The organism is Streptomyces sp. NPDC051104 (assembly GCF_040682835.1).
In the GTDB taxonomy this organism is placed as follows: Bacteria; Actinomycetota; Actinomycetes; order Streptomycetales; family Streptomycetaceae; genus Streptomyces; species Streptomyces cynarae.
This window is the reverse complement of the sequence record NZ_JBFBBS010000019.1, coordinates 57,672-114,241: the sequence shown is the minus strand read 5'-3', so window position 1 is coordinate 114,241 and position 56,570 is coordinate 57,672. Positions and strand designations below refer to the sequence as shown.

Annotated in this window: 54 protein-coding genes, 3 pseudogenes and 1 riboswitch (2 of these 58 cut by a window edge); of the genes and pseudogenes, 43 read left to right on the top strand and 14 right to left on the bottom strand. The window is 70.8% G+C overall.

Annotation, left to right across the window (positions count from 1 at the left end):
* On the top strand, positions 1-524 hold the 3' portion of the coding sequence (locus AB0N14_RS24655; protein WP_366027864.1) for a sugar porter family MFS transporter. 895 nt of this gene lie to the left of the window's left edge; the window shows 524 of its 1,419 coding nt (coding positions 896-1,419); the start codon falls outside the window, past its left edge; its stop codon occupies positions 522-524.
* A gap of 136 nt (positions 525-660) precedes the next feature.
* On the opposite strand, the pseudogene AB0N14_RS24650 reads toward AB0N14_RS24655, so the two are convergent.
* Positions 661-1,630, bottom strand: a pseudogene (locus tag AB0N14_RS24650) (LLM class flavin-dependent oxidoreductase).
* Positions 1,631-1,764: 134 nt separating this feature from the next.
* Here AB0N14_RS24650 and ftsY point away from each other — a divergent pair.
* Positions 1,765-2,967, top strand: coding sequence for a signal recognition particle-docking protein FtsY (gene ftsY / locus AB0N14_RS24645; protein ID WP_263232275.1), 1,203 nt, complete (start codon positions 1,765-1,767; stop codon positions 2,965-2,967).
* A gap of 477 nt (positions 2,968-3,444) precedes the next feature.
* On the opposite strand, the gene AB0N14_RS24640 is transcribed toward ftsY, so the two are convergent.
* A complete protein-coding gene (locus tag AB0N14_RS24640) occupies positions 3,445-4,107 on the bottom strand; it encodes a bifunctional DNA primase/polymerase (RefSeq protein WP_366027863.1) in 663 nt (220 codons plus the stop codon).
* 448 nt (positions 4,108-4,555) lie between these two features.
* Here AB0N14_RS24640 and AB0N14_RS24635 point away from each other — a divergent pair, with 448 nt between their 5' ends.
* The 5 genes from AB0N14_RS24635 (at position 4,556) to ffh (ending at position 12,311) form a co-directional block, all read left to right on the top strand.
* On the top strand, positions 4,556-6,034 hold the full coding sequence (locus AB0N14_RS24635; protein ID WP_366027862.1) for a hypothetical protein: 1,479 nt from the start codon (positions 4,556-4,558) through the stop codon (positions 6,032-6,034).
* 454 nt (positions 6,035-6,488) lie between these two features.
* Positions 6,489-7,829, top strand: coding sequence for an ammonium transporter (locus AB0N14_RS24630; RefSeq protein ID WP_366027861.1), 1,341 nt, complete (start codon positions 6,489-6,491; stop codon positions 7,827-7,829).
* The gene (locus AB0N14_RS24625) at positions 7,826-8,164 is read left to right on the top strand and encodes a P-II family nitrogen regulator (protein WP_366027860.1); all 339 of its coding nucleotides are present in this window, start codon (positions 7,826-7,828) and stop codon (positions 8,162-8,164) included. The genes AB0N14_RS24630 and AB0N14_RS24625 overlap by 4 nt, the downstream gene beginning before the upstream one ends.
* Before the next feature lie 24 nt (positions 8,165-8,188).
* Positions 8,189-10,672 carry a [protein-PII] uridylyltransferase gene (locus AB0N14_RS24620; RefSeq protein ID WP_366027859.1) on the top strand — a complete coding sequence of 828 codons (2,484 nt, stop codon included), beginning with the start codon at positions 8,189-8,191 and terminating at the stop codon, positions 10,670-10,672.
* 88 nt (positions 10,673-10,760) lie between these two features.
* A complete protein-coding gene (gene ffh / locus AB0N14_RS24615; protein ID WP_366027858.1) occupies positions 10,761-12,311 on the top strand; it encodes a signal recognition particle protein in 1,551 nt (516 codons plus the stop codon).
* A 62-nt stretch (positions 12,312-12,373) separates the two neighbouring features.
* Here the strand turns inward: ffh and AB0N14_RS24610 are convergent, their stop codons facing one another.
* Positions 12,374-13,234: an SAM-dependent methyltransferase gene (locus tag AB0N14_RS24610; RefSeq protein ID WP_366027857.1), complete on the bottom strand. Its 861-nt coding sequence runs from the start codon at positions 13,232-13,234 to the stop codon at positions 12,374-12,376.
* 237 nt (positions 13,235-13,471) lie between these two features.
* Here AB0N14_RS24610 and AB0N14_RS24605 point away from each other — a divergent pair.
* The 18 genes and pseudogenes from AB0N14_RS24605 to AB0N14_RS24520 all read left to right on the top strand — a co-directional run bounded on the left by AB0N14_RS24605 (position 13,472) and on the right by AB0N14_RS24520 (position 27,789).
* A pseudogene (locus tag AB0N14_RS24605) lies at positions 13,472-14,537 on the top strand (His/Gly/Thr/Pro-type tRNA ligase C-terminal domain-containing protein).
* Between the two features lie 260 nt (positions 14,538-14,797).
* Positions 14,798-15,394, top strand: a complete 597-nt coding sequence (locus AB0N14_RS24600; protein ID WP_200422616.1) for a hypothetical protein — start codon at positions 14,798-14,800, stop codon at positions 15,392-15,394.
* Between the two features lie 302 nt (positions 15,395-15,696).
* Positions 15,697-16,125 carry a 30S ribosomal protein S16 gene (rpsP, locus tag AB0N14_RS24595; protein ID WP_200422617.1) on the top strand — a complete coding sequence of 143 codons (429 nt, stop codon included), beginning with the start codon at positions 15,697-15,699 and terminating at the stop codon, positions 16,123-16,125.
* A 2-nt stretch (positions 16,126-16,127) separates the two neighbouring features.
* Entirely contained in the window at positions 16,128-16,367 is a 240-nt protein-coding gene (locus AB0N14_RS24590; RefSeq protein WP_030612780.1) for an RNA-binding protein, read from the top strand.
* Positions 16,368-16,448: 81 nt separating this feature from the next.
* Positions 16,449-16,994, top strand: a complete 546-nt coding sequence (gene rimM, locus AB0N14_RS24585) for a ribosome maturation factor RimM (protein WP_366027856.1) — start codon at positions 16,449-16,451, stop codon at positions 16,992-16,994.
* Entirely contained in the window at positions 16,991-17,824 is an 834-nt protein-coding gene (gene trmD, locus AB0N14_RS24580; RefSeq protein WP_366027855.1) for a tRNA (guanosine(37)-N1)-methyltransferase TrmD, read from the top strand. Before rimM ends, trmD begins: the two co-directional genes overlap by 4 nt.
* A gap of 136 nt (positions 17,825-17,960) precedes the next feature.
* The gene (gene rplS / locus AB0N14_RS24575; RefSeq protein WP_200422620.1) at positions 17,961-18,311 is read left to right on the top strand and encodes a 50S ribosomal protein L19; all 351 of its coding nucleotides are present in this window, start codon (positions 17,961-17,963) and stop codon (positions 18,309-18,311) included.
* Between the two features lie 45 nt (positions 18,312-18,356).
* Positions 18,357-19,112 carry a signal peptidase I gene (gene lepB, locus AB0N14_RS24570; protein ID WP_366027854.1) on the top strand — a complete coding sequence of 252 codons (756 nt, stop codon included), beginning with the start codon at positions 18,357-18,359 and terminating at the stop codon, positions 19,110-19,112.
* Positions 19,105-20,124 carry a signal peptidase I gene (gene lepB / locus AB0N14_RS24565; RefSeq protein WP_366027853.1) on the top strand — a complete coding sequence of 340 codons (1,020 nt, stop codon included), beginning with the start codon at positions 19,105-19,107 and terminating at the stop codon, positions 20,122-20,124. Before lepB (AB0N14_RS24570) ends, lepB (AB0N14_RS24565) begins: the two co-directional genes overlap by 8 nt.
* Positions 20,078-21,031, top strand: coding sequence for a signal peptidase I (lepB, locus tag AB0N14_RS24560; RefSeq protein ID WP_366027852.1), 954 nt, complete (start codon positions 20,078-20,080; stop codon positions 21,029-21,031). Before lepB (AB0N14_RS24565) ends, lepB (AB0N14_RS24560) begins: the two co-directional genes overlap by 47 nt.
* Before the next feature lie 78 nt (positions 21,032-21,109).
* Positions 21,110-21,856, top strand: a complete 747-nt coding sequence (gene lepB / locus AB0N14_RS24555; protein WP_366027851.1) for a signal peptidase I — start codon at positions 21,110-21,112, stop codon at positions 21,854-21,856.
* Entirely contained in the window at positions 21,846-22,376 is a 531-nt protein-coding gene (locus AB0N14_RS24550) for an NUDIX hydrolase (protein ID WP_366027850.1), read from the top strand. Before lepB (AB0N14_RS24555) ends, AB0N14_RS24550 begins: the two co-directional genes overlap by 11 nt.
* A gap of 56 nt (positions 22,377-22,432) precedes the next feature.
* Positions 22,433-22,741: a DUF2469 domain-containing protein gene (locus AB0N14_RS24545; protein WP_003965949.1), complete on the top strand. Its 309-nt coding sequence runs from the start codon at positions 22,433-22,435 to the stop codon at positions 22,739-22,741.
* A gap of 91 nt (positions 22,742-22,832) precedes the next feature.
* Positions 22,833-23,234 (top strand): YraN family protein, encoded by a 402-nt coding sequence (locus AB0N14_RS24540; RefSeq protein WP_366027849.1) that lies wholly within the window; start codon positions 22,833-22,835, stop codon positions 23,232-23,234.
* Between the two features lies 1 nt (position 23,235).
* A complete protein-coding gene (locus AB0N14_RS24535) occupies positions 23,236-24,861 on the top strand; it encodes a YifB family Mg chelatase-like AAA ATPase (protein WP_366027848.1) in 1,626 nt (541 codons plus the stop codon).
* Positions 24,858-26,018, top strand: coding sequence for a DNA-processing protein DprA (dprA, locus tag AB0N14_RS24530; RefSeq protein ID WP_366027847.1), 1,161 nt, complete (start codon positions 24,858-24,860; stop codon positions 26,016-26,018). The genes AB0N14_RS24535 and dprA overlap by 4 nt, the downstream gene beginning before the upstream one ends.
* Before the next feature lie 272 nt (positions 26,019-26,290).
* Positions 26,291-27,133 carry an RNA polymerase sigma factor WhiG gene (gene whiG / locus AB0N14_RS24525; protein WP_366027846.1) on the top strand — a complete coding sequence of 281 codons (843 nt, stop codon included), beginning with the start codon at positions 26,291-26,293 and terminating at the stop codon, positions 27,131-27,133.
* A gap of 98 nt (positions 27,134-27,231) precedes the next feature.
* Complete coding sequence (locus AB0N14_RS24520) at positions 27,232-27,789, top strand: helix-turn-helix domain-containing protein (protein ID WP_366027881.1); 558 nt, start codon at positions 27,232-27,234, stop codon at positions 27,787-27,789.
* Between the two features lie 59 nt (positions 27,790-27,848).
* On the opposite strand, the gene AB0N14_RS24515 is transcribed toward AB0N14_RS24520, so the two are convergent.
* On the bottom strand, positions 27,849-28,418 hold the full coding sequence (locus tag AB0N14_RS24515; protein WP_366027880.1) for a M23 family metallopeptidase: 570 nt from the start codon (positions 28,416-28,418) through the stop codon (positions 27,849-27,851).
* 358 nt (positions 28,419-28,776) lie between these two features.
* Here AB0N14_RS24515 and rpsB point away from each other — a divergent pair, with 358 nt between their 5' ends.
* The 11 genes from rpsB to AB0N14_RS24460 all read left to right on the top strand — a co-directional run bounded on the left by rpsB (position 28,777) and on the right by AB0N14_RS24460 (position 40,025).
* Positions 28,777-29,685 carry a 30S ribosomal protein S2 gene (gene rpsB / locus AB0N14_RS24510; protein WP_366027845.1) on the top strand — a complete coding sequence of 303 codons (909 nt, stop codon included), beginning with the start codon at positions 28,777-28,779 and terminating at the stop codon, positions 29,683-29,685.
* A 221-nt stretch (positions 29,686-29,906) separates the two neighbouring features.
* Complete coding sequence (gene tsf / locus AB0N14_RS24505) at positions 29,907-30,743, top strand: translation elongation factor Ts (RefSeq protein WP_366027844.1); 837 nt, start codon at positions 29,907-29,909, stop codon at positions 30,741-30,743.
* A 191-nt stretch (positions 30,744-30,934) separates the two neighbouring features.
* Positions 30,935-31,693, top strand: a complete 759-nt coding sequence (gene pyrH / locus AB0N14_RS24500) for a UMP kinase (RefSeq protein ID WP_366027843.1) — start codon at positions 30,935-30,937, stop codon at positions 31,691-31,693.
* 168 nt (positions 31,694-31,861) lie between these two features.
* Positions 31,862-32,419 (top strand): ribosome recycling factor, encoded by a 558-nt coding sequence (gene frr, locus AB0N14_RS24495; protein ID WP_044388432.1) that lies wholly within the window; start codon positions 31,862-31,864, stop codon positions 32,417-32,419.
* Entirely contained in the window at positions 32,419-33,546 is a 1,128-nt protein-coding gene (locus tag AB0N14_RS24490; protein ID WP_366027842.1) for a phosphatidate cytidylyltransferase, read from the top strand. Before frr ends, AB0N14_RS24490 begins: the two co-directional genes overlap by 1 nt.
* A gap of 164 nt (positions 33,547-33,710) precedes the next feature.
* The gene (locus AB0N14_RS24485; protein ID WP_366027841.1) at positions 33,711-34,388 is read left to right on the top strand and encodes a YceI family protein; all 678 of its coding nucleotides are present in this window, start codon (positions 33,711-33,713) and stop codon (positions 34,386-34,388) included.
* A gap of 99 nt (positions 34,389-34,487) precedes the next feature.
* Positions 34,488-35,594, top strand: coding sequence for a 23S rRNA (adenine(2503)-C(2))-methyltransferase RlmN (gene rlmN, locus AB0N14_RS24480; RefSeq protein WP_366027840.1), 1,107 nt, complete (start codon positions 34,488-34,490; stop codon positions 35,592-35,594).
* Between the two features lie 32 nt (positions 35,595-35,626).
* Positions 35,627-35,732: riboswitch (TPP riboswitch) on the top strand.
* Between the two features lie 79 nt (positions 35,733-35,811).
* Positions 35,812-36,900 (top strand): thiamine ABC transporter substrate-binding protein, encoded by a 1,089-nt coding sequence (locus tag AB0N14_RS24475; RefSeq protein ID WP_366027839.1) that lies wholly within the window; start codon positions 35,812-35,814, stop codon positions 36,898-36,900.
* A complete protein-coding gene (locus AB0N14_RS24470) occupies positions 36,876-38,540 on the top strand; it encodes an iron ABC transporter permease (protein ID WP_366027838.1) in 1,665 nt (554 codons plus the stop codon). Before AB0N14_RS24475 ends, AB0N14_RS24470 begins: the two co-directional genes overlap by 25 nt.
* Positions 38,541-38,542: 2 nt before the next feature.
* On the top strand, positions 38,543-39,574 hold the full coding sequence (locus tag AB0N14_RS24465; protein ID WP_366027837.1) for an ABC transporter ATP-binding protein: 1,032 nt from the start codon (positions 38,543-38,545) through the stop codon (positions 39,572-39,574).
* A 10-nt stretch (positions 39,575-39,584) separates the two neighbouring features.
* Positions 39,585-40,025: a GNAT family N-acetyltransferase gene (locus tag AB0N14_RS24460; protein ID WP_366027836.1), complete on the top strand. Its 441-nt coding sequence runs from the start codon at positions 39,585-39,587 to the stop codon at positions 40,023-40,025.
* A gap of 69 nt (positions 40,026-40,094) precedes the next feature.
* Here the strand turns inward: AB0N14_RS24460 and AB0N14_RS24455 are convergent, their stop codons facing one another.
* The 6 genes from AB0N14_RS24455 to AB0N14_RS24430 form a co-directional block, all read right to left on the bottom strand.
* The gene (locus tag AB0N14_RS24455; protein WP_366027835.1) at positions 40,095-40,781 is read right to left on the bottom strand and encodes an LAETG motif-containing sortase-dependent surface protein; all 687 of its coding nucleotides are present in this window, start codon (positions 40,779-40,781) and stop codon (positions 40,095-40,097) included.
* 226 nt (positions 40,782-41,007) lie between these two features.
* Positions 41,008-41,415 carry a VOC family protein gene (locus tag AB0N14_RS24450; RefSeq protein WP_366027879.1) on the bottom strand — a complete coding sequence of 136 codons (408 nt, stop codon included), beginning with the start codon at positions 41,413-41,415 and terminating at the stop codon, positions 41,008-41,010.
* Positions 41,416-41,517: 102 nt separating this feature from the next.
* Positions 41,518-42,732, bottom strand: coding sequence for a hypothetical protein (locus AB0N14_RS24445; protein ID WP_366027834.1), 1,215 nt, complete (start codon positions 42,730-42,732; stop codon positions 41,518-41,520).
* Entirely contained in the window at positions 42,714-43,451 is a 738-nt protein-coding gene (locus tag AB0N14_RS24440; protein WP_366027833.1) for an ATP-binding cassette domain-containing protein, read from the bottom strand. Before AB0N14_RS24440 ends, AB0N14_RS24445 begins: the two co-directional genes overlap by 19 nt.
* Before the next feature lie 218 nt (positions 43,452-43,669).
* Positions 43,670-45,034, bottom strand: a complete 1,365-nt coding sequence (locus AB0N14_RS24435) for an aspartate aminotransferase family protein (protein ID WP_366027832.1) — start codon at positions 45,032-45,034, stop codon at positions 43,670-43,672.
* Between the two features lie 2 nt (positions 45,035-45,036).
* Positions 45,037-45,537, bottom strand: a complete 501-nt coding sequence (locus AB0N14_RS24430; RefSeq protein ID WP_366027831.1) for an Lrp/AsnC family transcriptional regulator — start codon at positions 45,535-45,537, stop codon at positions 45,037-45,039.
* Between the two features lie 180 nt (positions 45,538-45,717).
* Between AB0N14_RS24430 and AB0N14_RS24425 the strand changes: the two genes are divergently transcribed.
* Positions 45,718-47,157: a gamma-aminobutyraldehyde dehydrogenase gene (locus AB0N14_RS24425; RefSeq protein WP_366027830.1), complete on the top strand. Its 1,440-nt coding sequence runs from the start codon at positions 45,718-45,720 to the stop codon at positions 47,155-47,157.
* 147 nt (positions 47,158-47,304) lie between these two features.
* Here the strand turns inward: AB0N14_RS24425 and AB0N14_RS24420 are convergent, their stop codons facing one another.
* Positions 47,305-48,459 carry a serine hydrolase domain-containing protein gene (locus AB0N14_RS24420; protein ID WP_366027878.1) on the bottom strand — a complete coding sequence of 385 codons (1,155 nt, stop codon included), beginning with the start codon at positions 48,457-48,459 and terminating at the stop codon, positions 47,305-47,307.
* Positions 48,460-48,867: 408 nt separating this feature from the next.
* On the opposite strand from AB0N14_RS24420, the gene AB0N14_RS24415 reads away from it, so the two are divergent.
* Positions 48,868-49,077, top strand: a complete 210-nt coding sequence (locus tag AB0N14_RS24415; protein WP_366027829.1) for a hypothetical protein — start codon at positions 48,868-48,870, stop codon at positions 49,075-49,077.
* 3 nt (positions 49,078-49,080) lie between these two features.
* Positions 49,081-50,022: a sigma-70 family RNA polymerase sigma factor gene (locus AB0N14_RS24410; RefSeq protein ID WP_366027828.1), complete on the top strand. Its 942-nt coding sequence runs from the start codon at positions 49,081-49,083 to the stop codon at positions 50,020-50,022.
* Here the strand turns inward: AB0N14_RS24410 and AB0N14_RS24405 are convergent.
* Together AB0N14_RS24405 and AB0N14_RS24400 are read right to left on the bottom strand one after the other, a co-directional pair.
* Positions 50,004-50,711, bottom strand: a complete 708-nt coding sequence (locus tag AB0N14_RS24405) for a glycerophosphodiester phosphodiesterase (RefSeq protein ID WP_366027827.1) — start codon at positions 50,709-50,711, stop codon at positions 50,004-50,006. The two genes, AB0N14_RS24410 and AB0N14_RS24405, sit on opposite strands and share 19 nt — an antisense overlap.
* Positions 50,712-50,780: 69 nt before the next feature.
* A pseudogene (locus AB0N14_RS24400) lies at positions 50,781-51,927 on the bottom strand (adenosine deaminase).
* A gap of 72 nt (positions 51,928-51,999) precedes the next feature.
* Here AB0N14_RS24400 and AB0N14_RS24395 point away from each other — a divergent pair.
* Complete coding sequence (locus AB0N14_RS24395; protein WP_366027826.1) at positions 52,000-52,893, top strand: DUF4190 domain-containing protein; 894 nt, start codon at positions 52,000-52,002, stop codon at positions 52,891-52,893.
* Here the strand turns inward: AB0N14_RS24395 and AB0N14_RS24390 are convergent.
* The gene (locus AB0N14_RS24390; RefSeq protein WP_366027825.1) at positions 52,857-53,495 is read right to left on the bottom strand and encodes an NADAR family protein; all 639 of its coding nucleotides are present in this window, start codon (positions 53,493-53,495) and stop codon (positions 52,857-52,859) included. The genes AB0N14_RS24395 and AB0N14_RS24390 overlap by 37 nt on opposite strands.
* 180 nt (positions 53,496-53,675) lie before the next feature.
* Here AB0N14_RS24390 and AB0N14_RS24385 point away from each other — a divergent pair, with 180 nt between their 5' ends.
* The 3 genes from AB0N14_RS24385 to AB0N14_RS24375 all read left to right on the top strand — a co-directional run.
* Positions 53,676-55,229 carry a gamma-aminobutyraldehyde dehydrogenase gene (locus AB0N14_RS24385; protein WP_366027824.1) on the top strand — a complete coding sequence of 518 codons (1,554 nt, stop codon included), beginning with the start codon at positions 53,676-53,678 and terminating at the stop codon, positions 55,227-55,229.
* Positions 55,230-55,297: 68 nt separating this feature from the next.
* The gene (locus AB0N14_RS24380; RefSeq protein ID WP_366027823.1) at positions 55,298-56,545 is read left to right on the top strand and encodes a spermidine/putrescine ABC transporter substrate-binding protein; all 1,248 of its coding nucleotides are present in this window, start codon (positions 55,298-55,300) and stop codon (positions 56,543-56,545) included.
* 5 nt (positions 56,546-56,550) lie between these two features.
* Positions 56,551-56,570 carry the 5' portion of an ABC transporter ATP-binding protein gene (locus AB0N14_RS24375; RefSeq protein ID WP_366027822.1) on the top strand. 1,165 nt of this gene lie beyond the right edge of the window, so the window shows 20 of its 1,185 coding nt (coding positions 1-20); it begins with the start codon at positions 56,551-56,553; its stop codon lies off the right edge, out of view.

The window sequence follows — 56,570 nt, the reverse complement described above, 5'->3', positions numbered from 1 at the left end:
TGTGGCAGTCGGTCGGCGTCGACCCGACGGACTCGTTCTTCTACTCCTTCACCACCTCGATCATCAACATCGTCGGCACCGTGATCGCGATGATCTTCGTGGACCGCATCGGCCGCAAGCCGCTCGCGCTCATCGGCTCCATCGGCATGGCCGTCGGCCTCGCACTGGAGGCCTGGGCGTTCTCGTTCCACCTGGTCGACGGCAAGCTGCCGAGCACCCAGGGTTGGGTCGCCCTGATCGCCGCCCACGTGTTCGTCCTCTTCTTCGCCCTGTCCTGGGGCGTGGTCGTCTGGGTCATGCTCGGCGAGATGTTCCCGAACCGGATCCGCGCCGCCGCACTGGGCGTGGCCGCCGCAGCGCAGTGGATCGCCAACTGGGCCATCACCGCGAGCTTCCCCTCGCTCGCCGACTGGAGCCTGTCCGGCACCTACGTGATCTACACGGTCTTCGCCGCGCTCTCCATCCCGTTCGTCCTGAAGTTCGTGAAGGAGACGAAGGGCAAGGCGCTGGAGGAGATGGGCTGAGCCTGACAAGAAGGCTCCTCGAACTCGAGGAGAAGGGCCAAGTCCCCGCTGCCCCTCTCCTCGGACCCTGTCGCCGCCCGGCTCGGCCACTGCCCGAGCCGGGCGGCGGTGTTCTGCCGGCCCCTGTGTACGAGGCTCAGCTCTCCAGCCCGGGGAGCACCCTCTCGCAGGACAGATGCAGGCTGCGCCAGCCCTCGTCCACCGGCATCCCGCCGGCCGGCGGGTGCAGGACGTGGCTGTCCGGGTCCAGGCACTCCTCCGGCGTCACGATCCGGTACACCCCCTCCGCCCGCAGCTCCTCCACCGTCGTGGCCGCCGACCTGACCGCCGAGCGGACGCCACGGCCGCCGGACTGCCAGGACGCGTACGTCCGCGCCTCGTGCAGGAAGTGCTTCCCGTACTCGGCCCATGCCCGGTCGGATCCTCCGCGAGGTGCAGCAGCGGCGTCCTCTCGGCGGGCATCATCGTCCAGCCCTCCCTGCCGTACTACGCCAGCCGCTCCTTGTAGTAGGCCTCCAGCTCCGGCAGGTGCGCGCTCGGGAAGAACGGCAGGCCCAGCCGGGCGGCGCGGCGGGCCGCCGCCTTCGAGGAGCCGCCGACCAGCAGCAGGGGGTGCGGCTGGGTGTACGGGCGCGGGGTGACCCGTACGGTACGGCCCCGGTAGGCGAACTCCTCGCCGGTCCACGCCCTCAGCACCGTCTCCGGCAACTCGTCCTGGAGCCTTCCGCGCCGCTCGTAGTCGACACCGAAGGAGGCGTACTCCTCGGGCCGGTACCCGATGCCGGCGACGGTCACCAGCCGGCCGCCGCTGATCAGGTCGAGGACGGCGATGTCCTCGGCCAGCCGCAGCGGGTCGTGCAGCGGCCCGATACCGCCGAGACGGTGACCGCGAGCCGCCGGGTCGCGCCGAGCACGGCACCGGCGAAGACGAACGGCGACGGCAGCCAGTTGTTCGCCGCCCCGTGGTGCTCCTCCGTCTGCACGGTGGTGACCCCCCGGTCGTCGGCGTACGCGGCCATCTCGACCGCGGCCCGACAGCGGGCGCCGAGTGAGGCGGGGGCCGCACCGGGCTCGACGAGGTTGAACCGTACGACCGAGACGGCTATGACAAGACCCCCTTCACCTTCGCCGGGCTGGTGTGCGGGGGAGATTGTCTGACGGAGCGTCAGACAGCCAGGGTGTGCAGCCCCGGAGCCGCCGCCGAACGGGGCGGTGCCCGGTCGCGCATACTGGACGCGTTATGGAAACCGTCATCCTTGCTGTAGTCATCGCCGTGGTCGTGCTCGGCGCGCTCGGCGGGCTCATCGTCGGCAGTCGGCGCCGGAAGCCGCTGCCCCCGCCGCCCCCGACGACGCCCGACATCACCGCCCCTCCGGCCGAGCCGCACGTCGGCGACGAGGCCGAGACGCCGCGCGACGAGGAGCGCCGGACGATAGAGGAGGTGGATCTTCCGGGCGGTGGGGCTCCCGTCGCCGTCGAGGAGCCGCCCGTCGTCGAGGCGCCCCCGATCGAGATCCCCGAGCCCACCGCCGGCCGTCTGGTCCGCCTGCGGGCCCGTCTGTCCCGTTCGCAGAACGCGCTCGGCAAGGGGCTCCTCACCCTCCTGTCCCGGGAACACCTCGACGACGAGACCTGGGAGGAGATCGAGGACACGCTGCTCACCGCCGACGTCGGCGTGCAGCCCACCCAGGAGCTGGTCGAGCGGCTGCGTGAGCGTGTGAAGGTGCTCGGCACCCGCACGCCCCAGGAGCTGCGCGGTCTGCTGCGCGAGGAGCTGCTCACGCTGGTCGGCACCGACATGGACCGCACCGTTCGCACCGAGCCCGAGTCCAGCAAGCCCGGCATCGTGATGGTCGTGGGCGTCAACGGCACCGGCAAGACCACCACCACCGGCAAGCTGGCCCGCGTCCTGGTGGCCGACGGCCGCACCGTCGTCCTCGGCGCCGCCGACACCTTCCGTGCCGCCGCCGCCGACCAGCTGCAGACCTGGGGCGAGCGGGTCGGCGCCTACACCGTGCGCGGGCCGGAGGGCGGCGACCCGGCCTCCGTGGCCTTCGACGCGGTGAAGGAAGGCAAGGAGATGGGCTACGACGTCGTGCTCATCGACACCGCCGGCCGCCTGCACACCAAGACCGGCCTCATGGACGAACTCGGCAAGGTCAAGCGCGTCGTGGAGAAGCACGCCCCGCTCGACGAGGTGCTGCTCGTCCTGGACGCCACGACCGGGCAGAACGGTCTCGTCCAGGCCCGCGTCTTCGCCGAGGTCGTGGACATCACCGGCATCGTGCTGACCAAGCTCGACGGCACGGCCAAGGGCGGCATCGTGGTGGCGGTCCAGCGGGAGCTGGGCGTGCCGGTGAAGCTGGTCGGCCTCGGCGAGGGTGCCGACGACCTGGCGCCGTTCGAGCCGGAAGCGTTCGTGGATGCGCTTATCGGGGACTGAGCGCGCCGACGCACGCGGTGTGTGCGTGACCGTACGGAGGAAGGGCCCCGTTCCATGGTGCAGCTGGAACGGGGCCCTTCGTATCGGTGGAGCCGGCCTTTCTCGAATCGGCCGACCCAGGGTCTTTCGTTTGGATCGGGCCCGCGAGCCCGGCATGATCCGAACGAGAGGCCCTAGTGCCGCAACAGGCAACGTTCGCCCCGTCGCGACGCCCGGCACTCCCCCAAGCTCTCGGCTTCGCTCGAGCAGGGGGGGACCCCCACCCCCAAGCTCTCGGCTTCGCTCGAGCAGGGGGGGACCCCCACCCCCAAGCTCTTCGAGCAGGGGGACCCCCACTCGCCGCACCGGCCGAAAGCCCAAGTACGTCCAGTACGAGGACTTCCGGCCGGCACTCCCCCAAGCTCTTCGAGCAGGGGGTACCCCCAGAGCACGCACCGGACACCGCTCCTTGACGGGCAAACGTTGCCTGCCGCGGCACTAGACGCGTGAGCGATGCGCCACATACGCCAGGGTGCCGATCAGCAGGCGCGCCGCCGGGGGTCTGGTCGCCGAGTCCAGGGCGGGGGAGCGGAGCCAGCGGACCGGGCCGAGACCGCCGCGGTCCGAGGGCGGGGCCGTGAGGTACGCGCCGGGGCCCAGGGCGTGCAGGTCGAGCGCGGTGTCGTCCCACGCCATCCGGTACAGCAGATCCGGCAGCTCGGCAGCTGACCCCGGGGCGACGAAGAAGAGCGCGCGCCCCTCCGGCGTCGCCGTCACCGGGCCGAGCGGCAGGCCCATGCGCTCCAGCCGGACCAGGGCGCGTCGCCCCGCCGACTCGGCGACCTCGATCACGTCGAACGCCCGGCCGACCGGCAGCATCACCGCGGCGCCCGGCACCTCGGCCCAGGCCTCGGTCACCTCGTCGAGTGTCGCGCCGGCGCCCACGACGGGCGCGAAGTCCAGCGGGTGCGCGCCGGGCGCGCCGCAGTCCGCCTTGCCGCAGGAGCACTGCCCGGCGACCGCCCGCGCGCCGGGCACCACGTCCCAGCCCCACAGCCCGGTGTACTCGGCCACGGCTGTGCACTCCGAAGAGCGGCCCCGGCGCCGCGCACCGGGGCGGATGTCGCGGATGCCCCGCGTGCCGCCGATCGTGAAGCCCATGCCCCCTCCAACGGGTCCAGCGCGCCGGTGGTTACGCCATGAGAGCGGAATGTGACTGCGAGTACCCGCGTGCCGGTCGTCTCCGCGGGGCTCCGGGCAGCGCCCGGTTGCATCCCGGGGTGGTGCGCGGTGTGTGCGCGCCGGTGAGTGCACGCCTCCACCCGATTCCGGCTGTCATGTGTCAAGTGAATCGTGCGGAGCCCGGCCTTGGTTCATTCGAAGGGGTGGCGAATGGTGGCGTTTCTGTGTACGCCATGGCTGGGCCGGTGATCGTAGGACTACTTTGAGTACACGGTTCCTGGGATGGCATGCGCTCGTGGGTATGCCGGAGGCAAGTCGGTTCCCGTCCGACCGGTGAGAACCGCCGGACGCGGGGCCGTGGGCACCGGCATTCTGGTAGTGCTTGGCGCGCACAGCGACAAGTGGTCTGAGGGATGGGGGCGTTCCAGTGGGCGGCAGTGACGGAAGCGCGACGAACGCTGACAAGCGCCCCAATGAGCTGCTCACCTCGTGGTTCGTGCGCAGCGGCTGGTCGAAGGGCGAGCTGGCGCGTCAAGTGAACCGTCGGGCACGCCAGTTGGGAGCGAACCACATCTCCACGGACACCTCCCGGGTGCGCCGCTGGCTCGACGGGGAGAACCCGCGCGAGCCGATCCCGCGGATCCTGTCGGAGCTGTTCTCCGAGCGCTTCGGCTGTGTCGTCGCCGTCGAGGACCTCGGACTGCGCCCCGCCCACCCGTCACCCTCGGTGTCCGGGATCGACCTGCCCTGGACGGGCCCGCAGACCGTGGCCATGATCAGCGAGTTCTCGCGCAGCGACCTGATGCTGGCACGGCGCGGCTTCCTCGGAACCTCGCTGGCCCTGTCCGCGGGCCCGTCCCTCATCGAGCCCGTGCAGCGCTGGCTGGTGCCGAGCCCCGCCTCCCCGCGCGAGGGCATCCCGCCCGCCCAGCCGTCCGGGCGCGCCCGCGGCCGGCTCTCCCAGCCCGAGCTGGACCTCCTCGAGGCCACCACCGTGATGTTCCGCAAGTGGGACGCCCAGTGCGGCGGCGGACTGCGCCGCAAGGCGGTCGTCGGCCAGCTGCACGAGGTGACCGACCTGCTGCAGGAACCACAGCCCGAGGCCACCGCCAAGCGCCTGTTCAAGGTCGCCGCCGAGCTGGCCGAACTGGCCGGCTGGATGAGCTACGACGTCGGACTGCAGCCCACCGCGCAGAAGTACTTCGTGCTCGCCCTGCACGCCGCCAAGGAGGGGGGCGACAAGCCGCTCGGCTCGTACGTCCTCTCCAGCATGAGCCGCCAGATGATCCACCTGGGCCGGCCCGAGGACGCCCTGGAGCTCATCCACCTCGCCCAGTACGGCAGCCGTGACTGCGCGAGTCCGCGCACCCAGGCGATGCTGTATGCCATGGAGGCCCGCGCCTACGCCAACATGGGGCAGCCCGGCAGGTGCAAGCGTGCCGTCCGGATGGCCGAGGACACCTTCGCCGATGCCGAGGACTGGGACGAGCCGGACCCCGACTGGATCCGCTTCTTCTCCGAGGCCGAGCTGTACGCGGAGAACTCCCACTCCTTCCGTGACCTCGCCTATGTCGCGGGCCGCAGCCCCACCTACGCCTCCCTCGCCGAGCCCCTGATGCGGAGGGCCGTCGACCGGTTCGCCGAGGACACCGAGCATCAGCGGTCGTACGCGCTCAACCTGATCGGCATGGCCACCGTGCATCTTCTCCAGCGCGAACCCGAGCAGAGCGCGGTGCTCACCAAGCGGGCCCTGGAGGTCGCCAAAAAGGTGCGCTCGGAACGTGTCAACACTCGTATTCGAAAAACCGTCGACACGGCTGTACGCGATTTCGGTGATCTCAAGGAGATCGTCGAACTCACCGACCACCTCGCCACCCACCTGCCCGAGACCGCCGAAGCGGTCTGAACCCTCCCCGAGCCCCAGGCTCCCAGGGCCCAAAGGCCCCGAGGACTCCGGCCGCGGCCGCCATCCCGAACCGCCCGACTCGGCTCCCCCCATGCCAGGTCATCGGATGGCCGCCGCGGCCGGGCTGTCTTTTGCGCCTGAACCGGCGCCGCTCTCGCGGAGGTGGTTGCTCGCCGTGGGGGTTGATCAATTGGTGGTCCGGTTTCATTCCGCCGATGGTTGCGGCGCCCATCATCTGAAGGTTGCGCCACGATAACGATCGGCGCGACCGGCATCTGGCAGTTCATCAACGCGTAACACGCCGGGCGCCTTCGTCACTGTGGTGAAACGTCGAGGGGCTTCGACCGAAACGGCGCTGCGTCAATCTCGTGGCCCATAACCCCCACGCCCTCATGACCGGACTGCTCTCCGGCTTCGCCCGCACGGGGCCGTACCAACCGACGAGGAGACGCCGATGGCACCAGCCGCCATCATGCTTGCGGCGGACGCACCCAAGCTGTCGTCCGCCAACACAGGTTTCATGCTCATCGCTTCCGCCCTGGTGCTGATCATGACCCCGGGCCTGGCCTTCTTCTACGGAGGCATGGTCCGCGTCAAGAGCACCCTGAACATGCTGATGATGAGCTTCATCAGTATGGGCATCATCACCATTCTGTGGGTGCTCTACGGCTTCTCCCTCGCCTTCGGCACGAACAACAGCTTCATCGGCTGGGACTCCGACTGGTTCGGCCTCCGCAAGATCGGTCTGACGGAGCTCTGGCCCGGCTACACGATCCCGATCTTCGTGTTCATGGTCTTCCAGATGATGTTCGCGATCATCACGCCGGCCCTGATAAGCGGCGCCCTCGCGGACCGTGTGAAGTTCTCGGCCTGGTCGCTCTTCATCGCGCTGTGGCTCACGATCGTCTACGTCCCGGTCGCCCACTGGGTCTGGGGCGCCGACGGCTGGGCCTTCAAGCTCGGTGTGATCGACTTTGCCGGTGGTACCGCGGTCCACATCAACGCCGGTGCGGCGGCGCTCGGCGTGATCCTCGTCATCGGCAAGCGCGTCGGCTTCAAGAGGGACCCGATGCGTCCGCACAGCCTTCCGCTGGTCATGCTCGGCGCGGGTCTGCTGTGGTTCGGCTGGTTCGGCTTCAACGCGGGCTCGTGGCTCGGCAACGACGACGGCGTCGGCGCGCTGATGTTCGTCAACACGCAGGTCGCGACGGCCGCCGCCATGCTGGCCTGGCTCGCCTACGAGAAGATCCGCCACGGCGCGTTCACCACGCTGGGAGCCGCCTCCGGCGCGGTCGCCGGTCTGGTCGCGATCACCCCGTCCGGTGGTGCGGTCTCCCCGCTCGGCGCGATCGCCGTCGGTGCCATCGCCGGTGTCGCCTGCGCCGCGGCCGTGGGCCTGAAGTTCAAGTTCGGCTACGACGACTCCCTCGACGTCGTCGGCGTCCACATGGTCGGCGGCATCATCGGCTCCTTGCTGATCGGCTTCTTCGCCACCGGCAAGGGCCAGTCCACCGCCACGGGCGTCTTCTACGGGGACCACAGCTTCACCCAGCTGTGGAAGCAGTGCGCCGGTGTCGGCGCGGTCCTCGCCTACTCCCTGATCGTCTCCGCGGTCCTCGCCTTCCTCCTCGACAAGACCATCGGCATGCGGGTCACCGAGGACGAGGAGGTCTCGGGCATCGACCAGGCCGAGCACGCCGAGACCGCATACGACTTCAGCGGCGCGGGTGGCGGTGTCATCGGGACCGTCGCCTCGACCCTGGCCGCCACGGAGACCAGGAAGGTGGACGCATGAGGCTCATCACCGCCGTCGTCAAGCCGCACCGGCTCGACGAGATCAAGGAGGCCCTGCAGGCCTTCGGGGTCCATGGACTGACGGTCACGGAAGCGAGCGGCTACGGTCGGCAGCGGGGACACACCGAGGTCTACCGCGGCGCCGAGTACACGGTCGACCTGGTACCCAAGATCCGTATCGAGGTGCTGGCCGAGGACGACGACGCCGAACAGCTCATCGAGGTCATCGTCAAGGCGGCCCGCACCGGCAAGATCGGTGACGGCAAGGTCTGGTCCGTCCCGGTCGAGACGGCCGTACGGGTCCGGACCGGCGAGCGCGGACCCGACGCGCTCTAGACACGCAGGAAGAGGAGTCGCTGGGTGACGAGTACGGACGTACGTACGGAAGCAGAGGGCTCGGGACCCAGCGGCTACGCGGCGGCCCGGCTGCGCCTCCTCACGGAGGGGGCGCAGTCCGGGCCGCCGCGCCGTGCCGCCCTGTCCGACCTGACGGACGGCTGGCTCGCGGAGCTGTTCGCCGCGGGCGCCGAGGGAGTGCGCGGCGTGTCCCTGGTCGCCGTCGGCGGGTACGGCCGCGGCGAGCTGTCCCCGCGCAGCGACCTCGACCTGCTCCTCCTGCACGACGGGAGCGACAGCAAGGCGGTCGCCGGCCTCGCCGACCGCATCTGGTACCCCGTGTGGGACCTCGGTCTGGCCCTCGACCACTCCGTGCGCACCCCGGCGGAGGCCCGCAAGACTGCCGGTGAGGACCTCAAGGTGCAGCTCGGCCTGCTGGACGCCCGGCACCTGGCGGGCGACCTCGGGCTCACCGCGGGCCTGAGGACGGCCGTGCTGGCCGACTGGCGCAACCAGGCGCCGAAACGTCTCCCAGAACTCCAGCAGCTGTGCGCCGAGCGGGCCGAGCGGCAGGGCGAGCTGCAGTACCTGCTGGAACCGGACCTCAAGGAGGCCCGGGGCGGGCTGCGGGACGCAACGGCCCTGCGGGCGGTCGCCGCCTCCTGGCTCGCGGACGCCCCGCGCGAGGGTCTGGCCGACGCCCGGCGCAGGCTCCTCGACGTACGCGACGCGCTGCATCTGACCACCGGGCGCGCCACCGACCGGCTGGCACTGCAGGAGCAGGACCAGGTCGCGACCGAGCTGGGCCTGCTGGACGCCGACACGCTGCTGCGGCAGGTGTACGAGGCGGCGCGCGTCATTTCGTATGCGAGCGACGTCACCTGGCGCGAAGTGGGGCGTGTGCTGCGTTCGCGCGCCGTGCGGCCGAGGCTGCGCGCCATGCTGGGCGGCGGCAAACCGGTCGCCGAGCGGTCCCCGCTGGCCGAGGGCGTGGTGGAGCAGGACGGCGAAGTCGTCCTCGCGCGCGCCGCGCGCCCCGAACGCGACCCCGTGCTCCCGCTGCGCGCCGCCGCTGCCGCCGCCCAGGCGGGCCTCCCGCTCTCCCTTCACGCCGTACGGCGCATGGCCGGCTCCGTGCGCCCCCTGCCCACGCCGTGGCCCGCCGAGGCGCGCGAACAGCTCGTGACCCTGCTGGGCTCCGGCCGTCCCACCGTCGAGGTCTGGGAGGCCCTGGAGGCCGAGGGCCTGATCACCCGCCTGCTGCCGGACTGGGAGCGGGTGCGCTGCCGCCCGCAGCGCAACGCCGTGCACCTGTGGACCGTCGACCGGCACCTGATCGAGACGGCCGTGCGCGCCTCCGAGCTGACCCGCCGCGTGGGCCGTCCCGACCTCCTCCTGGTCGCCGCGCTCCTGCACGACATCGGCAAGGGCTGGCCCGGCGACCACTCCCTCGCCGGCGAGATCATCGCGCGTGACGTGGCCGGGCGCATCGGCTTCGACCGCGACGACGTCGCCGTCCTCGCCACCCTCGTACGCCACCACCTGCTCCTCGTGGAGACCGCGACCCGGCGCGACCTGGAGGACCCGGCCACCGTCAGTTCGGTCGCCGAGGCCGTCGGCTCGCAGAGCACCCTGGAGCTGCTGCATGCCCTCACCGAGGCCGACGCGCTCGCCACCGGACCCGCGGCCTGGTCGACCTGGCGCAGCGCACTCGTGACCGACCTGGTGAAACGGGTCTCCGCGGTGCTGGCCGGCGACGAGCCCGCCGACCCCGAGGCCGCCGCGCCCACCGCCGAGCAGGAACGGCTCGCCGTCGAGGCGTACCGTACCGGCGGCCCGGTCCTGGCACTGCGCGCACAGACCGAGCCGCCCGCCGAGGAGCCGTCCGGCGAACCGGAACCCCTCGGTGTGGAACTCCTCATCGCCGTACCGGACCAGCCGGGCGTGCTGCCCGCCGTGTCCGGGGTGCTCGCCATGCACCGCCTCACCGTCCGCACCGCCGAGCTGCGCGCCCAGGACCTGCCGGACGGCATGGACGGGGAGCTGCGCGCCCAGGACCTGCCGGACGGCATGGACGGCTCGGTGCTGCTGCTCGACTGGCGGGTCGCGGCGGAGTACGGCTCCCTGCCCCAGGCGGCCCGGCTGCGCGCCGACCTCGTACGGGCCCTGGACGGCTCCCTGGACATCTCGGCCCGCCTGGCGGAACGCGACGCGGCCTACCCGCGCCGCCGGGGCGTGGTGCCCCCGCCGCCGCGCGTGACGGTCGCCCCCGCGGCCTCCCGCCACGCGACAGTGATCGAGGTCCGTGCCCAGGACGCACCGGGGCTGCTGTTCCGGATCGGGCGGGCACTGGAGAAGGCGGGGGTGCGGGTGCGCAGCGCCCACGTCTCCACGCTGGGGGCCAACGCCGTGGACGCCTTCTACGTGACGACGGGCACGGGCACGCCGTTGCCGGGGGAGGACGCGGTGTCGGTGGCACGGGCCCTGGAGGAGACGCTGCGGGGGTGATCCCGGCGGGCGGGGACGTTTTCCTCGCGCGGCCGGATACCCTGGAGGGCAGCCCAAGACGACCCCGACCCCGAGGACCGACGCCGCCGTGTTCGACACCCTCTCCGACCGCCTTAGCGCGACTTTCAAAAGCCTCCGCGGAAAAGGCAGGCTCTCCGAGGCGGACATCGACGCCACGGCGCGTGAGATCCGCATCGCGCTCCTCGAAGCCGACGTGGCCCTGCCCGTGGTCCGCTCCTTCATCAAGAACGTCAAGGAACGCGCCCTCAGCGCCGAGGTCTCCCGGGCCCTGAACCCCGCCCAGCAGGTCCTCAAGATCGTCAACGACGAGCTGATCACCATCCTCGGCGGCGAGACCCGCCGCCTGCGCTTCGCCAAGCAGCCCCCGACCGTGATCATGCTCGCGGGTCTGCAGGGTGCCGGTAAGACCACGCTCGCGGGCAAGCTCGGCAAGTGGCTCAAGGAGCAGGGGCACTCCCCGCTCCTGGTCGCCGCCGACCTCCAGCGCCCGAACGCGGTCAACCAGCTCGCCGTCGTCGCCGAGCGCGCCGGCGTCGCCGTCTACGCACCGGAGCCGGGCAACGGCGTCGGTGACCCGGTCAAGGTCGCCAAGGACTCCATCGACCACGCGAAGCAGAAGGTCCACGACATCGTGATCGTGGACACCGCGGGCCGCCTCGGCATCGACCAGGAGATGATGCAGCAGGCCGCGGACATCCGGGACGCGGTCTCGCCGGACGAGATCCTTTTCGTCGTCGACGCCATGATCGGCCAGGACGCGGTGAACACCGCGGAGGCCTTCCGCGACGGTGTCGGCTTCGACGGTGTGGTGCTCTCCAAGCTCGACGGTGACGCCCGTGGTGGTGCGGCCCTGTCGATCCGCCAGATCACCGGCAAGCCGATCATGTTCGCGTCGAACGGCGAGAAGCTCGACGACTTCGACGCCTTCCACCCGGACCGGATGGCCTCCCGCATCCTCGACATGGGTGACCTGCTCACCCTGATCGAGCAGGCGGAGAAGACGTTCAGCCAGGAAGAGGCCGAGAAGATGGCCTCCAAGCTGGCGTCCAAGAAGGGCCAGGACTTCACCCTGGACGACTTCCTGGCCCAGATGGAGCAGGTCAGGAAGATGGGCTCCATCTCCAAGCTGCTCGGGATGCTGCCGGGCATGGGCCAGATCAAGGACCAGATCAACAACATCGACGAGCGCGACGTCGACCGCACCGCCGCGATCATCAAGTCGATGACCCCGGGCGAGCGCCAGGACCCGACGATCATCAACGGCTCGCGCCGCGCCCGTATCGCCAAGGGTTCCGGTGTCGAGGTCAGCGCGGTGAAGAACCTCGTCGAGCGGTTCTTCGAGGCCCGCAAGATGATGTCCCGCATGGCCCAGGGCGGTGGCATGCCGGGCATGCCGGGGATCCCGGGCATGGGCGGCGGCCCCGGCCGTGCCAAGAAGCAGCAGAAGAAGGCCAAGGGCAAGCAGCGCTCCGGCAACCCGATGAAGCGCAAGCAGCAGGAACAGGAGGAGGCCGCACGCCGCGCCGCCGCGGCGCAGAGCGGGGGCGCCTTCGGCCTGCCGCAGCAGAGCGGTCAGGAGTTCGAGCTGCCGGACGAGTTCAAGAAGTTCATGGGCTGACCCGCGTTCGACGCGTACGACGCCGGGGGCGCCCCTATGAGGAGGGGCGCCCCCGGCGTCGTCTAGGGGATGCGGGCGATGAGGTAGCGGAAGACGTTCGGCATCCACACCGTGCCGTCCGCACGCCGGTGCGGATGCAGCGCCTCCGCCAGCTCCTTGTCGACCTGCTCCTGGTCCGTCGCGTCGATCGCCGCGTCGAACAACCCCGTCGACAGCATCCCTCGCAGCGCGCTGTCCATGTCGGCGTACCCGAAGGGGCAGGCGACCCGCCCCGACCCGTCCGGCCTGAGCCCGCAGCGCCTCGCGGCCTCCTCCAGATCGTCGCGCCGGGCCGGCCGCCAACCGCCCCCGCCACGGTCCGGATCGGCCAGTTTGGCGGCGACACGCAGGACGGACGCGGTGCTGCACCGTTCCGGCGGACCCCATCCGGCGAGCACCACGGGCGTCCCGTGCTCCGTGAACGGCGCCGCCGCCACCAACTGCTCCTCAAGGGGATCGGCGTCACCGGCCGCACAGCCGATCGGCTCGAACGCGGTCACCAGGTTGTACGCCCGCTCATCGGCTGCGGGCGCCGCGTCCCGGGGCGAGCCCTCCACGATCCGGGCACCGGCACACGAGCGCGTGCCCCACGGCGCGGGCCCCAGCCGCTCGCGCGCGAGCGCCAGCCGTTCGCACGCCCCGCAGTCCACGCCGGTGACCGATGCGCCCCGGGAGGCGGCCATCAGCAGCGCCAGTCCCGTACCGCATCCGAGCCCCAGCAGCCGCGTCCCGGAACCCACTTCCAGCCGCTCGTAGACGGCCTCGTAGAGCGGCACCAGCATCCGCTCCTGAATCTCCGCCCAGTCACGCGCGCGTGCACCCCGGTCCACGCGAGGAACCGCGCCCGCGTGGGATAGGTGCTGCCGCACGGGCGTAGGTGTCATCGAAAGCGCCCCAATCCACCGTGAGTTGCCGCTGTCTGACGATGCCGTCCCCCGTGACGTGCCCTCGCACTCGGCTCCCGTGGCCCCCGTATGGCCTCCGTATGCCAGGAAACTGCGCGCCCGTCGTGGCGTCCAGGGGTCGTGGCGTACTCGGTGTGCGCCGTCCGCGCGCCCCTGGTCCGCCCCCGGGCGAGAAATGATTCACCGGGCACACAGGTGCCCTCGTACCATCGCGCCATGGCAAAGGCACCCGTTCTCACGCCCCGGGCGGAGGACTTCCCCCGTTGGTACCAGGACATCGTGAACAAGGCCGAACTGGCGGACAACGGGCCGGTGCGCGGCTCCATGGTGATCCGACCGTACGGGTACGGGCTGTGGGAGCGGATGCAGCAGGAGATGGACGCCCGCATCAAGGAGACGGGCACTCAGAACGCGTACTTCCCCCTGCTGATCCCCCAGTCGTACCTGGCGAGGGAGGCCGAACACGTCGAGGGCTTCGCGCCCGAACTCGCGGTGGTCACGCACGGCGGCGGCAAGGAACTGCAGGAGCCGGCGGTGGTCCGGCCCACCTCCGAGACCATCATCAACGAGGAACTTCGCCAGAGCCTTCCACACGCGGTACCTGTCGAAGGACGGCAGACAGGAACTCGTCTGGCAGACCTCCTGCGGCTCCACCACCCGCATGATCGGCGCCCTGGTGATGACGCACGGCGACGACGACGGTCTGCGCGTCCCGCCACGCCTCGCCCCGATCCAGGTGGTCGTGCTCGCGATCAAGGGCGACGAAACGGTTCTGGCCACGGTCCGCGAGACCGGCGACCGGCTGAGAGCGGCAGGCCTCCGGGTCCACGTCGACGACCGCACCGACACCCCGTTCGGCCGCCGAGCCGTCGACTGGGAGCTCAAGGGCGTGCCCGTACGCATCGAGATCGGGCCGCGTGACCTGGAGAACGGCACCGCGACGCTGGTCCGCCGCATCCCCGGAGCCCAGGAACCGGTCCCGGTCGACGCGCTTGCCGGGACACTGCCCGGGATCCTCGAGGAGGACCAGGCGCTGCTGCTGGAGCAGTCGCGCGAGCGCCGAGAGTCCCGCACGGCGGACGTGTCCACGATCGAGGAGGCCGTCGAGGCGGCCACGGCCGGTGGCTGGGCGCGCATCCCGTGGGCCGTGCTCGGCGAGGACGGCGAGGCCGGGCTGGCCGAGCACGCGGTCACCGTACGGTGTCTGGTCGCCGAGGACGGGTCGGTTCCCGACGCCGACGACGCACCCGGTAACGTCGCCGTCGTGGCGCGCGCTTACTGAGATACCGGACGCTGGGCCAAGAGCGGCCGAAACGCCTCTTGCGCATCCGAGGACCACAGCAGCCCCGGCGTGCGGAGTTCCGCTACGCACCGGGCCGTAGGCGTCGCTACGCACCACCTTGGGAGGAGCTGTGAGGCTTCTCCGCAGTTCGGCGCACCCGCCCTCGTCAGGACGCATCAGCGGCAACTGACGGGTACGTGCAAATTATTTGGGATGCCCCGGAATAGGAACACCGGGGGCCTCAGGCTCGTTGTCATTACGTGAGCACGACACCACCTGTTCTCGCCGCAGAGCTGGCGCAGGCGTGGGCCGACATTCAGCGGTACCACCCCGAGCTGCCCGATCTTGCCGCGCCCGAGTCACTGATCGGAGAGTCGTCGTCCGCCTGCGGGCACGAACTCTCCTTCGAGCGACTGCTCCACGAAGCAGTCCACGGCATCGCCGCCGCGCGCGGAGTACGCGACACCTCCCGTGCCGGCCGCTACCACAACCGCAGATTCCTCGCCATCGCCGAGGAGCTGGGCCTGGACCACCCCGAGGAACCGCACCCGAGCAGTGGCTTCTCCCTGGTCACGCTCAACCCCGAGGCGAAGCGGCGCTACCGCCCGACGATCGAGCGGCTCCAGCGCGCGCTCAAGGCCCACTCGCAGGCGACAGCCGCCGACACGGCCCGCACGTTCCGGGGCCCGGCCGCCCGCCACGGCTCCTCCGGGGGCGGCGTCCGCGTCAAGGCGGTCTGCGACTGCGGCCGCAACGTCCGCGTGGTCCCCTCGGTCCTGGCCCAGGCCCCGATCGTGTGCGGCGGCTGCGGAAAACCCTTCCGCATCCCGGAGCCGGTGGGAGCGGCGGCAAGCTGAGCCGACGGCTGCTCGTGGCGGCCGTACCTCACTTGCCCAGGCATCCGTGAGCGCCGGGTGGCGTGACCAACGCCCGGGGGACCCCGGCGCCGGGTGCCTCTTCGGCATGTCCGCACACGTGCACAGCGCCCCCTCGGCCAGAAGCGACCCGCTGGGTATGGCACAATGGCTAGCTGTACTCGACAGCCGCACAGGACCCCTCTCTCCTCCGGCTGACGCGTCCATCGGGCACTCGGGTACCGCAACCCCACGCGGCCACTTCGCCGTGCCCAACCACGTCAAATCCAGGAGAACCCACTCCCGTGGCAGTCAAGATCAAGCTGAAGCGTCTGGGCAAGATCCGTTCGCCTCACTACCGCATCGTCGTCGCCGACTCCCGCACCCGCCGTGACGGCCGGGCGATCGAGGAGATCGGCAAGTACCACCCGACGTACAACCCGTCGGTGATCGAGGTCGACGCCGAGCGCGCGGCGTACTGGCTCTCCGTCGGCGCTCAGCCGACCGAGCCCGTGCTCGCCATCCTCAAGAAGACCGGCGACTGGCAGAAGTTCAAGGGCGAGCCCGCCCCGGCGCCGCTGCTGCAGCCGGAGACCAAGGCCGCGCGTCCGTCGTTCGAGGCCATCAGCGGCGAGGACGAGGGCAAGGGCGAGGCGATCACCCAGAAGAAGAAGGCCGAGAAGAAGGACGAGGCCCCGGCCGAGTCCTCTGCGTCTGAGTCGACCGAGGCCTGAGCATGCTCGAGGAGGCTCTCGAGCACCTCGTGAAGGGCATCGTCGACAACCCTGACGATGTGCAGGTGGCCTCGCGCAACCTGCGTCGCGGGCGTGTGCTCGAGGTCCGGGTCCACCCCGACGACCTCGGCAAGGTGATCGGCCGCAACGGCCGCACCGCGCGTGCTCTGCGCACCGTCGTGGGCGCCATCGGCGGTCGCGGCGTCCGGGTCGACCTCGTCGACGTGGACGACGTCCGCTGAACCAACGCAGCACCGGCTCGGGCCGGGGAGGGCCACTGGGCCGTCCCCGGCCCGTAGTCGTATGACAGGAGATCAAGCACAGTGCAGCTGGTAGTCGCACGGATCGGCCGCGCCCACGGGGTCAGGGGCGAGGTCACCGTGGAGGTCCGTACCGATGAGCCGGAACTCAGGCTCGCACCCGGCGCCGTACTGGCCACCGACCCCGCCTCGGCCGGGCCGCTGACCATCGAGACGGGCCGGGTGCACAGCGGCCGCCTGCTCCTTCGCTTCGAGGGTGTGAGGGACCGCAACGCCGCCGAGGCGCTGCGCAACACCCTGCTGATCGCAGAGGTCGACCCCGACGAGCTGCCCGAGGGCGAGGACGAGTACTACGACCACCAGCTCATCGATCTGGACGTGGTGACCGAGGACGGCGTCGAGGTCGGCCGCATCACCGAGATCTCACACCTGCCCACACAGGACCTGTTCGTGGTCGAGCGCCCGGACGGTACCGAGGTGTTGATCCCCTTCGTGCAGGAGATCGTCACTCAGATCGACCTCGAGCAGCAGCGGGCCGTCATCGACCCCCCGCCCGGGCTGATCGACGACCGCGCCGAGATCGTCTCGTCGAGGGACGACAGCGCATGAGACTCGACGTCGTCACGATCTTCCCCGAGTACCTGGAACCGCTGAACGTCTCCCTCGTCGGCAAGGCACGCGCGCGTGGACAGCTCGACGTCCACGTCCACGACCTGCGCTCGTGGACGTACGACCGGCACAACACCGTCGACGACACCCCGTACGGCGGCGGCCCCGGCATGGTGATGAAGACCGAGTCCTGGGGCGATGCCCTGGACGAGATACTCGCCGAAGGCTACGAGAGCGGCTCCCACGAGCCCGCGCTGATCGTGCCGACCCCCAGCGGCCGCCCCTTCACCCAGAAGCTCGCCGTCGAACTCTCCGAGCGCCCGTGGCTGATCTTCACCCCCGCCCGCTACGAGGGCATCGACCGCCGCGTCGTCGACGAGTACGCCACCCGGATGCCGGTGTACGAGGTGTCCATCGGGGACTACGTCCTCGCCGGCGGCGAGGCGGCCGTCCTCGTCATCACCGAGGCGGTGGCCCGGCTCCTGCCCGGCGTCCTCGGCAACGCCGAGTCCCACCGGGACGACTCCTTCGCCCCCGGCGCGATGGCCAACCTCCTCGAGGGCCCCGTCTACACCAAGCCGCCCGCCTGGCGCGGCCGGGGCATCCCCGACGTGCTGCTCAGCGGCCATCACGGGAAGATCGCCCGCTGGCGCCGCGACGAGGCCCTGAAGCGCACGACGGCCAACCGCCCCGACCTGATCGAGCGCTGCGACCCCGCAGCCTTCGACAAGAAGGACCGCGAGATGCTCTCCATCCTGGGCTGGGCACCGGACCCGGACGGCAAGCCCTACGGCCGATTTTGGCGCAGGCCGGACGGCATGGAAGAATAGTGCGCTGTTGCCGCCGTCCGGCGTGCGCCCCTGCCACAGGGGGACACGACGCCCGCCCCGACGACGGCCACCACTCTCTTGTCGAAAAACTACGTACCGCCGATGACCTGTGGCATCGGCGAAGAAAGCAGACGAAATGTCTCACCTGCTCGACACCGTCGACGCCGCGTCGCTGCGTTCCGACATCCCGGCCTTCCGTCCCGGTGACACCGTCAACGTCCACGTCCGCGTCATCGAGGGCAACCGCTCCCGTGTGCAGCAGTTCAAGGGTGTCGTGATCCGCCGCCAGGGCTCGGGCGTGCGCGAGACCTTCACGGTCCGCAAGGTCTCCTTCTCCGTCGGCGTCGAGCGCACCTTCCCGGTGCACACCCCGATCGTGGAGAAGATCGAGCTCGTCACCCGGGGTGACGTCCGTCGCGCCAAGCTCTACTACCTGCGCGACCTGCGCGGCAAGGCCGCGAAGATCAAGGAGAAGCGCGAGAACTGAGCGCCTGAGGGAGTTCACAAGGGGGCCGGATAGCATCTGGCCCCGATGGACACCGAAGCACAGCACGTGGAGCGCGACCGCTCCTCCCACCCCGCTCGGTCCGAGGAGGCCTCGGACACAAGGGGGCCGGAGGAGCGGTCGCGCTTCGCGTTGCCGTCCCGGGCCGCCGGCTGGCTACCCGGTGGCCGGATCACCCTCACCGTGCTGGTCTGCCTGCTGTTCCTCCTCACCCTCGGCACGTTTGTGATGCAGCCGTTCGACATACCGAGCGGTTCCATGGAGCGCGGATTGAGGATCGGCGACCGCGTTCTCGTAAATAAGTTGGCGTACCGTTTCGGATCCGAGCCGCAGCGGGGAGATGTCGTCGTCTTCGACGGCACGGGGTACTTCGGGAACGCCGACTACGTCAAACGGGTAGTGGGTGTAGGGGGAGACCATGTGGTCTGCTGCGACAAGGAGGGGAGGCTCGAGGTGAACGGCCGGTCGGTCGACGAGTCGTCGTTTCTGTTCCCCGGCAACAGCCCGTCCGACGTCCCCTTCGACGTCGTCGTGCCCGACGGCACGCTCTTCGTCCTCGGCGACCACCGCGGGGACTCCAGCGACTCGCGGGACCACCTCGGCTCGCCGGGTGGCGGCATGGTTCCCGTCGGCGCCGTGATCGGCCGGGCCGACTGGGTGATCTGGCCCTCCGCGCACTTCAGGCACATCATCCGCTCCGGCGCCTACGCGCGCGTGCCCGCGCCCGGCGCGAGCGCCCCGGAGACGAACGCGGCGAAGACAGCGGGCGGTGCGCATGGGTAACCGTGGCAAACCGCGCGGTGCGACGTCCGACACCGCCACGCAGAACCTGCTGCCCACCGGCGCGCGACGCGCCGCTGGCTCAGCCCCCACCGGACGCAGCCGTGCCGAGCGGCGCAAGCTCCAGCGCAAGGTGAAGCGCAAGAGGAGGCGTTCCGCCGTCAAGGAGATACCGCTCCTCGTCGGTGTCGCCGTCCTCATAGCGCTGGTTTTGAAGACCTTCCTCGTGCAGGCGTTCGTCATCCCGTCGGGCTCCATGGAGAACACGATCCAGATCGGCGACCGGGTCCTCGTCGACAAGCTGACCCCGTGGTTCGGCTCCAAGCCGCAGCGCGGTGACGTCGTCGTCTTCCGGGACCCCGGCGACTGGCTCGCGGGCGAGAAGACGCCCCAGAAGAACGACCCCATCGTCGTCAAGCAGGTCAAGGAAGGGCTCACCTGGATCGGCCTGCTGCCGTCCGACAACGACAAGGACCTCATCAAACGGGTCATCGCGGTCGGCGGAGACACCGTCAAGTGCTGCGACACGCAAGGGCGGGTCACGGTCAACGGCGTGCCGCTGAACGAGCCGTACATTCACCCGGGGAACAAACCTTCGGACTTCTCGTTCTCGGAGACCGTGCCGCCGGGCCGTCTGTGGGTGATGGGCGACCACCGGGCCAACTCGGCCGACTCCCGCTACCACCGCAACGAGCCGTACGGCGGTACTGTCTCGGAGGAGTCCGTCGTGGGCCGCGCCATGGTTATCGCCTGGCCCATTGGGCACTGGACCCGTTTGAAGGAGCCGGACACTTACGGGTCGGTGCCGGGCGGTGCGGCCAGCGCACTCGGTCCGTCGCATAGGGTGGCCTCCGCGGATCGATACGGATTGATCCCCCTCCCGAGCCCTGCGGAACTCCCGCTCGTTATGGGAGTGGTGGGCCTGCGTCGACAGGGGCGCCGGCGGCGGTACGGAGTGAGGAGTGGATGTGGGGGATTTGGCGGTCGGCGCACGGTCCGGACACGAGGGTCCTGAGGAGAGGCCGGAGCGACCCGACGAGGCGGCTGCCCCGGCCGCGGAAGAGCACGTCGCCACCGGGAGTGAGTCCCCGGCGCACGGCGCGCAGGAGAGCGGCGGACAGGGCGGCGGCCCCAAGAAGCAGCGCTCCTTCTGGAAGGAACTTCCGCTCCTCATCGGCATCGCGCTGGTGCTCGCGCTGCTGATCAAGACGTTCCTGGTGCAGGCGTTCTCGATCCCCTCGGACTCGATGCAGAACACCCTCCAGCAGGGTGACCGCGTCCTCGTCGACAAGCTGACCCCGTGGTTCGGCTCCAAGCCCTCGCGCGGCGAGGTCGTGGTCTTCCACGACCCGGACAACTGGCTGGCGGGCGAGCCCACCAGCACACCGAACGCCCTGCAGACGGCGCTGAGCTGGATCGGCCTGATGCCGTCCGCCGAGGAGAAGGACCTCATCAAGCGGGTCATCGGCGTCGCCGGCGACACCATCGAGTGCAAGAACACCGGCCCGCTGCTGGTCAATGGCAAGCCGCTCAACGAGCCGTACGTGTACCCGGGCAACACCCCGTGCAGCGTCGACGACCAGGGAGGCCAGTTCAAGGTCACGGTTCCCCCGGGCAAAATCTGGGTCATGGGCGACCACCGGCAGAACTCGCTCGACTCCCGCTACCACCAGCAGGACAAGTACCGGGGCTTCGTGCCCGCGGGGAACGTCGTGGGCCGCGCCGTCGTGATCGCCTGGCCGCCCACCCGCTGGGACACGCTGCCGATCCCGGACACCTTCGACCAGGGCCTGACCACGGTGGCCCCCTCGGCCCTCGGCCTGATCGGCGCCGTGCCGCTGGTGATGTGGCGCAGGCGCCGCCTGACCGCGCGCCTTACCGACGGAAACCCGCGGGTTTCCGGCAGCGGTACCGCCGGGTAGGGTGCCGTCCCAGATCGCCGATCTTCCGCGGCCCTGCTGTGGCCGCGGGATCGATTCTCCGACCTGGGAGCTGTGGGAATGAGCGGGACTGGTCGTGCGGACAAGGGCCGCGGACGGCTCGGCAGCAGGCTGTCGGGGCTGGCCGTGGCCCTCGGCTGTGTGCTCTTCCTCGGCGGGTTCGTCTGGGGCGCGATCGTCTACCAGCCCTACACCGTGCCCACCAACTCCATGTCGCCCACCATCGCCGCCGGTGACCGGGTCCTCGCACAGCGCGTCGACGGCGCCGACGTCAGGCGCGGCGACGTCGTCGTCTTCCGCCAGACGACCTGGGGCAACATGCCGCTGGTCAAGCGGGTCGTGGCGGTCGGCGGCGACACCGTCGGCTGCTGCACCGACGGCAAGCTGACCGTCAACGGCAAGCAGATCGACGAGTCCTACCTCGCCAAGGGCGAGCCCGCCGAGTTCAAGACGATCCCCACGATCACGGTCCCCAAGGACCGGCTGTTCGTGCTCGGCGACGAGCGCAGCGGCTCCCTGGACTCCTCCGCCCACCTCACGGAGGCCTTCAACGGCACGGTGCCGCGCAACGCGGTGGACGCCCGTGTGGACGCCGTGGTGTGGCCGATGCACGGCATGCTGGCCCGCCCGACGGGCTTCGAGGCACTGGGCCCACTCTCGTCGCCCGGGCCGCTCCGGCTGATCCTCGGCGTGATCGTGGCGGGCGCGGTACTGGTGCTGGGAGGCGCGGCCTACGGGCCGATCGCGGGGCTCGCGCGACGGGGGCGCGGCACCGCGGTGCGGACGGAGCCGGCCCGTGCCCGCTGAGCCATCCTCGCCCGCGTCGCCCGACGAGCCGTGCGCCGCCGGGCCGCGCAAGGTGGCCCGGGTGGTGCTGCTGGACCCCGACGACCGCATCCTGCTGCTGCACGGCCACGAGCCGGAGGACCCGGCGGACGACTGGTGGTTCACCCCCGGCGGCGGCGTCGAGGGCGACGAGACGCGCGAGCAGGCCGCGCTGCGGGAAGTGGCCGAGGAAACCGGTATCACGCAGGTCGACCTGGGCCCCGTACTGTGGCGGCGCAGGTGCTCGTTCCCGTTCGCGGGCCGCCGCTGGGACCAGGACGAGTGGTACTACCTGGCCCGTACGGCCCAGACGGCCACGGCCGCGCCGAACCTCACGGAACTGGAAAAGCGCAGCGTCGTGGGAGCACGGTGGTGGACGTGTGGGGAACTGGCCGAGGCACATGAGACGGTGTATCCGAGGAGACTCGCCGAGCTGCTGCGCACACTGCTCGACGAAGGTCCCCCCGCCGAACCTGTGACCCTGGACACGGAAATCGTCTAGGGCCTCACAGGAGTGGCGCACAATGGGGGGATCGCACGGCTGAAGGGGAACATGCCATGAGCGCCGAGGACCTCGAGAAGTACGAGACCGAGATGGAGCTCAAGCTCTACCGGGAGTACCGCGATGTCGTCGGTCTGTTCAAATACGTGATCGAGACCGAACGGCGCTTCTACCTCACCAACGACTACGAGATGCAGGTGCACTCGGTCCAGGGCGAGGTGTTCTTCGAGGTGTCCATGGCGGACGCCTGGGTGTGGGACATGTACCGCCCCGCCCGTTTCGTGAAGCAGGTACGAGTTCTTACATTCAAGGACGTGAACATCGAGGAGCTGAACAAGAGCGACCTGGAGCTGCCGGGCGGCTGAGCACCGCGCCCGTGACCACACCCGTGTGGGTGACGGAGTTTTCCACAACCGCCGAGTAGTCCACCAAGATCCATAAGGTGGAGCCCGATGCGTGACGGTTGGCGCCGGAGGTGGTGCCGACATGAACACACACCAGGCACGCAACGCGCTCGGCAGGTACGGAGAAAACGTGGCCGCCCGGCGCCTCACGGCCGCCGGGATGAGCATCCTGGAGCGCAACTGGCGCGACGGCAGAAGCGGCGAGATCGACATCGTGGCCAGGGACGGCGACGTCCTGGTCGTCTGCGAGGTGAAGACCCGCAGGGGCGGCACCTTCGAGCACCCGATGGCCGCCGTGACCCCCCAGAAGGCCCAGCGGCTGCGCAACCTCGCCGAACGCTGGATCCAGGCCCACGGCGGCGCCCCACCGGGAGGCGTCCGCATCGACCTGATCGGCGTCCTGCTCCCGCAGCGCGGAGCACCCGCCGTCCAGCACGCGCGGGGGGTGGCCTGACATGGGCTTCGCGCGCACATGCTCCGTGGCACTGGTCGGCGTCGAAGGCGTGGTCGTCGAGGTCCAGGCCGACCTCGAACCAGGCGTCGCGGCATTCACCCTCGTGGGCCTGCCCGACAAGAGCCTCACGGAGAGCCGGGACCGGGTCCGGGCCGCCGTGGTCAACTCGGGCGGCGAATGGCCCCAGAAGAAGCTCACCGTCGGACTCAGCCCCGCCTCCGTGCCCAAGGCCGGCAGCGGCTTCGACCTCGCCGTCGCCTGCGCGGTACTCGGCGCCGCCGAACGCATCGACCCCAGGGTGCTCGCCGACATCGTCATGATCGGCGAACTCGGCCTGGACGGACGGGTCCGGCCGGTCCGCGGCATCCTGCCCGCGGTCCTGGCCGCCGCGGACGCGGGCTACGAACAGGTGGTCGTGCCGGAATGCGCCGCCGCCGAGGCCACACTGGTACCCGGCGTGTCCGTACTCGGCGTCCGCAGCCTGCGGCAACTGATCGCCGTCCTCGCCGACGAGCCCGTACCCGACGAGGAGCCGGACGTGCAGGGCCGTCCCGATCCCCTCCTCGCCGGCCTGCGCGTGCCAGGCACCGGAGCCGCCACCGGGACGCACAGCGTGGGCGCCGCACAGCACGACACCGGCCACGACCTCGCCGACGTCGTGGGCCAGAACTCGGCGCGCACCGCGGTCGAGGTGGCCGCGGCCGGCGGCCACCACCTCTTCCTCGAAGGGCCGCCCGGAGTCGGCAAGACCATGCTCGCCGAACGGCTGCCCGCCGTCCTGCCCAGACTCGGCAGGCAGGAATCGCTGGAAGTCACCGCGGTGCACTCGGTGGCCGGCCTGCTCCCACCCGGCAAACCCCTGATCGACATCGCCCCCTACTGTGCCCCGCACCACTCGGCCACCATGCAGGCCCTCGTCGGGGGCGGCCCCGGCACCGCCCGGCCCGGCGCCGTGTCACTCGCCCACCGAGGGGTCCTCTTCCTGGACGAAACCCCCGAGTTCAGCAGCCACGCCCTGGACGCCCTGCGACAGCCCCTGGAGTCCGGGCACGTCGTGATCGCCCGCAGCGCCGGTGTCGTGCGGTTCCCCGCGAAGTTCCTCATGGTGCTCGCCGCCAACCCCTGCCCCTGCGGACGCTTCTCCCAGCGCGACACCCACTGCGAATGCCCGCCCTCGGCGATCCGCCGCTACCAGGCCCGACTCTCCGGCCCCCTCCTCGACCGGGTCGACCTGCGCGTCGAGGTCGACCCCGTCACCCGGGCCGAACTCACCGACCGCGGCGCCCGCGGCGAGACCACCGCGACCGTCGCCGACCGAGTCCGCGCCGCTAGGCAGCGAGCGGCGGCACGCCTCGCGGACACCCCCTGGCGGACCAACAGCGAAGTGCCGGGACGCGAACTGCGCAGCCGCTGGCGCGCGGCGCCCGGCGCCATGGACGAGGCCGAGCGCAACCTGGAACGGGGCGTGCTCACCGCCCGGGGACTCGACCGCGTGCTGCGCGTGGCCTGGACGGTCGCCGACCTCGTGGGCCACGACCGGCCCAACGCCACGGACGTCGCCCTGGCACTGCAACTGCGCACTGGCGTTCCGCGGGGCGTGCCGATGACGATCGGAGCCTCGGCATGAGCGAGGACGGCACCCTCGACGCCGCATCCCTCGCCCGGATCTTCCTCACCCGGGTCATCGAGCCCGGGGACGAGGTGGCCGGCCGCTGGCTGCGGGAACGCGGCCCCGAAGAGCTGGCCCGACGGCTGGGCGAAGGCGGCAAGCGGCTGCCGGGGGTGACGGACAAACGGTGGGCAGGACTGCTCGCGCGCGCCGCACGAGCCGAGCCCGAGCGCGACTGGGCCGCCGCCCGAGATGCCGGCGTGAGGTTCGTGTGCCCCGGGACGGCCGAGTGGCCGGCCCAGCTCGACGACCTCGGAGACGCCCGCCCTATCGGGCTGTGGATGCGAGGGCGCCCCAGCCTGCGGATGTGGGCCCTGAAGTCCGTCGCGCTCGTCGGCGCACGGGCCTGCACCGAGTACGGCGCACACATCGCGGCCACGCTCGCCGCCGACCTCGCCGAACGCGGCTGGGTCGTCGTGTCGGGGGGCGCCTACGGCGTCGACGGCGCCGCCCACCGGGGCGCCCTCGGAGCCGGCGGTGCCACCGTCGCCGTCCTCGCCTGCGGCGTCGACCGGCCCTACCCGCGCGGGCACAGCCGGCTGATCGGCAGGATCGCGGAACAGGGACTGGTCGTGGGGGAGCTGCCGCCCGGGGAACATCCGACACCGAGCCGGTTCATCGTCCGCAACAGGGTCATCGCCGCACTCACCCGCGGCACCGTCGTCGTCGAGGCCGCCCACCGCAGCGGCTCCCTGGCCACCGCGCGTGCCGCCGGACGGCTCGGCCGCTTCGTCATGGGCGTCCCCGGACCCGTCACCAGCGGACTCTCGGCCGGTGTGCACGAACTGCTGCGCGGCGAAGCCGTACTCGTCACCGACGCAGCGGACGTCGTGGAACTGGTCGGCGACATGGGCGAACTGGCCCCGGACCGACGCGGCCCCGTCCTGCCCCGCGACCTGCTGCAACCCGCCGCCCGACGGATCCTGGCCGCCCTGCCCGCACGCGGCACCGCATCCGCGGCCGAGATCGCCCGCAGCGCGCAGACGACCCAGGACGACGCGGTCGGGAGACTGTACGAACTCCGATCACTTGGATTCGTCGAACGACACGGCGATGGCTGGAAGTTGACACGCCAGGCCATCACAGCCGGTCGACAAGATCAGCTCTGGTGCTGACCGAGCGTGTGTCGGCCGTCCGGGCGACCCCCGACAGCCTTGGCGTTTCCCGCAGTTGACCCTTTCCGGCGATCACAGACGGCTACCACGGCACCCGCGGCAACCGCCCCACACGGCCCGTTCGCGCACGGGTGATCCGTTGCCCTTCGCGCACTGCGACACCACAGTCACGCTACGCTCACGAGGTTCCGACTCAGACAGGCCATCTCGACACCAGACCGACAGCTCACCCAGGCATCACCAGTTCACGGCAGAACGGCACAAGGCGACGAATGCCCCAGCACACCTCCGGGTCCGACCGGGCGGCGCTTCCCCCAGCCGCCCGTGACGGCGGCAGCGTGCGCCCGCCCGCTCCCTCGACGCTCGACGAGTTGTGGCGGTCGTACAAGGAGACGGGGGACGAGCGGTTGCGGGAGCAGCTGATCCTGCACTACTCACCGTTGGTGAAGTACGTGGCCGGCCGGGTGAGCGTCGGCCTGCCGGCCAACGTGGACCAGGCCGACTTCGTGTCATCGGGGGTCTTCGGGCTGATCGACGCGATCGAGAAGTTCGACATCGACCGGGAGATCAAGTTCGAGACGTACGCGATCACCCGCATCCGGGGCGCCATGATCGACGAACTGCGGGCGCTGGACTGGATCCCACGATCGGTACGGCAGAAGGCACGCAGTGTGGAGCGGGCGTACGCGACCCTGGAGGCGCGCCTGAGGCGGACCCCGACCGAGGCGGAGGTGGCCGCGGAGATGGGCATCGGCGTGGAGGAGCTCCATGCCGTCTTCAGCCAGTTGTCACTCGCGAACGTGGTGGCCCTGGAGGAACTGCTGCACGTGGGCGGTGAGGACGGCGACGGGCTGAGCTTCATGGACACGCTGGAGGACACCGCCGCCGACAACCCGGTCGAGGTGGCCGAGGACCGGGAGCTGCGGAGGTTCCTGGCACGAGCCATCAACACGCTGCCCGAGCGGGAGAAGACCGTGGTCACGCTCTACTACTACGAGGGGCTCACGCTCGCCGAGATCGGCAACGTGCTCGGCGTGACCGAGAGCCGGGTGAGCCAGATCCACACGAAGTCGGTCCTGCAGCTGAGGGCCAAGCTGGCGGCCTTCGGCCGCTGAGGCGCAATCCCGTCACCGGCGCGTGTGGCCCGAGTGACTGCCGTCGCCGGCGGTCCGTCCGTACAGTGGGGGACGTGCCAAGGATTCGAGCGGCCTCTGTGGCCGAGCACCGGTCGATGCAGCGAGCCGCCCTGCTGGACGCGGCACGGTCCCTGCTGTCCGAGGGAGGCACGGAGGCATTGACCTTCCCGGCCCTCGCCGAGCGCACGGGCCTTGCCCGCTCCTCCGTCTACGAGTACTTCCGCTCCCGCGCGGCCGTCGTCGAGGAACTCTGCGCGGTCGACTTCCCCGTGTGGGCGGCGGAGGTCGAGGCCGCGATGGCGTCGGCGGAAGGCCCCGAGGCCAAGATCGAAGCGTACGTACGACGGCAGCTCGCCCTCGTGGGGGACCGGCGGCACCGGGCCGTGGTGGCCATCTCGGCCAGCGAACTCGACGCCGGGGCCCGCGAGAAGATCAGGGCGGCGCACGGCGGGCTCGTCGCGATGATCGTCGAAGCCCTGCGCGACATGGGCCACCGCGAACCCCGACTGGCCGCGATGCTGCTCCAAGGCGTGGTCGACGCGGCGGTACGGCGGATCGAACTGGGCGCGGCGGAGGATCCGGCGTCGATCACGGAGGTGGCGGTGGCGATGGTGCTGCGCGGCGTCCGGGGCTGAATCCACTCCCGGGGGCCCTCCCCCCTCCCCCCCGCCCACCCCACCACCCAAGCCCCCACTCACGGCACCGACACAGTCACCGATTCCGGCACAGGCACCCCCTCTACAGCCAGCAGTCGAGACGGCCCCGCACGCAGCAGCCACGGCGGCAGGAGCGACAGCGGGTCCAGGTACGTGTCCCCTCGGCGCAGACCCCAGTGCAGGCAGGGGCCCGGGCAGTGGGCCGTCGGTGGTTCCAGTACGCCCAGTACATCGCCCGGGTGCACCTCGTCCCCTTCCCGTACCGACGCGCGCACCGGTTCGTACGTCGTGCGCAGCGGTGGGTCGCCGGTGCCCGTCAGGTCGACCGAGACCACGCCCCGTCCCGCCACCCGGCCCGCGAACGTCACCCGCCCGGCGGCGACCGCCCGTACCGGATCGCCCGCGGCTGCCGCCAGGTCCACGCCGCGGTGGCCCGGGCCGTACGGAGTCGCCGGGGGTTCCCAGCCCCGTACCACCGTGGGGCGCACACCCACCGGCCACAGGCGGCCCATGGCCGGCACCGTGGCGCCAGGGTCCGGCGCAGGCGCCCCTGGCGAAGGCCCCCGGGCCGCCGCAGGCACCGCTGTCGACGGCCCGCGGGCCGGCATCGGCACCGCCGCCGACGGCCAGCCGCCCGCCCACGCCGCCGAGGCCGGGACCCCCGCCATGACCAGCAGCAGTGCCGTCGGCCATGTCCGCACACATCGTTTCGTTCGCATGGGAGTACCGTGCCGGACGACGGGCCGGGCCTGCCGGAACCTGTGGACAAGTGCCCGGTTGTGGACAGCGGCGTCACCCGCCGCCCCGGCGGTCCCGTACACTTCTTGTGGCGATCCGGGTCACCGGGTCGACTTCGCACGCCCCGACAACGGCCCCTCACGGGCCGGTGTCAGCGCCTCCTCGGTCCTTCGCGGCACGGCGCACGCGGGCGTCAGGGACAACCGAGAAAACACAAGGAGAACGGCCATGGCCGTCGTCACGATGCGGGAGCTGCTGGAGAGCGGCGTCCACTTCGGTCACCAGACCCGTCGCTGGAACCCGAAGATGAAGCGCTTCATCTTCACCGAGCGCAACGGCATCTACATCATCGACCTGCTCCAGTCGCTGTCGTACATCGACCGCGCCTACGAGTTCGTCAAGGAGACCGTCGCCCACGGCGGCACGGTCATGTTCGTCGGCACGAAGAAGCAGGCGCAGGAGGCCATCGCCGAGCAGGCCACCCGCGTCGGCATGCCGTACGTCAACCAGCGCTGGCTGGGCGGCATGCTCACCAACTTCTCGACCGTCTACAAGCGTCTGCAGCGCCTGAAGGAGCTCGAGCAGATCGACTTCGAGGACGTCGCGTCCTCTGGTCTGACCAAGAAGGAGCTTCTGGTCCTCTCCCGCGAGAAGGCCAAGCTGGAGAAGACCCTCGGCGGTATCCGCGAGATGCAGAAGGTGCCGAGCGCCGTCTGGATCGTGGACACCAAGAAGGAGCACATCGCGGTCGGTGAGGCCCGGAAGCTCAACATCCCGGTCGTCGCCATCCTCGACACCAACTGCGACCCCGACGAGGTCGACTACAAGATCCCGGGCAACGACGACGCGATCCGCTCCGTCACCCTGCTCACCCGTGTGATCGCCGACGCGGTCGCCGAGGGCCTCATCGCCCGTTCCGGCGTGGCCGCCGAGGGCAAGGGCGAGAAGGCCGCCGGCGAGCCGCTCGCCGAGTGGGAGCGTGACCTGCTCGAGGGCGAGAAGAAGGCCGAGGAGGCCCCCGCTGCCGAGGCCGAGAAGCCGGCCGAGGCTCCGGTCGCCGAGGCTCCGGTCGCCGAGGCTCCGGTCGCCGAGGCTCCGGCCGCCGAGGCTCCGGCCGCCGAGGGCGAGCAGGCCTGACCTTCAGGGCCGTTCGGCTGATGTGAGGGCGGGCGGCGCCGTGAGCGCCATCCGCCGTTCATCCGCAGCCTTTAGATCTGCTTCAGGCCGACGGATCCGCATCGGTGGATCTTCACCGGCAGCAGATCTCCGTAGCCCGTAGATCTTCGGCGGCCGCTCGCCCCCCGGGTCGGCGGCCGCCGCTTCGAGACTTCGAACTCCGAGAAGAGATTCACAGAATCATGGCGAACTACACCGCCGCCGACGTCAAGAAGCTCCGTGAGCTCACCGGCGCCGGCATGATGGACTGCAAGAAGGCGCTGGACGAGGCCGAGGGCAACGTCGACAAGGCCGTCGAGGCGCTCCGCATCAAGGGCCAGAAGGGCGTCGCCAAGCGCGAGGGCCGCTCCGCCGAGAACGGCGCCGTGGTCTCCATCATCGCCGACGACAACTCCTCCGGTGTCCTCGTCGAGCTGAAGTGCGAGACCGACTTCGTCGCCAAGGGCGAGAAGTTCCAGGCCGTCGCCCAGGCGATCGCCGAGCACGTCGCCAAGACCTCCCCGGCCGACCTCGAGGGCCTGCTCGCCTCCGAGATCGAGCCCGGCAAGACCGTGCAGGCGTTCGTCGACGAGGCCAACGCCAACCTCGGCGAGAAGATCGTCCTCGACCGCTTCGCGCAGTTCGCCGACGGCTACGTGACGGCGTACATGCACCGCACGATGCCCGACCTGCCGTTCCAGATCGGTGTGCTCGTCGAGCTCGACAAGCCGAACGCCGAGGTCGCCAAGGGCGTCGCCCAGCACATCGCCGCCTTCGCGCCGAAGTACCTCTCCAAGGAGGACGTCCCGGCCGAGGTCGTCGAGTCCGAGCGCCGCATCGCCGAGGAGACCACCCGCGCCGAGGGCAAGCCCGAGGCCGCCCTGCCGAAGATCGTCGAGGGTCGCCTCAACGGCTTCTTCAAGGACGCCACGCTGCTCGGCCAGCCCTACGCGCTGGACAACAAGAAGTCCGTCCAGAAGGTCCTGGAAGAGGCCGGTGTCACCCTGAAGCGCTTCACGCGCATCAAGGTCGGCATCTGAGTCCGGACCGCGATCGACGCGCGACCCCGGTAGGGTCGAAAGCAGTCGTCTGCGCGCTCGCGTAGGCCGACCCGCACACGCGTGTGGCGGACGACAGCAGATCTGACGAGGAGGCCATTGCCGCGCATGGGATGCGAAACACGCCCCACCGGCAATGGCCTTCTTCGTATGTGCACCACGAGGAGATCTCCATGAGCACCAAGGCCGAGAAGAGCGACGACGGCAAAGTTCGCGGCCGGTTCCTGCTGAAGCTGTCCGGAGAGGCGTTCTCCGGCGGCACCGGACTGGGCGTCGACCCGGACGTGGTGCACGCCATCGCCCGGGAGATCGCGGCCGTGGTGCGCGACGGATCCCAGATCGCCGTCGTCATCGGCGGCGGCAACTTCTTCCGCGGCGCGGAACTCCAGCAGCGCGGCATGGACCGGGCCCGCTCCGACTACATGGGCATGCTGGGCACGGTCATGAACTGCCTCGCCCTCCAGGACTTCCTGGAGAAGGAGGGCATCGACTCGCGCGTGCAGACCGCCATCACCATGGGCCAGGTCGCCGAGCCGTACATCCCGCTGCGCGCCGTGCGCCACCTGGAGAAGGGCCGCGTGGTCATCTTCGGCGCCGGTATGGGCATGCCGTACTTCTCCACCGACACGACCGCCGCCCAGCGAGCCCTCGAGATCGACGCCGAGGCGCTGCTGATGGGTAAGAACGGTGTGGACGGGGTCTACGACTCCGACCCGAAGACCAACCCCGAGGCCGTCAAGTTCGACTCGCTCAGCTACGGCGAGGTCATCACACGCGACCTGAAGGTCGCCGACATGACCGCGATCACGCTGTGCCGGGACAACAAGCTGCCCATCCTCGTCTTCGAGCTGCTGGCGGAGGGCAATATCGCCCGGGCCGTCAAGGGTGAGAAGATCGGCACACTCGTGGGTGACCAAGGCGGCCGGGAGTGACCGGAGGCAGACCCGTCGGGGGTTAACCCCGTCCGGGCGAGGGACCCTGACCGGGGGATGGACAATGTCCTGCCGGTCGGGAACCGTGCAGGAAGAAGACGCGACGCAGCCGGCCGCAGACCGATGAGGACCGTTGCCGGGCCTACTCAAGACACGCAGGAGCAAGTGGTGATCGAAGAGACCCTCCTCGAGGCCGAGGAGAAGATGGAGAAGGCCGTCGTGGTCGCCAAGGAGGACTTCGCCGCGATCCGCACCGGTCGTGCGCACCCGGCGATGTTCAACAAGATCGTGGCCGACTACTACGGCGCACCGACGCCGATCAACCAGCTGGCCTCGTTCTCGGTGCCGGAACCGCGTATGGCCGTGGTGACGCCGTTCGACAAGAGCGCGCTGCGCAACATCGAGCAGGCGATCCGCGACTCCGACCTGGGCGTCAACCCGAGCAATGACGGCAACATCATCCGTGTGGTGTTCCCCGAGCTCACCGAGGAGCGGCGTCGTGAGTACATCAAGGTCGCCAAGGGCAAGGGCGAGGACGCCAAGGTCTCGATCCGCTCCGTGCGCCGCAAGGCGAAGGACGCCATCGACAAGCTCGTCAAGGACGGCGAGGTCGGCGAGGACGAGGGCCGCCGTGCGGAGAAGGAGCTCGACGACACCACCGCGAAGTACGTCGCGCAGGTGGACGAGCTGCTCAAGCACAAGGAAGCGGAGCTCCTCGAGGTCTGATGAACGACTCTTCCTGGGGGGCGCCGCCACAGGCCGGGTACTGGGGGCCCACCGAGCAGGGGCCTGGCCAGGGCGTCGGCCCGCCGGGTCCCGCGTACGATGCGCATGACGCCCAGCAGACTCGCCCCATGCCCATCGTGCCCGAGGTACCCGCGCCCGGCGGAGACCAGGATGACGACCGGGGGGTCGCCGCCCGTCGACGCGGCCCCTTGTTCCGCGACGAGACGCCGCAGGTGCCGTCCCCGTGGGCGGCGCCGCAGAATACGGAGCCCATGCCCGACGCCCCACAGCCGGCACCCGCACCGCAGAAGAAGAGTGCGGGCCGTGACCTGGGCGCGGCCATAGGGGTCGGCGTCGGGCTCGGCGTCGTGATCGTCGCGTCGTTGTTCATCGTCAAGGCCGTGTTCGTCGGTGTCATAGCGGTCGCCGTCGTGGTGGGCCTGTGGGAGCTGACGAAGCGGCTGGAGGAACGCAAGAGCATCAAGGCGCCACTGGTGCCGCTCGCGGTCGGCGGCGCGGCGATGGTCGTCGCCGGGTATGTGCGGGGCGCCGAGGGAGCGTGGGTGGCGATGGCGCTGACCGCGCTCGCGGCCCTGGTGTGGCGCATGACGGAACCGCCGGACGGCTACCTCCGGGACGTCACGGCAGGCGTCTTCGCGGCCTTCTACGTGCCGTTCCTGGCCACGTTCGTCGCCATGATGCTCACGGCCGACGACGGCCCGCAGCGCGTGCTGACCTTCCTGCTCCTGACGGTCGTGAGCGACACGGGCGCGTATGCGATCGGCTGGCGCTTCGGCCGGCACAAGCTGGCCCCGCGCATCAGTCCCGGCAAGACCCGCGAGGGTCTCATAGGTGCGGTCACCTTCGCGATGGGCGCGGGCGCCCTGTGCATGCAGTTCCTGATCGACGGCGGTGCCTGGTGGCAGGGTCTGCTGCTGGGGCTCGCGGTCGCGGCCAGCGCCACCCTCGGCGACCTCGGCGAGTCCATGATCAAACGAGACCTGGGCATCAAGGACATGGGCACACTGCTGCCGGGCCACGGGGGCATCATGGACCGCCTCGACTCCTTGCTGCCGACGGCGCCGGTGGTGTGGCTGCTGATGGTGATCTTCGTGGGGTCGGCCTGACCTGCGCTGTCCGGGCAGAGGGGCTCGTCGTCCACAGGGCGGTGGACCCCTCTGTCGCGTCGACACCCAGCAGATGCGCCCACCTGTGAAGGTCTGCCGATGAAGGGTCGGGTTTCCTGACAGGCCTTGCGGGCGCCGGTCTCCCTGACATAACTACATGCGTCATGAACCTTTTCGGCCGCAGCTCTCCACTCCGACGCGCGGCGGTTCCCGCCGCACCCGTGGCCCCCGGTGCCCCGCTGAGCCCCGCCGCCCCGGCGCATCCCGGTGTCGGCGTTCTGCCTGATCCCGCCCTGCAGGCCCTCACCGGCGAGTGGATGATCGACCCCGCGCACAGCAGGATCGGGTTCTCCGTGCGACACGCCATGGTGACGACGGTGCGCGGCGCCTTCACGCAGTACGACAGCCGCCTCTACTTCGACGGCCGCGACCCGGCCCGCTCCCGTGCCGACATCGCGCTGTTCACCGCCAGCGTCGACACCGGTGTCGAGCAACGCGACGCGCACCTGGTCGGCCGCGACTTCCTGGACTCCGCGACCTACCCGCGGATGATCTTCACCAGTACCGCTGTGCACCTCGCGGACAAGGACGTCTACCGCATGACCGGTGACCTCACCATCAAGGACACCACCCGTCCCGTCGACCTGGAACTCACCTACATCGGCCATGTGACGGACCCGTTCGGTTACGAGCGCGTCGGCTTCGACGGCACCACCACGATCAACCGTTCCGACTGGGGCCTGACCTACAACGCCAGGCTGGCCGAGGGCGGCGCCATGGTGAGCGAGAAGGTCCGCCTCCAGTTCGACATCGCGGCCATCCGCGCCACCGCCACCGCCTGACGGAGCACGCGAGCCGCGCAGGAGACCGAACCGGCCTTCGCGGCCTCGCGAATCTTCGGTCGCGGGCCACACCAGTGGATCTGAGACACTGGGAGGACCATGCCCAAGCCCGGAGAACTCACTTTCGTCGCGCCGCGCGGAGCCAAGACGCCGCCGCGGCATCTCGCCGATCTCTCGCCCGCCGAGCGCAAGGAGGCGGTCGCCGCGATCGGTGAGAAGCCGTTCCGCGCCAAGCAGCTCTCGCAGCACTACTTCGCGCGGTTCGCGCACGACCCGGAGCAGTGGACCGACATCCCCGCGCCCTCCCGTGGCAAGCTCCAGGAGGCGCTGCTCCCGGAGCTGATGACGGTCGTCCGGCATCTGGCGACGGACCAGGGCACCACCCGTAAGACGCTGTGGCGGCTGTTCGACGGCACGCTCGTCGAGTCCGTGCTCATGCGCTATCCGGACCGGGTCACCATGTGCATCAGCTCGCAGGCGGGTTGTGGCATGAACTGCCCGTTCTGCGCCACCGGCCAGGCGGGCCTGGACCGCAACCTGTCGACCGCCGAGATCGTGCACCAGATCGTGGACGGCATGCGGGCGCTGCGCGACGGCGAGATCCCCGGCGGCCCGGCGCGGCTGTCCAACATCGTCTTCATGGGCATGGGCGAGCCCCTCGCGAACTACAAGCGGGTCGTCGGCGCCGTCCGCGCCCTCACCGACCCCGCGCCGGACGGGCTCGGCCTCTCGCAGCGCGGCATCACCGTCTCCACCGTCGGACTGGTGCCGGCCATCCACCGGTTCGCCGACGAGGGCTTCAAGTGCCGTCTCGCCATCTCCCTGCACGCCCCGGACGACGAGCTGCGCGACACCCTCGTTCCCGTCAACACGCGGTGGAAGGTGCGCGAGGTCCTCGACGCCGGGTTCGACTACGTCGAGAAGTCCGGACGCCGGCTGTCCATCGAGTACGCCCTCATCCGGGACATCAACGACCAGGCGTGGCGCGGCGATCTGCTGGGCCGGCTGCTCAAGGGCAAGCCCGTGCACGTCAACCTGATCCCGCTGAACCCGACGCCCGGCTCCAAGTGGACCGCCTCCCGCCCCGAGGACGAGAAGGCGTTCGTCGAGGCGATCGCCGCCCACAGTGTGCCGGTGACGATCCGGGACACCCGTGGTCAGGAGATCGACGGGGCGTGCGGTCAGCTCGCCGCCACCGAGCGGTAGTCTGAGGGCCGTCAGTCAGTACGTACATCTTCATATTCCGACAGGGGAGCGCCACAGCGCTGAGAGTGCGGTAGCGACCGCAGACCCTCTGAACCTCGCCCAGGTCATTCTGGGTAGGGAGTTCGGTCTTCACTCGAGCTGTTGTGCCCTGCCCGGGACCCTCCGAGGTCCGGGGCGGGGCCGCGTCTCTTCCTGGTCACCCCCAGGAGGAATCCAGTTGAGCATCACCGGTAAGCAGTGGGCGGCCGTGGCCGTCGGGCTGGGCATGGTCACGCTGTCCGCGTGCGGATCGTCCGGTTTTGGAAGTGGGAACGGCGGCGGCGACTCCAAGACCGTGACCCTCGTCAGCCATGACTCGTGGGCCGCCTCCAAGAGCGTCATCGCGGCGTTCGAGAAGGAGTCCGGCTACACCGTCAAGGTCCTCAAGGACGGCGACGCGGGCCAGGCCGTCAACAAGGCGATCCTCACCAAGGACAACCCGCAGGGCGACGTCTTCTTCGGCGTCGACAACACACTGCTGTCCAGGGCGCTGGACAACGGCCTGTTCCAGCCGTACGAGGCCAAGGGCCTCGACCAGGTCGGCACCCAGTACCAGCTGGACGCGGACAAGCACCGGGTCACGCCCATCGACTACGGCGACATCTGTGTCAACTACGACAAGAAGTACTTCGCCGACCACAAGCTGACCCCGCCGGCGTCCTTCGACGACCTCGTCAAGCCCGAGTACAAGAACCTCCTCGTCACCGAGAACGCCTCCACGTCCTCACCCGGCCTCGGCTTCCTGCTCGGCACCGCCGCGAAGTACGGCGACGGCGGCTGGCCGGACTACTGGAAGAAGCTCAAGGCCAACGGCGTGAAGGTGGTAGACGGCTGGGAGCAGGCCTACAACGAGGAGTTCTCCGGCTCCGCCGGCGGGAAGAAGGCCAAGGGGGACCGGCCGCTCGTCGTCTCCTACGCCTCCTCGCCGCCCGCCGAGGTCGTCTACGCCGACCCCCGGCCCAAGACCGCGCCGACCGGTGTCGCCACCGGCACCTGCTTCCGCCAGATCGAGTTCGCCGGTCTGCTGAGCAACGCGCACAACACCAAGGGCGGCAAGGCGTTCCTCGACTTCCTGATCAGCAGGAGGTTCCAGGAGGACATGCCGCTCAACATGTTCGTCTACCCGGTGGTCGAGGGAGCGAAGGTGCCCACGGAGTTCACCGAGTACGGGCCCGCGGCCAAGGACCCCGAGACCATGGCCCCCACGAAGATCGCCGCCAACCGTGACCAGTGGGTCAAGTCGTGGACGTCGCTCGTACTGAAGTGACCCCCCACAGGCGGGGGAACGCGGCGCGGCTCGGGCTGATGGCCCTGCCCGTCGCGTTCTTCGCGGTCTTCTTCGCCTACCCCGTCGCGGCGATCGTCGCGCGCGGTGTGAAGGCGGACGGGGCCTGGCGGCTCGGGCGGGTCGTGGACGTGCTCGCCGAGCCGGACATGCGGCACGTGCTGTGGTTCACCACCTGGCAGGCGCTCGCCTCCACCGCTCTTACCCTGCTGATCGCGCTGCCCGGCGCGTATGTCTTCGCGCGTTACGACTTCCCGGGCAGGCAGGTGCTGCGCGCCGTCGTCACCGTCCCGTTCGTGCTGCCCACGGTCGTCGTCGGCACCGCCTTCCTGGCGCTGGTGGGTCGCGGTGGACTCTTCGACGACCTGTGGGGCATACGGCTCGACACCACCGTGTGGGCCATCCTGCTCGCCCACGTCTTCTTCAACTACGCCGTCGTCGTCCGCACGGTCGGCGGCCTTTGGGCGCAACTCGACCCCCGCCAGGAGGAGGCCGCGCGCGTGCTCGGCGCCTGTCGGCTCACGGCCTGGCGGATGGTGACGCTGCCCGCGCTCGCACCGGCGGTGGCCGCCGCCGCGCTGATGGTGTTCCTGTTCACCTTCACCTCCTTCGGCGTGGTGCAGATCCTCGGCGGCCCCACCTTCTCCACCCTCGAGGTGGAGATCTACCGGCAGACCTCGGAGATCTTCGACCTGTCCACCGCCGCAGTGCTGACGATCGTCCAGTTCGTCGCGGTGGGCGCGATCCTCGGGGTGCACGCCTGGACGGTGCGCCGCCGGGAGAGCGCGCTGAAACTGGTCGACCCGTCGCGCACGGCGCGCAGGCCGCGCGGGGCCGCACAGTGGGCGCTGCTCGGCGCGGTCCTCGCGACCGTCGCCCTCCTGCTCGTCCTGCCGCTCGCCGTCCTCGTCCAGCGCTCCCTCGACGCGCCCGGGTTCGCCTACTACAAGGCGCTGACCCGCACCGACGACAGCACCTTCCTCGTCCCGCCCGTCGACGCCATGGTGAACTCCCTCCAGTACGCCGTCGTGGCCACCCTCATCGCGGTACTGATCGGCTCGCTCGCCGCCGCGGCCCTCGCCCGCAGGGACGCCGGCCGGCTCGTACGGGGCTTCGACGCGCTGCTGATGCTGCCGCTCGGCGTGTCCGCGGTGACCGTCGGCTTCGGCTTCCTCATCGCGCTCGACAAACCGCCGCTGGACCTGCGCGGCTCCTGGATCCTGGTGCCGCTCGCGCAGGCCCTGGTGGGCGCCCCCTTCGTCGTCCGCACCATGCTGCCGGTGCTGCGGGCCGTGGACGAACGGCTGCGGGAGGCGGCCGCCGTGCTCGGGGCGTCGCCGTGGCGGGTGTGGCGCGAGGTCGATCTGCCGATCGTGCGGCGGGCGCTGCTGATCGCCGCCGGGTTCGCGTTCGCCGTGTCGCTGGGCGAGTTCGGGGCGACCGTGTTCATCGCGCGGCCCGACAACCCGACGCTGCCGGTGGCCGTGGCGCGGCTGCTCGCGCGGCCCGGCGACCTCAACTACGGGCAGGCGATGGCCCTGTCGACGATTCTGATGGTGGTGTGCGCGGTGGCGCTGGGCGTCCTGGAGAGGTTGCGGACCGATCGGACGGGGGAGTTCTGACGATGCTCACGCTGCAAGGCGCGACCGTACGCTTCGACCGGCGGACCGCGCTCGACCGAGTGGACCTCGAGGTCGCCGAGCAGGAGATCGTGTGCGTGCTCGGGCCGAGCGGCAGCGGCAAGTCGACGCTGCTGCGGACGGTGGCCGGGCTGCAACCCCTCGATGAGGGGCGGCTGTTCCTCGACAGCCGTGACCTGGACGGGGTGCCCGCGCACCGGCGCGGGGTGGGCCTGATGTTCCAGGACCATCAGCTGTTCCCGCAGCGGGACGTCGGCGGGAACGTCGCCTTCGGGCTGCGTATGCGCAAAACCGCGCGCGCCGAACGGGAGGAACGCGTAACGGAGTTGCTCGACCTGGTCGGACTTCCGGGGGCCGCGCGCAGGGCGGTGTCGGAACTCTCCGGCGGCGAACAGCAGCGCGTCGCGCTCGCCCGCGCCCTCGCGCCCCGGCCACGGCTGCTGATGCTGGACGAGCCGCTGGGCCAGCTCGACCGGTCCCTGCGCGAGCGGCTCGTCGTCGAACTGCGCGACCTGTTCGGCCGCTTGGGTACGACCGTGCTCGCCGTCACCCACGACCAGGGCGAGGCCTTCGCTCTCGCCGACCGGGTCGTGGTGATGCGCGACGGGCGGATCGCCCAGTCCGGTACGCCGCTCGAGGTGTGGCAGCGGCCCGCGAACGAGTTCGTGGCGCGCTTCCTCGGATTCGACAACGTGGTGGAGGCGACCGTCGCCGGCGAGGCCGCGGACACCCCGTGGGGCAAGCTCCCGGTCCCGGAAGGCTCCCCGCAGGGGGCCGGCACACTGCTGGTCCGCCCGGCGGGCGTACGGTTGACGGCGGCCACCGAGGGCCTGCGCTGCACCGTGACCGCCCGCACCTTCCGCGGTACTCACGTCGCCGTACGCCTGCAACCGGAGGAGGCCCCCGCACTGGAGGCGGCCTGCCCGCTGCGGTCGGCCCCGGGGCCCGGGGACGAGGTCGGGGTCGTGTTCGACGCAGCGGAAATCGTGGTGCTCGGCGGCGCGTCCGCCACCTAGGGTGGCGATCATGGCGGACTGGGATATGCGCCCGGCGTCGATGTCGGACGTCGAGGCAGTGGTCGAGTTGCGTGCCGTGGTGATGCGGGCTGATCTGGAACGGCTCGGGCGGTACGACGAGCAGCGGGTGCGGCAGCGGCTGCGGGACCGATTCGACCCGGCCCACACATGGGTGATCGAGGTGGGCGGTGCGTTCGCCGGCTGCGTGGCGCTGCGACCGGCCGAGGACGCCCACTGGCTGGAGCACTTCTACCTGGCCCCGCATCTTCAGGGCAGCGGTATCGGTTCGGGCGTGCTGCGCGAACTGCTGGAGCGGTGTGACTCCCGCGGTGTCCTCGTCCGGTTGAACGTGCTGCAGGGCAGTCCCGCCCGACGGCTCTACGAGCGGCACGGGTTCACAGTGGAGACCGAGGATCCGGTGGACGTGTTCATGGTTCGGAAGCCGGCCTGATGTGCGGCACGCACGACGGCCCGCCCCGGCAAAAGGGGCGGGCCGTCGATTCGTACGGGCGAGGAGGCGTCAGTTGCCCTTCGACGCGCCGCCGCGGCGGCGCATGCCGAAGAACACCGCGCCGCCACCGATGACGACCAGGCCGCCGGCGATACCGGCGATCACGGGCGTGTTGGAGCCGGCGCCTGTCTCGGCGAGGTTGGAGCTGCCCGCCGCCGGCGAGGGGGAGTTGTCCCCGGCCGCGGCGGGGGCCGTGCTCTGCGCCTGCGACGGCGTGGCGGACGAGGACGGGGTGGCCGACGGGGTCGGGGTGTCCGAGGCCGGCGGGGTGGACTCGGAGGCCGGCGGGGTGGTCTCCGAGGTGGCGCAGGCCTTCGACGGGGTGGTCAGGATGTCGAGGTCCTGGTGGAGGATGCCCTCGACGTCGATGTGGACGCGGTACTTGGCGTTCGCCGCCCAGTTCTCGGAGAACGTGACGATCGCCCCGTCCTGGGAGCCGGTGATCGTCTTCTCACCGACCTTCTTCGCGTCCGCGCCGTTCTCTTCCAGGTAGACGCTGACGGTCGCCTCCTTGCGCGAGGCGTCCTTGTCGGTGACGGTGATGCTGCCCTTCCCGCTGTCGCAGGACGCGACGGCCGAGAAGTCACCAATGTTGCAGGCGAGCGCGTTGCCGGCGACGCCGAGTGCGAGCGCCGCGGAGGCCGAGGCGACGCCGAGGATGCGCACCGTTCGAGCGGTGCGGGAGGATATGGACACGATTGCCCTTCACGGGATGCGCAATTGCGGGGGGTTCAGGGGAAGTTGCGCTGCAATCACAACTTTCCCGAGAGGCTCACAGGTTTATAAGCGGCAGCTAAGTGCTGTCAACGCCGATGTCCGGCATGACGGTCGTCTTTGCCTGCTCATTAACCGCCCATGCGTTTGGAATCCGCAGAACCGTTCTCAACTCCCCGCCGGGGCACCCCCGTTCACCTGCGCGTGCTCAGCCCTGCACCGCCGCCGGGTCCATCCACATGACCTCCCAGGTGTGGCCGTCCGGGTCGTCGAAGGCACGGCCGTACATGTGGCCGTAGTCCTGCGCCTCGTCGGACACCGTGCCGCCCGCGGCGACCGCCCGGTCGACCAACTCGTCGACCTTCTCGCGGCTTTCGGCGCTCAGGCACAGCAGCACCTCGCTGGTCCTGGTGGCGTCCGCGATCTCCTTCTTGGTGAAGTTGGCGTAGTGCTGGTGGCTCAGCATCATCGCGATGATGGTGTCGCTGATCACGACGCAGGCGCAGTCGTCCGTCGTGAACTGCGGGTTGATCGTGTAGCCCAGCTCCGTGAAGAACTTCTTCGACGTCTCGACGTCGGCGACGGGCAGGTTCACGAAGATCATCTGCTGGTACATGGGCTGCCTCTCTTTCAACATGCTGATGAGCCGTACGCAGAGATGGACCGCGCGCCGATGCGAAACTCATCGCCGGTCGCGAAAAAACTTTCCGGGATGGTCTCAGGCCGTCAGCGGCATCGCCGCCAGCTCCGCGACGACCCAGGTCAGCGGCGTGAACACCACCGCCAGAGCGCCCGCGCGCAGCAGTGCCGCGGTGCGCAGCACGGTGGCCGGGGCGCCGAGCCGCACCAGCGCGGCGACCGTGTCGGTGCGCGCCTGCCTCGCCTCGACCGCGGCCGTCGCCAGTGCCGCGACCGCGCAGCCCCCCACCACCGCAGCGCCCAGCGTCGTCAACGGTCCCGGGGACGGGCGCGTGTCGGCGTACAGCGCCGCCATGGCGTAGAAGCCCGACGCCACCGCGCACACCACCCCGAGCGGCCGGCCGATCCGCCGTGCCTCCTCCTGCAGACCGCGCCCGGCCAGCAGCCGCACGGCACCCGGGCGCACCGCCTGCAGCAGCCACCCGCACAGATGCGTCAGCACGGGCCCGGCCAGCGCGAGCCCCAGCGCGGTCAGCGCCCAGCCCGCGAGCACCGCCACGGGCCCGCCCGTGAGCCCGCCGGGCAACGGAGCACTCGGCGCCGGGCCCGGCCGGCTCGCGTGCGCCTCGACGGCGAACCCCGCGGCGAGCGCGGCCACACCCCAGGGCAGGCCGCCGGGGGCGGGCTGGAGGCCGGTGGGAGGCTCCGGTGCCGGATCCTCGGCCGGCACTTCGGGGACGTCGTCGGCGCCGGGGTCGGCGGCGCCACCGCGCGGTGGCCGTTCGCCCCGCGGGCGCAGCGCCACCGCGGTCGCCACGGACGCCGTGAACGGCACCAGCGCCAGCAGCGTGAGCGCGGCGGGGACGGGCAGGGGCTGGTCGGCGGCGAGGAGGCCCGCCGCCGCGCCGTCGAACGGCATCCCCGTCGGGTCGCCGCGCAGATGCAGGAAGCCCAACAGTGCCAGCAGCGAGCCGAGGGAGGTCGCGAAGGCCGTGGTGGCCGCCGAAAGGGCCATCAGCCGGGCCGGGCCGAGGCCGATCGCCGCCAGACCGGACCGTGGACGGGTGCCCGGGTCCGTGCGGGCGACGGCGACCGCGAGGTACACGGTGGCCGCGATCGGCGCGAGGCACCAGGCCAGCCGCAGCGTCGAACCGTCCGCCGCCTCCGGGTGCCCCAGCGCGTACCCCAGCGTGAACAGCAGCAGGAAGCCCGTGCCCGCCGAGGCCGCGACGACCAGGAGCCGGCGGAGCTGGACCAGGGGGCGCGCCCCGCGGGCTAGGCGGAGAGCGAGCACGTCTGACGGCCTTCCGTCTCGGACACCGGTGGCAGATGAACGGTGTTCACGCGCCGCCCGTCCAGCAGCGACACCGTCCGGTCGGCGAGGCCCGCGGCCTGAGCCGGGTGTGTGGCGATGACGACGGTGATGCCGTGCGAGCGGGCCGCCGTGGTGAGCGTGCGCAGCACCTGGGCGCCGTCGGCGCGGTGCAGGGAGGCGGTGGGCTCGTCCGCGAAGAGCACGGTCGGGCAGGTGGCGAGCGCCCGGGCGACGGCGATCCGCTGGCGCTGCGCCTGGGTGAGCTCGTGGGGGCGCTTGCGGGCGCTGTCGCCGACGTCGAGGCGTTCCAGCCACTCCAGCGCGGCGGTCTTGGCGCGGCGGCGGCTGGTGCCGCGCAGCAGAAGCGGCAGCGCGGCGTTCTCCCAGGCGTTCAGCTCGGGGACCAGCATCGGCACCGGGTCGATCCAGCCGAACCGGTCGCGCCGCAGCCTCTCGCGGGTGAGCGGGCCCATGGTGTGCACGGGCGTGCTGTTGAACCAGACCTCGCCCCCCTGGGTGGGCAGCAGCCCCGCCAGACACTGCAGCAGGGTCGTCTTGCCGCTGCCGCGCGGGCCGGTGACGGCCAGGATCTCACCCTCGCGCACCCCCAGGGAGACCCCGCGCAGCGCGGGTGAGCCGTTGTGCTGGAAGTGCAGGGCGCGTGCCCAGAGCACGTCGTTGTCCGGCGGGGCCACCATCGCGTACACCTCGGTTCTGATCCGTTTTCCCGTGCCGATCCCCGTCCGGGGGACCCGTTCGGGCGAACGATGGCAAGGGCGATCGGTCACCTCGCACGCTAAGCAAGCGGCACCCGTGAGCCCGGACAGCGAACGGCCCCGGACCCCCGTTTCTCACTCGAACGGGTGGCCCGGGGCCGTTGCTGATCATCCGGGAGGACGAATCCCGCACCGACCGGTCACAGCTTGGTCCATGCCTCCGTGAGGGTGGCGCGCAGGATCTGCTCGATCTCGTCGAAGGTCTCCTGGTTCGAGATCAGCGGCGGGGCGAGCTGGACGACCGGGTCGCCGCGGTCGTCGGCGCGGCAGTACAGGCCGTTGTCGAACAGCGCCTTGGACAGGAAGCCGTACAGGACGCGCTCGGTCTCCTCCTCGTCGAAGGACTCCTTGGTGGCCTTGTCCTTGACCAGCTCGATGCCGTAGAAGAAGCCGTTGCCGCGGACGTCGCCGACGATCGGCAGGTCGTGCAGCTTCTCCAGCGTCGCGCGGAACGCGCCCTCGTTGTCCAGCACGTGCTGGTTCAGGCCCTCGCGTTCGAACAGGTCGAGGTTGGCCAGGCCCACCGCGGCGGAGACCGGGTGGCCGCCGAAGGTGTAGCCGTGCAGGAAGGTGTTGTCGCCCTTGTAGAAGGGCTCGGCGAGGCGGTCGGAGACGATGCACGCGCCGATCGGGGAGTAGCCCGAGGTCATGCCCTTGGCGCAGGTGATCATGTCCGGGACGTAGCCGAACTTGTCGCATGCGAACATCGTGCCGAGGCGGCCGAAGGCGCAGATGACCTCGTCCGAGACCAGCAGCACGTCGTACTGGTCGCAGATCTCGCGCACCCGCTGGAAGTAGCCGGGCGGCGGCGGGAAGCAGCCGCCGGCGTTCTGCACCGGCTCCAGGAAGACCGCGGCGACCGTGTCCGGGCCCTCGAAGAGGATCTGCTGCTCGATCTGGTCGGCGGCCCAGCGGCCGAAGGCCTCCGGGTCGTCGCCGAAGATCGGGGCCCGGTAGATGTTCGTGTTGGGGACCTTGTGCGCGCCCGGGACCAGGGGCTCGAAGGGGGCCTTCAGGCCCGGAAGGCCGGTGATGGACAGGGCGCCCTGCGGGGTGCCGTGGTAGGCGACCGCGCGGGATATGACCTTGTGCTTGGCGGGCTTGCCGACCAGCTTGAAGTACTGCTTGGCGAGCTTCCAGGCGGTCTCGACCGCCTCGCCGCCGCCCGTGGTGAAGAAGACCTTGTTCAGGTCGCCCGGGGCGTGGTCGGCGAGCCGCTCCGCGAGCTCGACGGCCTTGGGGTGGGCGTAGGACCACACCGGGAAGAACGCCAGCTCCTGCGCCTGCTTGAACGCCGTCTCCGCCAGCTCCGTGCGTCCGTGGCCCGCCTGGACCACGAAGAGACCGGCGAGACCGTCGAGGTAGCGCTTGCCCTTGTCGTCGTAGATGTAGGTGCCCTCGCCCCGGACGATGGTGGGGACGGGCGCGTTCTCGTACGAGGACATGCGGGTGAAGTGCATCCACAGGTGGTCGTACGCGGTCTTGCTGAGGTCCTTGGTACTCACGGCTATCGGGTTCCCCACATGTAGGTCTGCTTCTTCAGCTTGAGGTAGACGAAGCTCTCGGTGGAGCGGACTCCGGGGACGGCCCGGATGCGTTTGTTGATGACTTCCAGCAGGTGGTCGTCGTCCTCGCAGACGATCTCCACCATCAGGTCGAACGAACCCGCGGTCATCACGACGTACTCGCACTCGTCCATGGCGGCCAGCGTGTCGGCCGCGGACTCCACGTCGCCCTCGACGTTCACCCCGACCATCGCCTGCCGGCGGAAGCCCACGGTGAGCGGGTCCGTGACGGCGACGATCTGCATCACGCCCTGGTCGAGCAGCTTCTGGACGCGCTGGCGCACCGCCGCCTCGGACAGGCCGACGGCCTTGCCGATCGCGGCGTACGGCCGGCGGCCGTCCTCCTGGAGCTGTTCGACGATGGCGAGGGAGACGGCGTCCAGCTGGGGTGTGCCGTTCTTGGACTCGCGGGAGTCCCTCTGGTCTGCGCTTCGACTGGCCACGACCTCACTGTGCCCGACGTATCAACAGTTCCGCAAGGCAGTTTCGATGAAATTCGTTGTTTCCGTGATCTCAGTCTGCGGATTTCGCAGTACTGGCGCAATCAAGGGTGTTGAAAACGTCGGCCTACGGACTAGGGTGGGTGTCTCAGCGATTGGACACCCGAACTTGGAGGGCCCGCAGTGAGCACCGAGCTGCGTCGTCTGCGCAACTACATCGACGGCGAATACCGTGACGCCGCCGACGGACGGACCACTCAGGTGGTGAACCCCGCGACCGGTGAGGCGTACGCGACCGCCCCGCTGTCCGGGCAGGCGGACGTCGACGCCGCGATGGCGGCCGCCGCGGCGGCCTTCCCCGGCTGGCGCGACACCACGCCCGCGGAGCGGCAGAAAGCCCTGCTGAAGATCGCTGACGCGTTCGAGGAACGCGCCGAGGAACTGATCGCGGCCGAGGTCGAGAACACGGGCAAGCCGATCGGGCTGACCCGGTCGGAGGAGATCCCGCCGATGATCGACCAGATCCGCTTCTTCGCGGGCGCGGCCCGGATGCTCGAGGGCCGTTCGGCCGGCGAGTACATGGAGGGGATGACCTCGATCATCCGCCGCGAGCCGGTCGGCGTCTGTGCGCAGGTCGCGCCGTGGAACTACCCGATGATGATGGCCGTGTGGAAGTTCGCCCCGGCGATCGCGGCGGGCAACACCGTCGTGCTGAAGCCGTCGGACACCACCCCGGCGTCCACGGTCCTGATCGCCGACATCATCGGTTCGATCCTGCCCAAGGGCGTCTTCAACGTCATCTGCGGCGACCGCGAGACCGGCCGTCTGATGGTGGAGCACCCGACCCCGGCGATGGCCTCCATCACCGGCTCCGTCCGCGCCGGCATGTCGGTCGCCGAATCCGCGTCCAAGGACCTCAAGCGGGTCCACCTGGAGCTGGGCGGCAAGGCGCCGGTCGTCGTCTTCGAGGACACCGACATCGCCAAGGCCGTCGAGGACATCTCGGTCGCCGGCTTCTTCAACGCCGGCCAGGACTGCACGGCCGCCACCCGTGTCCTGGTCCACGAGTCGATCCACGACGAGTTCGTGGCCGCGCTCGCCAAGGCCGCCTCCGAGACGAAGACGGGGCAGCCGGACGGCGAGGACGTGCTCTACGGCCCGCTGAACAACCCGAACCAGCTCAAGCAGGTCACCGGCTTCATCGAGCGCCTGCCCGCCCACGCCAAGGTCGAGGCCGGCGGTCACCCGGTCGGCGAGAAGGGCTACTTCTACGCCCCGACCGTCGTCTCGGGCCTCAAGCAGGACGACGAGATCATCCAGAACGAGGTCTTCGGCCCGGTCATCACCGTGCAGTCGTTCTCCGACGAGGAGCAGGCCGTCGAGTACGCGAACGGCGTCGACTACGCCCTCGCCTCCTCGGTGTGGACCAGGGACCACGCGCGCGCGATGCGCATGTCCAAGGCCCTCGACTTCGGCTGCGTGTGGATCAACACGCACATCCCGCTGGTTGCGGAGATGCCGCACGGCGGCTTCAAGAAGTCCGGCTACGGCAAGGACCTGTCGGCGTACGGCTTCGACGACTACACGCGGATCAAGCACGTGATGACGTCGCTCGACGCGTAACCGACGTCGCTCGACGCGTAGCCCTCCGGGGGCCGGCGCGAGCAACGCGGCCCCGGGCGGGAGTCGTTCCGCCCGGGGCCGTGGCGTGCCCGTGGTGCGCGCAAGGGGCGGCGGTCCGTCGCCCGACACTCCGGCCCGAGCCGAACGTCAGCGGTTGAACGCGGGGAACCCGAACCGCTGCGCGACAGCCGCGCCGTCGCCCTTCGCGTCGGTGGCGTTGACGGAGTAGACGAGGGTCCGGGACAGGTCGCGGGTGGCGGCGATCACCGTGGCGTAGCCGGGGCGGGAGCCCGTCTTGCCCCAGATCGCCCTGCCGTTCAGCTCGAACCGCTCCAGCGCCGCCCCGTACCGCGCCCCCGGCACGTCGGGGAGCGTGAACATCTCCTTCAGCTGCGGCTCCGGCACGATCCGTCCGCGGAACAGCGCCACCAGCAGCCGTTCCAGGTCGGCGGTCGTCGAGATCATGTCGCCGGCCGCCCACCGGTCGGACATGTTCCAGTCGGTCACGTCGACCAGCCTGCCGTCGATCCAGTCGTATCCGCGGTTGTGCGGACCGTGGACGCGCGCGTCGGACCCGTTCGGGAACGAGGTTTCCCGCATGCCGAGCGGCCGGAAGATCCGTACGGCCGCCTGGTGCGCGTACGAGTCGTCGGTGATCTTCTCGATCAGCATGCCGAGCACGGTGTAGTGGATGTTGGCGTAGTCCTGCTGCGTGCCGGGCGCGAACTCCGGGCCCTTGGCGACCGAGGCCGCCACGACCTGACGTGGCGTCAGCGTCTCGAAGCGGTGCGCGTATCCCTCCTCGACCGTCTCCCCGAGGGACGCTCCCGGCTGGAGTCCGCTCGTGTAGTTGAGCAACTGCCGTACGGTGACGGGCTCGAAACCCTTGGTCAGCAGCCCCGGCAGATACTGCTGCACGGTGCCGTCCAGGCTGATCCGCCCCTCGGCGGCGAGTTGCAGCACGATCGCCGCGGTCACCACCTTGGTCACCGAACCGGCCCGGAAGCGGGCGTTGTCCAACGCCGGCGCCCCCGTCCGGACATCGCGCACCCCCGCGACGCCGCGCCAACTGCCCTGGCCGCCCACGCGGATGAGCGCGGCGGTGGCGTCGTGGTCGGGCAGCCCGGCGATCGCGGCGCGCAGCGCCTCGGTGTCGGGTCCCCCGGTCGCGGACGGCGGGGTCATCCGTGCCGCGGACGACGGGACCGCGGAGTGGGCGGAGGCGACTCCCGCCAGGGGGAGGGTGATCAGGCTCAGGGCCAGGGCGGTGGCGAGGGCGACGGCGGTCGGGCGTAACTGCATGGGATGCTCCCTGATCGAGGCGATGTCGGTGATCATCCTGCGGACCGTTCCGGCGGTGGGGGATCGTCTCGAAGGAGGGCGCGGCCCCGGGCATGGCACCGAGGGTCGCCCCTAGGGGACGGCGCCGGCCCCGTCACGGGAGCGTCGCCCCTAGGGGACGGCGCCGGCCCCGTCACGGGAGCGTGTGGTCCGAGTCGCGCCCGAAAAACTGTTATCCCGGCCCCCGCCCCTCCGTCTGCCTCAGCGCCCCCAGATCCCGACGCACAGGAGCGAACCGCGCGAGGCATGGGCACGGCGACCGCACCCGCCCCGACCGCCGGCCACGGCCGGTGATCCGTCCCGGTATCGATGGGTATGCGGCGTTCCGCCATGAACCGTCGTGGACCGCCCGCCCCGTGGATCCCGGCCGTGGCTGAGACTGTACGTCCACAGGGCGGTACGACGACCAGGGAGAGGACGCACGTGGACACCCGGCAGTGGCGTTCCACCATCGCGGCGGCGCAGGCCTGTGACCGGCACGCGCTGGACGAGCTGGTCGCGGGCTGGCTGCCGCTCGTCTACAACATCGTCGGCCGCGCGCTCAACGGACATGCCGACGTCGACGACGTCGTGCAGTAGACGATGCTGCGCGCCGTCGGCAACCTCGGCGCCCTGCGCGATCCGGACAGTTTCCGCTCCTGGCTGGTCGCCATCGCCATGCGGCAGATACGGGACCGGGCGCGCCGCCGGACGTCCGAGCCGCTGGCCGGGGACGCGGGGGACCGGGCCGCCGACTTCGCCGAACTCACCATGCTGCGGCTTCAGTTGGAGGGCCAGCGGCGCGAGGTCGCGGAGGCGGTGCGCCGGCTCGACGACGAGGACCGGCAGCTGCTGTCGCTGTGGTGGCTGGAGGTCGCGGGCGAACTCACCCGCCGCGAGCTGGCCGCCGCCGTCGGCATCAGCCGCCAGCACGCCGCCGTCCGGGTGCAGCGGATGAAGGCGCGCCTGGAGGTGGCGCGCGGCATCGTACGGGCGTTGGAGGGCTCCTGCCCCGAGCTGGCCGCCGTCACCGCCCGCTGGGACGGCCGGCCCGGCTCCGTGTGGCGCAAGCGGCTGGCCCGGCACATCCGCGGCTGCCCGGTCTGCGCGGGGGCCGAGAAGGCCGTCGTGCCCGCCGAACGGCTGCTCGCCGGGATCGCGCTCGTCCCCGTCCCGGCCGGCTTCGCACTGTCGCTGGCGCTGGGCGGCAAGACGTCCGCGGCGGCCGTCTCCGTCGGCTGGTCCGCCAAGGTGCTCGGCGCGCTCACCAAGCCCGCCGTCGTCGTCACGGCGGGCGCGACGATCGCCGCGGGCGGCGCGTACGTCGTGGCCCGGACTCCACAGGCGCCGCCCGCCCGTCAGATCGCGCCCACGGCGGCGAGCACGGCCCGCCCGCGCGCACACCCCGCCGAGCGTCCCGCCCTCCCCGTCCACGGCGAGCCCCACACCGTCGAAGACGGTGGACCTGTACGGCACGGTCGTCGACGCTGTCGACAGCGCGCCCCGGCCGACCCGGCGACCGTCCCTCAGCGCTCCCGGGTGTGACCGCCCACCGACCCGCGCAGCGCGCACAGCGAGTCGATGCGGTTGGTGGTGATCGAGTCCACACCCGCCTCGAGCAGGCGCCGCATCGAGCGGCGGGTGTCCGGCGTCCACACGGACAGCAGATGGCCGCCCCGGCGCACCCGGGCCGCCAGCTCCTGGTCGACCAGGCCGAAGCGGTAGTTGAGCCAGCGCGGGCGCACCGCGTCGAGCAGCGCGGGCCGGGGCGGGGCGAGGGTCGTCCAGGTCAGGGCGATCTCCGCCGCGGGGTCGGCGGCGCGCACCGCCAGCATGGTCTCGGCGCCGGCGCAGTAGTACACGCGCTCCGCGGCCCCGCAGTCCCGGACGATGCCGACGATCCGGCGCACGGCCCGGGACGAGGGGCCGCCCGGCAGGTCGATCAGCACCCGGCTGCCGTCGGTCGCCGCGAGCGCGTCCGCCAGCGTCGGCACACCGCCCGCCGTCAGGCCCCGCACCTCGTCCGAGGAGAGCGCCGCGAGCGGGCGGTCCTGCTCCCACAGACGCTTCAGCGTCCCGTCGTGCAGCAGCACGGGCACACCGTCCCGGGTGAGCCGTACGTCGATCTCCACCGCGTCCGCGCCACGCCGGAGCGCGGAACGCAGCGAGTCGATCGTGTTCTCACGGTGGCGGTAGGGGTCGCCGCGATGAGCCACGGCGGTCACGGTACGCATGGGGCTCATTGTGACGGTGCGGCGCCGCGCAGCGGCCTGCCGGGGTGGTGCCGGGAGACGGGCGGGCCGTCAGGGCGCGAGCCAGGCGGTGGTGTAGGCGTCGATCTCGGCCGACAGCGCCGCCTTGCCGGCGTCGTCGAGGAAGGACGCCTCGACCGCGTTCCCGGCGAGGGCGGCCAGACCCCGCTCGTCGAGGTCGAGGAGCCGCGCGGCGACCGCGTACTCGCTGTTGAGGTCCGTGCCGAACATCGGCGGGTCGTCGGAGTTGATTGTGACGAGGAGCCCGGCACGCACGAACTCCTTGATGGGGTGCTCGTCGAGCGAGCGGACCGCGCGCGTGGCGATGTTGGAGGTCGGGCACACCTCCAGCGGGATGCGGTGCTCGGCGAGATGGGCCAGCAGCTTCGGGTCGCGGGCGGAACTGGTGCCGTGCCCGATGCGCTCGGCGCGCAGCTCGTTCAGCGCGTCCCAGACCGTCTCGGGCCCGGTCGTCTCGCCCGCGTGCGGAACGGAGCGCAGGCCCGCCGCTATGGCCCGGTCGAAGTAGGGCTTGAACTGCGGCCGCGGTACGCCGACCTCGGGACCGCCGAGCCCGAACGAGACGAGCCCCTCGGGACGCAGCCGGTCGTCGGTGGCGAGCCGGACCGTCTCCTCGGCCGATACGAGCCCGGCCTCGCCCGGGATGTCGAAGCACCAGCGCAGCACGGTCCCGAACTCGGCCTCCGCGGCCTTGCGGGCGTCCTCGATGGCGTCCATGAACGCGCGCTCGTCAATACCACGGCGGGTGGACGAGTACGGGGTGATGGTCAGCTCCGCGTAGCGGACCTGCTGGCGGGCCATGTCACGGGCGACCTCGTACGTCAGCAGGCGGACGTCCTCGGGGGTCCGGATCAGGTCGACGACCGACAGGTACACCTCGATGAAGTGGGCGAAGTCCGTGAACGTGAAGTAGTCGGCCAGGGCCTCGGGGTCGGTGGGCACCTTGGAGTCGGGGTGGCGGGCGGCCAGTTCCGAGACGATGCGGGGGGAGGCGGAGCCGACGTGGTGCACGTGCAGTTCGGCCTTGGGCAGTCCGGCGATGAAGGCGTGCAGGTCGCGCACGGCGCGAGCGTCGCGGTGGTCGGTCAAGGTTCCTCCCCGGGAACGGCGTCCCGGCGCCGGGCCACGGCTCGGGCGGGACGCGGGTGATCGGCTGATCGGTGACGTGCGGGATCATCGTAGGGCGCGGGCCGCGCCGGGGAGACGCGGCCGTAGCATGACGGAACATTCGACAGAGGGGGACCCACGCATGTCCGACGACGCCCAGCGCCCGGGAACACCTCAGGACGCGGCCCCGGACGGATGGGTCATCCCTGGCCACGGGACGGACGGGGCGGCGGGAGGACAGGCGCCGGGCGCCGCGGACGGTGCGGGCGGCTTGATACCGGGTGCGCCCGCGACCCCCGCCGACCGGCCGTCCGGGGTGCGGCTCGACAAGCCCGCCCCCGACCCGTGGGCGCCCCCCGTCGACCCCCGGGGCACCGTGGCCTCCGGCGACGGCACCCCCTCCGTGCACGACCGGTCCACGGCCGTCCCGCCGCCGGGTCCCGCCCTCCCGGGCACCCCGCCCCCGGGGCCCTGGGCCGGCCCGTACGGCGCTGCGAGCCCCGGCCGGGCCGCCCCGGGCCCCGGGACCGCAGGCCCCGGCAACCCCTTCGCTCCTTCGCCCGCCGTCCAGGGCGGTTCCGTGCCGCCGCCCCCCATCGGGCCCGAGGGGCCGGGGCAGGTGCCGTACGGCTTTACCCAGTACCCCGGACATCCGGGGTACGGCGCGCCCTACGGCTCCCAGGGCGCCGGCTACGGCTGGCCCGGTATGCCCCTCCCGCCGAGCAACGGCATGGGGATCGCCTCGCTCGTGCTCGGCGTCATCTCCCTCGTCCTGTTCTGCCTCTGGCCGGTGGCCCTCATCGTCGGCGTGCTCGCCGTGATCTTCGGCATCGTCGGCCGCCGCAAGGCGCGCCGGGGCGAGGCGACGAACGGAGGCATGGCCCTGGCCGGCCTCATCTGCGGAGCGGTCGGCTTCGTCCTGAGCGCCGTCCTGCTCATCGTCCTCCTCGCCGTCCCGGACGACAGCGGCGACGACCCGTGGACGGGCACCGACGACGGCTACTCGACCTCACTGGGGACGGGCGCCGCCGGCTGAGCCGCGGACGCCCCCTGGCCGGCGGCCAACCGGGTCCGCGCCTCCATCAGCGCGAACCCCAGCAGGTTGGGCCCCCGCCACCGCTCCGGATCCGCCGCCCGTTCGTCGTCCGCCGCGAGCCCGATGCCCCACACCCGGTCCAGCGGGCTCGCCTCGAGGAGCACACGCTCCCCGGTCCCCAGCAGAAAGTCCCGCAGCTCCTCATGCGCGGCGAACTTGTGCACGCCGCCCTCGACCACGATGCCGAACCGCTCGCGCTCCCATATGGCGTCGTCGAAGCCGCGCACCAGCCGCCCCGCCTTCTTCGCGAGCGCGGGCTCCGGCGACTGAAGCACCTTCCGCTCCGCCTCCGCGTCGTCGAAGAGCCGCGCCTTCGACGCCATCATCCAGTGCTCCGCCGTCGCGTACTCCACGCCGTCCACGGTGAACGGCGACGGCCACCACTGGCTGAGGCAGCTCGCCCCGATCCGCCCGTCCCTGCGCGGCCGGTGCCCCCAGAAGTGGAGGTACTTGATCCTCGCCCCCGCGCGGACCTCCCTGATCAGGGCGTCCCAAGAATCGATCTTCTCCATGCCGCCGAGTCTGGCACGCACCACTGACATTCCGTCCCTCCTTTATGCGCCGCACTCGACACCTGGTCGACAGATTCCGTCGCGTAACCAAAAGGCAACAACGGAATCACTTGTTGGCCTCCCCTCCCTCTGTCAGGATCGGCACTCACATCGAGCCGAAGCTACGCCGGCCTCCGCAGCGCACGCGGGCCGGCGGCGGAGGAGAGCGACATGCAGAACCCCGGCAACGCCGGTGACGCCGACACCCGCCTGACGACGCGGGACGACGTACGGGAACGTTTCGCGGACGGTGCGCAGTTCATCGCGGGCCGGCCGGCCACGGGCACCTCGGGCCGTACGCACTCGGTGATCGACCCGTCCACCGGCACGGAGGTGTACACCTACGAACTGGCCGGCACCGACGACGTCGACCGCGCCGTGGCCGCCGCCCGCGCCGCCTTCCCCGAGTGGTCAGCGGCGACCCCGGGCGAACGCTCCGACGCGCTGCACCGTTTCGCCGCCGTCCTCGCCGACCGCGCCGAGGACGTCGCCCGCGTCGAATCGCTCCAGTGCGGCAAACCGCTGAAGCTCACGCGGGAGTTCGACGTACCCGGCACGATCGACAACACCGCCTTCTTCGCCGGTGCCGCCCGCCACCTCCAGGGGCAGTCCGCCGGCGAGTACTCCGGCGACCACACCTCCTACGTCCGCCGCGAACCCATCGGCGTCATCGGCTCCATCGCGCCCTGGAACTACCCCCTCCAGATGGCCGCCTGGAAGATCCTCCCGGCGATCGCCGCGGGCAACACGATCGTCCTGAAACCGGCCGAGCTGACCCCGCTGACCTCTCTGCTCTTCGCACGGGCCGCCACGTACGCCGGCATCCCGGACGGTGTCATCAACATCGTGACCGGCACCGGCAAGGAGGCCGGCGAGCATCTCGTCGGTCACCCCGACGTGGCCATGACCTCCTTCACCGGTTCGACCACGGTCGGCAGGCGCGTCGCCGAGATCGCCACCGCGACCGTCAAGCGCCTCCACCTGGAACTCGGCGGCAAGGCCCCCTTCGTCGTGTTCGACGACGCGGACCTGGAGGCCGCCGTGCACGGCGCGGTCGCGGGCGCCCTCATCAACACCGGCCAGGACTGCACGGCCGCCACGCGCGCGTACGTGCAGCGGCCCCTGTACGAGGAGTTCGTCGCGCGGACCGCCGCCCTCATGGAGACCGTCCGGCTCGGCGACCCGTTCGCTCCCGGCACCGACCTGGGCCCGCTGATCTCGCACGTCCAGCGGGACCGGGTGGCCGGCTTCGTCGACCGGGCGCGTGCCTACGCGCGCGTGGAAACCGGCGGAGAGGCCCCCGAGGGCGACCTCAAGGACGGCGCGTACTATCGGCCCACCCTGATCGCCGACGCACCCCAGGACAGCGAGATCGTCCAGTCCGAGATCTTCGGGCCCGTGCTGGTCGTCCTGCCCTTCGACAGCGACGACGAAGGCATCCGGCTCGCCAATGACACCCCTTACGGCCTCGCCGCCTCCGCCTGGACGCGGGACGTCTACCGGGCGAACCGCGCGACCCGCGAGATCAGGTCGGGCTGCGTCTGGGTCAACGACCACATCCCGATCATCAGCGAGATGCCCCACGGCGGCTACCAGGCGTCCGGCTTCGGCAAGGACATGTCCGCTTACTCGTTCGAGGAATACACCCAGATCAAGCACGTCATGTTCGACAACACGGCGGTGGCCCGCAAGGACTGGCACCGCACGATCTTCGGGGACCGCTAGCAGACGGGCCGCCCGATTTGCTGCCGCACCCTCCCGAAAGGGCACCACCTCCGAAAGGCACCACGCGCATGGAGCAGTACGAGCCCGACCGCCTGACCCCGGCCCAAGTGGCCGCCGTGCGGCGCAGTTTCCGCAGCGGCAGGGCCGCCCTGACCCGCCGTTCGCTGTTGCGCGCCTCCGCGGGCGGTGTGCTCGCCGTGGGCGGACTGGGGGCGCTGAGCGCCTGCGGCATCCCGCCGGCCGGCAAGACACAGGGCGGCACGTCCACCCAGGACCTCTCGGCGAAGGAGAAGGTCGTCAACTTCTCCAACTGGCCCGAGTACATCGACGCGGACGACAGCGGCAAGCACCACCCGACGCTCGACACGTTCGCCCGGCGGACCGGGATCAAGGTCAAGTACACCGAGGACATCAACGACAACAACGAGTTCTTCGGCAAGATCAAGCCGCAGCTCGCCGCCGGCCAGGACACCGGCCGCGACCTCATCGTCCTCACCGACTGGCTGGCCGCCCGGCTGATCCGCCTCGGCTGGGTGCAGAAACTGGACCCGTCCAACCTGCCGCACGCCTTCGCCAACCTGTCGGCCCAGTTCCGCAGCCCCGACTGGGACCCCGGCCGCGCCTACTCCTACCCCTGGCAGGGCATCTCCACGGTCATCGCCTTCAACAAGAAGGCGCTCGACGGCGTCGAGGTCAGGTCGGTGTCCGACCTGCTCGACAACCCCAAGCTCAAGGGCCGCGTCGGTTTCCTGTCGGAGATGCGCGACAGCATCGGCATGACGCTGCTCGACATGGGCAAGGACCCCGCGAAGTTCACCGACGACGACTTCGACGCGGTGACAGCCCGCCTGCAGAAGGCCGTCGACAAGGGCCAGATCCGCCGCTTCACCGGCAACGACTACACGTCCGACCTCACCAAGGGCGACCTGGCCGCCTGCGTGGCCTGGGGCGGCGACATCGTCCAGCTCAAGGCGGACAGCCCGGACGTCGACTACGTCATCCCGGACAGCGGCTACATGACGTCGACCGACAACCTGCTGATCCCCGACAAGGCGCGCCACAAGACGAACGCCGAGAGGCTCATCGACTTCTACTACGAGCCCGAACAGGCCGCCGCGCTCGCCGCCTACATCAACTACGTGTCCCCCGTCGACGGCGTGAAGGACTACCTCGCGAAGATCGACGAGTCGGCGGCGAACAACCCGCTGATCATTCCCGACAAGGCCATGGCCGCCAAGTCCCACGCCTTCCGCTCGCTGACGCAGAAGGAAGAGACGGCCTACGAAGAGAAGTTCGCGAAGCTCACAGGGGCGTGACGACGATGACCACCACGACAGACAC

Bases quoted from the DNA above. Each gene is read 5' to 3' on its own strand.
- ftsY (WP_263232275.1), top strand. From the start codon at position 1,765: ATGGAAACCGTCATCCTTGCTGTAGTCATCGCCGTGGTCGTGCTCGGC.
- AB0N14_RS24640 (WP_366027863.1), bottom strand. From the start codon at position 4,107: ATGGGCTTCACGATCGGCGGCACGCGGGGCATCCGCGACATCCGCCCC.
- AB0N14_RS24630 (WP_366027861.1), top strand. From the start codon at position 6,489: ATGGCACCAGCCGCCATCATGCTTGCGGCGGACGCACCCAAGCTGTCG.
- AB0N14_RS24625 (WP_366027860.1), top strand. From the start codon at position 7,826: ATGAGGCTCATCACCGCCGTCGTCAAGCCGCACCGGCTCGACGAGATC.
- AB0N14_RS24610 (WP_366027857.1), bottom strand. From the start codon at position 13,234: ATGACACCTACGCCCGTGCGGCAGCACCTATCCCACGCGGGCGCGGTT.
- AB0N14_RS24590 (WP_030612780.1), top strand. From the start codon at position 16,128: ATGCTCGAGGAGGCTCTCGAGCACCTCGTGAAGGGCATCGTCGACAAC.
- trmD (WP_366027855.1), top strand. From the start codon at position 16,991: ATGAGACTCGACGTCGTCACGATCTTCCCCGAGTACCTGGAACCGCTG.
- rplS (WP_200422620.1), top strand. From the start codon at position 17,961: ATGTCTCACCTGCTCGACACCGTCGACGCCGCGTCGCTGCGTTCCGAC.
- lepB (WP_366027854.1), top strand. From the start codon at position 18,357: ATGGACACCGAAGCACAGCACGTGGAGCGCGACCGCTCCTCCCACCCC.
- lepB (WP_366027853.1), top strand. From the start codon at position 19,105: ATGGGTAACCGTGGCAAACCGCGCGGTGCGACGTCCGACACCGCCACG.
- lepB (WP_366027851.1), top strand. From the start codon at position 21,110: ATGAGCGGGACTGGTCGTGCGGACAAGGGCCGCGGACGGCTCGGCAGC.
- AB0N14_RS24545 (WP_003965949.1), top strand. From the start codon at position 22,433: ATGAGCGCCGAGGACCTCGAGAAGTACGAGACCGAGATGGAGCTCAAG.
- AB0N14_RS24535 (WP_366027848.1), top strand. From the start codon at position 23,236: ATGGGCTTCGCGCGCACATGCTCCGTGGCACTGGTCGGCGTCGAAGGC.
- dprA (WP_366027847.1), top strand. From the start codon at position 24,858: ATGAGCGAGGACGGCACCCTCGACGCCGCATCCCTCGCCCGGATCTTC.
- whiG (WP_366027846.1), top strand. From the start codon at position 26,291: ATGCCCCAGCACACCTCCGGGTCCGACCGGGCGGCGCTTCCCCCAGCC.
- AB0N14_RS24515 (WP_366027880.1), bottom strand. From the start codon at position 28,418: ATGCCGGCCCGCGGGCCGTCGACAGCGGTGCCTGCGGCGGCCCGGGGG.
- rpsB (WP_366027845.1), top strand. From the start codon at position 28,777: ATGGCCGTCGTCACGATGCGGGAGCTGCTGGAGAGCGGCGTCCACTTC.
- tsf (WP_366027844.1), top strand. From the start codon at position 29,907: ATGGCGAACTACACCGCCGCCGACGTCAAGAAGCTCCGTGAGCTCACC.
- pyrH (WP_366027843.1), top strand. From the start codon at position 30,935: ATGAGCACCAAGGCCGAGAAGAGCGACGACGGCAAAGTTCGCGGCCGG.
- AB0N14_RS24490 (WP_366027842.1), top strand. From the start codon at position 32,419: ATGAACGACTCTTCCTGGGGGGCGCCGCCACAGGCCGGGTACTGGGGG.
- AB0N14_RS24485 (WP_366027841.1), top strand. From the start codon at position 33,711: ATGAACCTTTTCGGCCGCAGCTCTCCACTCCGACGCGCGGCGGTTCCC.
- rlmN (WP_366027840.1), top strand. From the start codon at position 34,488: ATGCCCAAGCCCGGAGAACTCACTTTCGTCGCGCCGCGCGGAGCCAAG.
- AB0N14_RS24465 (WP_366027837.1), top strand. From the start codon at position 38,543: ATGCTCACGCTGCAAGGCGCGACCGTACGCTTCGACCGGCGGACCGCG.
- AB0N14_RS24460 (WP_366027836.1), top strand. From the start codon at position 39,585: ATGGCGGACTGGGATATGCGCCCGGCGTCGATGTCGGACGTCGAGGCA.
- AB0N14_RS24450 (WP_366027879.1), bottom strand. From the start codon at position 41,415: ATGTACCAGCAGATGATCTTCGTGAACCTGCCCGTCGCCGACGTCGAG.
- AB0N14_RS24440 (WP_366027833.1), bottom strand. From the start codon at position 43,451: ATGGTGGCCCCGCCGGACAACGACGTGCTCTGGGCACGCGCCCTGCAC.
- AB0N14_RS24420 (WP_366027878.1), bottom strand. From the start codon at position 48,459: ATGCAGTTACGCCCGACCGCCGTCGCCCTCGCCACCGCCCTGGCCCTG.
- AB0N14_RS24410 (WP_366027828.1), top strand. From the start codon at position 49,081: ATGCTGCGCGCCGTCGGCAACCTCGGCGCCCTGCGCGATCCGGACAGT.
- AB0N14_RS24405 (WP_366027827.1), bottom strand. From the start codon at position 50,711: ATGCGTACCGTGACCGCCGTGGCTCATCGCGGCGACCCCTACCGCCAC.
- AB0N14_RS24395 (WP_366027826.1), top strand. From the start codon at position 52,000: ATGTCCGACGACGCCCAGCGCCCGGGAACACCTCAGGACGCGGCCCCG.
- AB0N14_RS24390 (WP_366027825.1), bottom strand. From the start codon at position 53,495: ATGTCAGTGGTGCGTGCCAGACTCGGCGGCATGGAGAAGATCGATTCT.
- AB0N14_RS24385 (WP_366027824.1), top strand. From the start codon at position 53,676: ATGCAGAACCCCGGCAACGCCGGTGACGCCGACACCCGCCTGACGACG.
- AB0N14_RS24380 (WP_366027823.1), top strand. From the start codon at position 55,298: ATGGAGCAGTACGAGCCCGACCGCCTGACCCCGGCCCAAGTGGCCGCC.